A 55,868-nucleotide genomic window follows, 5' to 3' on the forward strand; every position below is an offset into this window, starting at 1 on the left:
ACGCGCGGCGGGGATCTCCCCCGAGACGCTGCGCAAGATCGAGACCGGCCGGATGGCGACGCCCGCGTTCGGCACCGTCGTCGCGTTGGCGGCCGTGCTCGGCGAGCCTCTGGACGCGCTGGCGTCGGAGTACCTGGACGCCGAGGGGCTGCGCCACACCGGGTAGCGCGTGGTATTTTAATACCATGATGGAGCTCAAGACCCCCGCCGAGATCGCAAAGATGCGCACCACCGGCATCTTCATCGCCGAGTTGCTCGATGAGCTGACCGGCATGGCCGAGGTCGGCATGAATCTCATGGAGCTCGAGTACCGCGCACGGAAGATGATCGAGGACCGGGGCGCCGTGTCCTGCTACTGGGATTACGCCCCCTCGTTCGGCAGCGGCCCGTTCCGCAATGTCACGTGCCAGTCCGTGAACGACGCCTGCCTGCACGGACTCCCGCACGAGTACGTCTTCGCCGACGGCGACCTCCTCACGGTCGACATCGCGGTGACCATCGACGGTTGGACCGCCGATGCCGCCCGCAGCGTCAGCGTGGGTACGGCCCGCCCGGAGGACACGCGGCTCATCGAGTGCACCCGCGAGGCACTCGACGCCGCGATCGAGGAGATGCGGCCGGGCAACAAGCTGGGCACCGTCTCGTCCGTGATCGGCGCCGTCGCGAAGAAGTACGGCTACCCGGTGAACACGCAGTTCGGCGGCCACGGGATCGGCCGGACCATGCACGAGGACCCGCATGTTCCGAACGTCGGGAAGGCCCGCAAGGGCATGCTGCTCCGCACCGGCACGACCCTGGCGCTCGAGCCGTGGTTCTGCGCGACCACCGACGAGATCACCTTCGATCCCGACGGCTGGACCCTGCGCTCCGCCGACGGTTCCCGCGCCGCGCACAGCGAGCACACCGTGGCCGTCACCGAGGACGGTCCCGTGGTTCTCACGGCTCGCGCCTGAGCACGTCGAGCCGGGACCGGTCCGGCGCGTACTCGCCTAATTGTTAGTTGCCGCCGATAACTCTTACTAGACTGGCCGACACGCACCGGAGGAGCTGAGAGGCCGGCACAGTCGTGAGAAGCGCACGGATCCTGATGAACGCGGTCGCCGCGAGCCACCTCGCCCTGACCGTGATCATGTGGCTCCTCCGCGGGGATATCCGCACGCAGATCGCGCAACAACATCCCCGATTCTCGCCCGCAGAACTCGACGACGCGGCGTCGATCGCAACCACGTCGGGCGTGGCCTTCCACCTGATCCTCGCGGTTGTCTACGCCTTCCTCGCGGCGAGACTCCCCCGAGGATTCCGGCTGGCCATCGCCGCACAGGTCGCGGGCATCGTCTTCAGCCTCGTGTCCTGGAGATCGTCACCCACGTTCCATCCGGTGATTCCGATTCTCGACGTGGTGCAGCTCGCAACCATCGTCATGCTCGTCCGTGCGCGGAGAAGCGCCCCGGAGGCCGACCGCCGCCGCGGCTCGACACCCCCTCGCGGCGCAGATCGACACAAGCGCGACCCGTGAAACCGGGACGCCTCAGCGCTGCGCGCCGATGAACACCCGGGCGGCCTCGCGCGCACCGTCGACCACGCCGTCCGGACCGAGGATCGCGGCGGTGGTGCGCGCCCCTCGGTGGGTGGTCCTCACGGCGCGGGCGTAACGGCCCCTCGAACCGGGTCCACCTCAGGCCTGGTCCACCTCAGGCCGGGCGGGCTCGAACGGCGTCTCCTGATAGACGCAGTGGTTCAACCAGTTCGCGTACAGCAGGTGGCCGTGGCCGCGCCAGCGGTTGCGGGGCGCGGCGCCCCTGTCGTCGCCGGGGAAGTAGTTCGCGGGGACGGGGATCGACGCATCCTGCGCGCTGTCGCGGAGGAACTCGGCGGCGAGGGTGCCCGCGTCGTACTCCGGATGTCCGGTGACGAAGACGCGGCGACCGTCAGTGGTGGCGGCCAGGTACAGACCGGCGTCGTCGCTCACTGCGAGCACCTCGACCTCATCCGTGGCCTCGACATCGCCGACGTTCACGTCGGTGTGTCGCGAGTGCGGCGCGAGGAAGTCGTCGTCGAAGCCCGTGAGGATCGGTGACCTCGCGCCCGTCAGACGGTGCGCGAAGACGCCGGAGATCTTCTGCGGCACCTCGTGCTTGCCGACGCCGTAGTGCCGGTACAGCGCCGCCTGCGCGCTCCAGCACACGTGCAGGGTCGACTGGACGTTCGTCGCGGTCCAGTCCAGGATCCGCGTCATCTCCGGCCAGTAGTCGACATCCTCGAAGTCGAGCCGCTCGATCGGCGCCCCGGTGATGATCATGCCGTCGAAGTACTGGCCGGCAACGTCGTCGAAGGTCGAGTAGAACGCCTCGAGATGCTCGGAGGAGGTGGTCCGCGAGACATGACTGGCCATGTGGAGCAGCGTGATCTCGATCTGCAGCGGAGAATTGCTGAGCAGCCGGAGCAACTGGGTCTCGGTGGTGATCTTGGTGGGCATCAGATTGAGGATGGCGATCCGCATCGGGCGGATGTCCTGGTGCGCCGCGCGCTCGTCGGACATGACGAAGATCTTCTCCGCCTCGAGTATTGCTCGGGCGGGAAGGTCGTGCGGGACTGTGACGGGCATCGTCGATCAGGTTAGTACGTCAGCGCTGCGCGCCGATGAGCACCCGGGCGGCCTCGCGCGCACCGTCGACCACGCCGTCCGGACCGAGGATCGCGGCGGTGGTGAGCGCTCCCTCGGTGAGCAGGCCGATCTGGATCGCGACGCGCTCGGGCAGCCCGGCATCGGCGACCAGCGCCGACAGTTCGTCCTGGTAGCAGGCCTTGTTGTGCACCGCGGCGTCGGCGACGGTCGGCGAGGTCGCGCCCAGTTCACCGTAGCTGTTGATGAACGAGCAGCCACGGAAGTCATTCTCCGCGAACATCTCGTCCAGCCAGTCGAAGACGGCCAGGACCCGATCCTCCGGCGCGGCCGCCCGGTCCACGTACTTGTGCAGCCCGTCGGTCCAGCGCCGGTCGCTGATGGTCAGCACCTCGGCGACGAGCGCGTCCTTCGACGGGAAGAGCTTGTAGATCGCCTTGAGCGACACCCCCGCGGCAGTGCGGATCTCGTCCATCCCCACGGCTTGGATCCCCTTGCCGTAGAACAATTTCTCCGCTGCTTCGAGGACTGCTGCCCGCTGCTGGTCCGCATCCATCTTGTGCCACCCCTTGACGCGAGAACGATCGTTCCCCTACTGTAGCACTCAGCGCGAGAACGAACGTTCTCCGCAAAGTCGACAAGGAGCAGATCATGAGTAGGACCATCCTCGAACCCGCCGCCCGGGCCTTCTCCGACGCCACCGCGAACCCGCCCTACCTGTTCGACCTCGGCCCCGTCGAGGGGCGCAAGACCGTCGACGAGGTGCAGTCCGACGAGGGCGTCGCACTCCCCGAGGTCGACGAGGAGTGGATCACCGTCGCCGGCGGCCCGACCGGCGAGGTCCGCACCCGCATCGTCCGCCCCAAGGGCGCCACCGGCGTGCTGCCCGTCATCTTCTTCATCCACGGCGCGGGCTGGGTGTTCGGCAACGCCCACACGCACGATCGCCTGGTCCGCGAGCTGGTCGTCGGCACCGGCGCGGCTGCGGTCTTCCCCGAGTACGACCTGTCCCCCGAGGCGCGCTACCCGATCGCCATCGAGCAGAACTACGCCGTGGCCCAGTGGGTCGTGAACTCCGGCGCCGAGGAGAACCTCGACGGCACCCGGATCGCCGTGTCCGGCGACTCGGTCGGCGGCGACATGGCCGCCGTCCTCGCCCTGCAGGCCAAGGCGCGCGGCGACGTGAAGCTGGCCGCCCAGGTCCTGCTGTACCCGGTCGTGGACGCGAACTTCGAGACCGCCTCCTACCATGAGTTCGCCGAGGGCTACTTCCTGCGGCGCGACGCCATGCAGTGGTTCTGGGACCAGTACACGACCGACGAGGCGCAGCGCGCAGAGATCTTCGCCTCTCCCCTGAACGCCACCGTCGACCAGCTGCGCGACCTGCCGCCCGCCACCGTCATCACCGCCGAGGCGGACGTCCTGCGCGACGGTGGCGAGGCCTACGCCGCCAAGCTGCGCGAGGCCGGCAACCAGGTGACCGCCGTGCGCATCGGCGGGGTCATCCACGACTTCATGATGCTCAACGCGCTGCGCGAGACCCACGGCGCCCAGGCGGCTTTCGAGATCGCCATCAGCGCGCTGCGCCGCGCTCTCATCGCTTGAGCCTCGCCCGAGTCAGCGCCGGAACACCGGCTCCAGCCGAGCCAGTGCCTCCTCGATCTCGGCGGTCGCGCCGGCGAAGCTGAGGCGGATGAACCGATCACCCCGGGCCGTGTCGAAGTCCAGGCCCGGGGTGATCGCCACCCCGGTCTCGTCGAGAACCCTTGCGCACCATGCCAACGAGTCGTCGGTGAGGTGACCGATGTCGGCGTAGGCGTAGAAGGCACCGTCCGGCGGCGCGACCTCCGTGACGCCGAGCCCGCGGAGCCCGGCGAGCACGATCTCCCGGTTGCGCGCGTACCCGGCGACGTGCCCGTCGAGTTCCTCGCGCGCCTCGTCGGAGAACGCCGCGACCGCGGCGTGCTGGCTGATCGCGGGCGGGCAGATCGTCATGTTCGCGGTGAGCCGTTCGACGGGCCGCCGCAGGTATTCGGGCAGCAGCATCCAGCCCAAGCGCCAGCCCGTCATCGCGAAGTACTTCGACACCGAGCCCATCACCACCTGCTCGCGCGAGAACTCCCACGCGCACGACGTGGGCCGCCCGTAACTCACGCCGTGGTAGATCTCGTCGGAGATGAGCAGTGTGCCGTGCGCCTCGCACCAGCGCGCGAGGTCCGCCAGATCCGACGGTGCCAGGATCGTCCCGGTCGGGTTCGCGGGGCTCGCGACGATGAGCCCCCTCGGCGGCTCGGGGAGCGATTCGAGCATCGCCACCGTCGGCTGGTAGCGGGTCGCTGCGCCGCAGTCGAGCTCGACGACCCGGCACCCCAGTGCCGCAAGGGTGTTGCGGTAGGCGGGGTAGCCCGGCCGGGCCATGACGACGGTGTCCCCCGCGTCGAAGGCCGCGAGGAAGACCAGCGTGAACGCGCCGGACGATCCGGTGGTGACGGCGACCGCCTCGCTCGGCACGTCCAGGCCGTAGGCGCGGCCGTAGTGCGCCGCGATCGTCTCCCGCAGCGGCGCGATCCCCAGCGACTCGGTGTAGCCCAGCGGCCCGGCGTCGAGCGCCGCGTGCGCCGCGGCGAGCACCGGCCTCGGTGCGCCCGCGCTCGGCTGCCCGGCGGCCAGCGAGATCACGTCACCGTGCGTCTCCCGGCGCCTCGCCGCCGCGGCGAGCACGTCCATGACGTGGAACATCTCGACATCGGAGCGCTGCGATTCCTGCATGCGTTCCATGGTGTCATCCGCGGATTCGCCTGCCGCGGGAACCGGCGGTGCCGCCGATGCGTCCAATGGATGAGGGGGTGAAGCAATGCCGGCACAGGCTTGGGTCACGTTGATCGTCGGACTGGTCGCCGCGATCGGCGTTGTCGCGACGTGGCGGCAGAAGGTCGAAGCCGATCGTCGTGCGGAGTGGTGGCGGCGAGTGAGTTGGGCGTTCGATCATGTCCTCAGCGGAGACGACCAGCGCGTGACGTTCGGCTGGACCATCCTCATCCGCCTCAGAGAATCGCGGTTGGCCACTCGCGATGACAGGGCGGTATTCGGATTCCTTGCTGACGACTGGATCATCAACGACAATGAGGACGAGCAGGCAGAAGGAGGGTACTTGTGACTGATTCAGCACCGAAGCGTGTCCGCAACGAATTCTGGCGGCAGCGGGCCCGCCGCGCGGCTGCCCACATCGTCCTGGCCTCGAGCAAGGAGACCGGGATTCCGGTGAGTGCCGCAGTACAGCAAATCCTCGATGAGGAAGCGCAGGAGAACGCGAAGAGCGCCTGATCAGCGCGTCGGCCGCGTCAGGAACGCAGTCACCTCGCGGCCGATCCGCGTGATCACCACCGTCATCGGCTGGGTTCCCTGGAGCTTCAGTCGCTTGCGCAGCACGTCCGGGTCCACGCCCGCCCCGCGGGTGAGGATCTCCACCGAGCCCACGTCGCGGCGGCGCAGCTCCGCCCGCAGCGCTTTCTCGGAGAACTTCGCGACATCGAGGATCTCGAAGCCGCGCTCCCCCTCCGGCACCGCATCGCCGGTCAGATAGGCGATGTGCGGGTCCAGCTGCCAGAGCCCGTGCCGCGCGGCGTAATGCCGCACCAGCCCGGCGCGGATGACGGCACCGTCGGGCTCGATCAGGTACTTCCCCGCGGGTTCCGCGTCCACGTCGTGCGCGTCGGACGAGAACACCTCGTAGCCGCCCCCGCCGGCGCGGAGCACCGTCGCCCTGGTCAGCCCGGGGACGGCGACGGGGCCGGACCAGAGGCAGGCCTCGCGGACGCCGCCGTCGAGCGAGACGATCTCGACCTCGCCCCGGAACGGGTCCGTCGCGGCCGACCGCAGTCCGGCGTAGTCGATGCCGGGCGCGGTCTTCACGGCCAGGGACCTCCCGGAATAGGCCTCCCGCAGGGCCGACAGCGCCGGAGACATCTGCTCCGGGTCGACGATGCGCCGCCCGCCGGCCCGCCGCGCGGGGTCGGCGATGACGACGTCTGCGGTCGAGGTGGGGGTCAGGGCGTCGGCGACGTACACCAGCGCACGCGGCACGTTGTGCGCGGCCATCCGCGCACGCAGTGGGTCCAGGTCACTGCCGACCACACGCGGGCACACCTGGACCAGGGCACGCAGTTCCGCACCGATCGAGCAGGTCACGTCGTGCACCGACAGCCAGGCCAGGCGGCGGGCGCGGTGCTCCGCGACCGCCGACGGGGTGGCCTGCTGCACCGCTTCGTCGGTGAGCAGCCAGGCCCCGATGTCACTGACGTCACCGAATTTGCCGGCCGCGCGGCGGCGGGCCCGCACCTGCTCGATGACCGCCGGGGCGTGCGGCCCCGCGACGCCGCGCACCGCCGCCACATCCGACAGCAGGGACGCGTCCGTCAGGGCCAGACGGTCCGCCGCGGCCACGGCCGCGGCACCGTCGGCCGTGCGGAGATAGGCGAGATCGGCCCCGTCCAACCCGGCGCGCCCGGACTACTCGGGCTTAGTGCCCGTGATGGCCAGGTTGTAGAAGAACTTGCGCGGCACCACGCGGCGCAGCACGTTCTCGTCGAGCGCGGACAGCTTCTTCCAGCCGCCGAACGCGAACCCGGCCCAGCCGAAGCCGAGCTTCTCCGGCGGCACGGCCGCCTCGAAGGTACGCACCGGCCAGCCCAGGAAGGCGGCGGTGAACTCGTCGGTGGTGGCCTTGACCTCGACGGCGCCGGCGCGGGCCGCCATGGCCTCCATCTCGTCCGGGTCGAAGGTGTGGATGTCGACCACGGCCTCGAGCGCCGCGGCGCGCGAGGACTCGTCGAGCTCGGCCTGCGGGCGGCGCCAGTCCGCGAGGAAGGGCAGCTTCGTCGCGTTGGTGGTGATGCCCCAGGTGATGCGACCGAGCCACCGGGCGTAGAAATCGCCGATCGTGGTGGGCTCGCCCGCGAAGACGAAGCGGCCGCCCGGCTTGAGCACGCGCAGCACCTCGCGCAGCGACTGCTCCACATCGGGGATGTGGTGCAGCACCGCGTGGCCCACGACCAGATCGAAGGTGTCGTCCTCGTACGGGATGGTCTCGGCGTCGGCGACCCGGCCGTCGACGGTGTGCCCGAGAGCCTCTCCGTTGCGGAGCGCGACCTTCACCATGCCGGGCGAGAGGTCCGTGACCGAGCCGGTCTCGGCGACGCCCGCCGACAGGAGGTTGAGCAGGAAGAAGCCGGTGCCGCAGCCCAGCTCCAGGGCCCGGCCGTAGGGCTTCTCGTTGTCCCCGCCGGTGGCGGCCTCGAAGCGGTCGCGGGCGTAGTCGATGCACCGCTCGTCGAAGCTGATGTGCCACTTCTCGTCGTACGTCTCGGCTTCCCAGTCGTGGTAGAGCACCTGGGCGAGCTTCGTATCGGAGAACGCGGCCGCAACCTCGTCCGCGGTGGCGTGCGGGTTGGGGGCCGGCTGCTGGTCGGTCATGAAGGCCTTTCGAGAAGATTGTTCCCGTCAGGTTACCGCCCGGTCAGTTCACCGCCAACCCGCGTGATGAGAACGCGTTCCACCACAGCCGCGGACGGGGAGTCACTTGCCGACGAACTTCGCCTTGCCCGGACCGTTCTCGATGAACGAGGTCATGCCGATGGTCCGGTCCTCGGTGGCGAAGAGGCCCGCGAACAGGTGCCGCTCGATCGCCAGGCCCGTGTTCAGGTCGGTGTCCAGGCCCTGGTCGATGGCCTGCTTGGCCGCGCGCAGCGCCTGCGAGGCCGCGCCCGTGAACTGCTTGGCCCAGGTCAGGGCGGCGTTGTAGACCTCGTCGGGCGCGACGACCTCGTCGACGAGACCGATCTGCAGGGCCTCGTCGGCGCCCACGAACCGGCCCGTGAAGACCATGTCCTTGGCCTTCGCCGGACCCACCAGGCGGGCGAGGCGCTGCGTGCCGCCGCCGCCGGGGATCACGCCGAGCAGGATCTCCGGCACGCCCACCTTGGCGTTGTCGCCCACGATCCGGCGGTCGGCGCCCAGCGCCACCTCGAGGCCGCCGCCCAGCGCGTACCCGGTGACGGCCGCGACGGTCGGCTTGGTGATCGACGCGATCGCCGACAGGCCGCTCTGGAGCAGCTTGATGGCCTCACTCATGTCCGTGTAGCCCATCGCCTGCATCTCCTTGATGTCCGCGCCGGCGGCGAACACCTTCGGGCCGCCGTACACGACGACGGCCTTGATGTCGTCGCGGCGGTTCACCTCGTCGGCGAGGGCCAGGAGCTCGGTCTGCACCTGCGAGTTGATCGCGTTCATCGGCGGCCGGTTCAGGCGGATGGTGCCGATACCGGGGTGCTCGTCGGAGGTCTCCAGGGTCACGAATTCAGTCATGACCCAAGAGGTTACCGGGTGCCCGGAGATTTAGTTGGACGTCCACGTATTCGCGCAACGGAGCCGTCAGTAGATCGTGGCTCCCGCCGCGTACTCCACGTGCCCCGGAAACTCCCGGTCCTCGCGCCGCATACCGTCGACGATGGCGACGGGCGTCAGGTCCGCGGCCTCCGCGGCCCACCCCAACGCGTCCTCGACGGTCTCAAAGGGCAGGAGCTGGTGCAGCTGGGAGTACGTGGGCGCCATCAGCTTGTTGCGGCCGCCGAGCCACGCATCGATCACCGCCTGCGGGCTGTGCCACCCCGCCGACACCGCCTCGGTGGTCACGCACCGCGCCTCCTGCCCGACGGGCAGGGCCGCGAGGTAGAACATCGTGTCGTAGCGGCGCGGCCGCCCGGGTGGAGTCACCCACCGCGACAGCGGTACCAACTCGTCCGGGTCGACGCGGACGCCGCACTCCTCCTGCGTCTCCCGCGCCGCGGTCACCGTCAAGTCCCCGTCGTCCGACGGCTCGATGCCGCCGCCCGGGAACACCGTCACGTCGGGCGCGAACTCCATCCCGCTCGCCCGGGTCTGCACGAAGACCTCCAGGCCCGACGGTGCCGTCCGCAGCAGCAGGACCGTGGCCGCGGGCCGGATCGGGACGTCCGCGAGATCGCGCCGGTGCCCGGCGCCCTGCCCACTCATGCCTGCAGCCTCCTCCGACCGGGACGCGACGCTCTGCGCGCGAAGTAGCGGCCGTCCACCTCGTCGAGCAGGATCCGCTGGCTGAAGGTTTCCGAGAGCACCTCGGCCGTGAGCACGTCAGCGATGAGACCCTGCGCGACGACGCCGCCCTCCTTGAGCAGCAACGCGTGCGTGAACCCCGGCGGGATCTCCTCGACGTGGTGCGTCACGAGCACCGTGGCGGGCGCGTCCGGATCCTGCGCGAGCGTGTCGAGTCGGGCGACCAGTTCCTCGCGGCCCCCGAGGTCCAGACCGGCGGCCGGCTCGTCGAGCAGCATGAGCTCCGGATCGGTCATGAGCGCCCGGGAGATGAGCACGCGCTTGCGCTCACCCTCGGAGAGCGTGCCGAAGCGACGGTTCGCGAGATGCTCGGCGCCCATGGACTCGAGCACGTCGACCGCGCGGCTGATGTCCACGGCGTCGTACCGCTCGCGCCACCGGCCCAGCACCGCGTAGCCGGCCGAGACCACCACGTCGGTCACCAGCTCGTCGTCGGGCACGCGAGCCGCGAGCGCCGCCGTGCTGACGCCGATCCGGGCCGTCAGGTCCTGCACCACGGTCTTTCCCAGCACCTCACCGAGGATGTGGGCCGTGCCCGCCGTCGGGAAGACCTGCGCGGATGCGAGGCGCATCAGGGAGGTCTTGCCCGCGCCGTTGGGGCCGATCACGACCCACCGCTCGTCGATCTCCACGCGCCAGTCGATCGGACCGACGAGGGTGCGCCCGTCGCGCCGCAGGCTCACGCCGCGGAAGTCGACGAGCAGGTCCTGGTCGGGTTCGTCGGCCTCGGCGGGCGCGACGGCGGGGGCGGTGGAAACAGCGGCGGGATCGGACACATCCCCATCCTGCCGCACGGGGTCGGTCGCGGTTGGCAGGATGGTCCCCGTGTCCACAGACCACCGCTCCCCGTCTCCCGGTGCCGCCACCCCGCTCGGCGCCCTCCCGCTGCCCGGCGGCGTGAACTTCGCCGTGCACGCGCCCCGCGCCACCGACGTGTGGGTGTGTCTCGTCGACGTCGACGAGGCGGGGGTCCGGCACGAGCAACGGCTGCGGCTGCCCACCCAGACCGCCGGCGTGCACCACGGCTTCGTCGCGGGGATCGGTGAGGGCACGCGGTACTGCCTGCGCGCCGCAGGCCCCTGGGAGCCGGAGACCGGGCTGCGGTTCAACGAGCGCAAGGCCCTCGTCGACCCGTACGCCCGCAGGATCGACGGCGCGCTGGGCGACGGCGCGGCCCTGCTGCCCTACGGGGAGGACGGCGGACCGTCGGACGTCGATTCGCTCGCCGACATCCCGCTCTCCGTGGTCACCGGGACGCCCCCGGCGCCCGAACCCGGCCCGGGCGTGCCGTGGGACCGGACCGTGATCTGCGAGGTGCACGTGGGCTCGTACACCGCGCGGCATCCCGGCGTGCCCGAGGAACTGCGCGGCACGTACCTGGGCCTCGCCCAGCCCGCGGTGCTCGAGCATCTGCGCAGGATCGGCGTCACGGCAGTGGAGCTACTACCGGTGCAGGCGTGCCTCACCGAGCCCGGCGTGCGCTCGCGGGGCATGCGCAACCACTGGGGCTACTCGACGGGGGCGTACTTCGCCCCGGATCCCCGGTACGCGGCGCGTCCGGGCGAGGAGGTCGAGGAGTTCACCGCGATGGTCTCCGCGCTGCACGCGGCCGGCCTCGAGGTCCTCATGGACGTGGTCTACAACCACACGGCGGAGGAGTCCGTCGCCGGACCGTCGCTGGCCTGGCGCGGCCTCGACGCCCCCGGCTACTACCTCCTGGAGAACGGCGACGACCTGGACTACACCGGGTGCGGCAACACCGTCGACTGCGCGTCCCCCGCGGCGCTGCGGATGGTGCTCGACAGTCTGCGCCTGTTCGCCGGCGAATACGGCGTCGACGGATTCCGGTTCGACCTGGCGAGCGTGCTCGGCCGCGGCCGCACCGGCACAGGACCCCAGGGCCCCGTCATCCCGTTCGACCACCGCGCGCCCCTCTTGTCGGCCATCGCCGCGGACCCGCTGCTGGCCTCTCGCAAGCTCATCGCCGAGCCCTGGGACGCAACCGGTGAGGGCTACCGGGTCGGCGGTTTCCCGGCGGTGTGGGCGGAGTGGAACGACCGCTACCGCGACACCGTGCGGTCCTTCTTCGCGGGCGGCAGCACCGTGGGCGACCTCGCCTCGCGCGTGTCCGGCAGCCAGGATCTGTTCGGCGCGCAGGGCCGCTCGCCCTTCTCGTCGATCAACTTCGTCACGGCTCACGACGGCTTCACCGCCCGCGACCTGGTGAGCTACGAGCGCAAGCACAACGAGGCCAACGGCGAGAAGAACCGCGACGGCACGGACAACAACCACTCCGTCAACCACGGATTCGAGGGCGGCACCACCGATCCCGCGATCCTCGCCGCCCGCGCGGCCCACGTCCGGGCCCTGCTGGCCACCCTGCTGCTGTCCACGGGCACGCCGATGCTCCTCGGCGGCGACGAGCTGGGGCACACGCAGTACGGCAACAACAACGCCTACTGCGTGCCTCTCGACACCCCCGCGGCCGATGCCTTCGCCGTGGACTGGGACGCCGCCGACGCCGACCTCACCGCGTTCGTCGCGCGCGTCGCGATGGTGCGGCGGGCGGCCCCGGTGCTACGGCAGCACGAGTTCTTCGACGGCCGCGCGACGCAGGACGGGGAGCCCGACCTCGCCTGGTTCGCCGCCGACGGTGCCGAGATGCCCGGAGACGCCTGGCAGTCGCCCGAGGTCCGGACGTTGCAGGCCTGGGTCGACGGCTCCGACGTGCGCTCCCCCGGCCACGACCGGGCCGTCCCCGAGAAGGACGCGCTCATCATCTGGCACTCCGGCGGCGACGCCGTCGTCGTCCTCGGCGGGCCGGAGACGTGCACGCACGGTTGGGAGCTCATCGTCGACACCTCGCAGCCGGGGGGCGCACCCGCCGATCGGCCGGACGGCGGTCCGGCGGTGTTCGGCTCCCGCGCGGAGGTCACGGTCTCGGGGCCGACGGTGCTGGCCTTCCAGCAGGTCTGACCGAGCTGCCCGGCGATCGGCCGGGCGCCGGGCTCAGCCGTCGATCGGCACGCGGCGGACCTCGCCGTCGACGGCGTCGGCGGCCTCGATCTCGTCGCGGGTGACGCCGAGCACGAACAGCACCGCGTCGAGGTACGGATGCGACAGGGCCGCGTCGGCGACCTCGCGTAGGGCCGGCTTGGCGTTGAACGCGACGCCCAGGCCAGCTGCGGAGAGCATGTCGATGTCGTTGGCGCCGTCGCCGACCGCCACCGTCTCCTCCACCGGCACCCCGAAGGCGTCGGCGAACTCGCGCAGCGCGCGGGCCTTGCCGGGTCGGTCGACGACCTCGCCGACCACGCGGCCGGTCAGCACACCGTCGACAACCTCGAGGGTGTTGGCGCGCACGAAGTCCAGCTCGAGGTCCTGCGCGAGCGGCTCGATGACGGCGGTGAAGCCGCCGGAGACCACGCCGCAGCGGTAGCCCAGCCGCTTGAGCGTGCGGATCGTGGTGCGGGCGCCGGGCGTGAGCTGCAGGCCCGCGGCGACGTCGTCGATGACGGACGCGGGCAGGCCCGCGAGATTGCGCACCCGGGCGTGCAGCGACTGCTCGAAGTCGAGTTCGCCGCGCATCGCGGCCTCGGTGACGGCCGCGACCTCGGCCTCCTTGCCGGCGCGCGCCGCCAGCATCTCGATGACCTCGCCCTGCACCAGCGTGGAGTCGACGTCGAAGCAGATCAGGCGCTTGGACCTGCGGGCGATGCCGGCACGCGAGGTGGCGATGTCGACGCCCTGCTCCTTCGCGACGACGGCCAGGGACGCTCGGAAGGCGGTCTCGTCGGCACCGTCGGGAACGGTCACCATGAGCTCGAGGGCGGTGACGGGGTAGTCGGCGACGCCGGCGATCGACTCGATGTTGACCTCGCCGGCGGCGAGCGCGGTGGCGACCTCCGAGAGCGCACGCGCGCTGACCGGCGCGCCCATCAGGACGACGGCGTGCGTCGGGACGGGCGGACGGGGCGGCTGCTCGCCGGTGATCTCGACGGCGACGTCCATCCCGACGGTGGCCATCGCCTGCTCGACGAGCTCCTGCACGTGCTCGGGGTCGCCGTGGACCGCGGCGAGCACGCCGAGCGTGAGCCGCCCCCGGATGACGGTCTGCTCGACATCGAGGACGCTGACCTCGCCGCGTGCCAGGACTCCGAACAGGACGGAGCTGACGCCGGGCTTGTCGCCGCCGGTCACGGTGATGAGGATCGTGGGGTCCGAGGTCGCATCGTGCACGCTGAAATCGTAGTGGCACCAGGTGCAACGACGAACGGCGCCTCCCGCGGAAGGAGACGCCGTTCGTGGATGAGCTTCGGGGCTTAGTGGCCCTTGCCGGGACCCGAGTGGGCCTCGGCGCGCATGCGCTCGACCATGTGCGGGTAGTGCAGCTCGAACGCCGGACGCTCCGAACGGATCCGGGGCAGCTCGGTGAAGTTGTGCCGCGGCGGCGGGCAGCTGGTGGCCCACTCGAGGCTGTTGCCGAAGCCCCACGGATCGTCGACCGTGACGACCTCGCCGTACCGGTAGCTCTTGAAGACGTTCCACACGAAGGGCAGCGTCGAGGCGCCCAGGATGAACGCGCCGAGCGTCGAGATCTGGTTCAGCGTGGTGAAACCGTCGGTGTCGAGGTAGTCGGCGTAACGACGCGGCATGCCCTCGGCGCCGACCCAGTGCTGCACCAGGAAGGTCATGTGGAAGCCGATGAAGGTGAGCCAGAAGTGCCAGCGGCCCAGGCCCTCGTCGAGCATGCGCCCCGTCATCTTCGGGAACCAGAAGTAGATGCCCGCGTAGGTGGCGAACACGATGGTGCCGAAGAGCACGTAGTGGAAGTGCGCGACCACGAAGTAGGTGTCGGACACCGCGAAGTCGAGCGGCGGCGACGCGAGGAGCACGCCGGTCAGACCGCCGAACAGGAAGGTCACGATGAAGCCGATCGAGAACAGCATCGGCGACTCGAAGGTTATGTGACCTCTCCACATCGTCAATATCCAGTTGAAGAACTTCACGCCCGTGGGCACCGCGATCAGGAAGGTCATGAAGCTGAAGAAGGGCAGCAGCACCGCGCCGGTGGCGTACATGTGGTGCGCCCACACCGCGACGGACAGTGCCGCGATGGCCAGCGTGGCCAGGACCAGGCCGCTGTAGCCGAAGATCGGCTTGCGACTGAAGACGGGGAAGATCTCCGAGACGATGCCGAAGAAGGGCAGCGCGATGATGTACACCTCGGGGTGCCCGAAGAACCAGAACAGGTGCTGCCAGAGGATGACGCCACCGTTGGCCGGGTCGTAGATGTGCGCACCGAACTGGCGGTCGACCTCGAGGCCCATGAGCGCCGCGGTCAGCAGCGGGAAGGCCACCAGGATCAGCAGCGAGGTCACCAGGATGTTCCAGGTGAAGATCGGCATGCGGAACATCGTCATGCCGGGGGCACGCATGCAGATCACGGTGGTGACCATGTTGACGGCGCCGAGGATGGTGCCGAGACCACCCACGCCGAGGCCCATGATCCACAGGTCGGCGCCGGCGCCGGGCGAGTGCAGCGCGTCGGTCAGCGGGGTGTACGCGGTCCAGCCGAAGTCCGCGGCGCCACCGGGGGTGATGAAGCCGGAGATCACCATGATCGCGCCGAACACGAACAGCCAGTACCCGAACGCGTTGAGGCGCGGGAACGCGACGTCCGGCGCGCCGATCTGCAGCGGCAGCACGAAGTTCGCGAAGCCGATGACGATCGGGGTCGCGTACAGCAGCAGCATGACGGTGCCGTGCATGGTGAACAGCTGGTTGAACTGCTCGGTGGACAGGAACTGCAGGCCCGGATTCGCGAGCTCGGCTCGCATCAGCAGCGCCATCAGGCCACCGATGAGGAAGAACGCGAAACACGTGACGATGTACATGATGCCCAGCGTCTTGTGATCGGTCGTCGTCACCAGCTTGTAGATGAACGACCCCTTGGGCCCGGTCCGCTGCGGGTACGGACGTGCGGCGGTCACCTCGACTGCCGGACGATGCGCTTGCGCGGTCACAAATCCTCCTGCCCTGTGGCCCACCGGATCCGCGGCTGTCGGAACCGGTACTGGCCTCTTCATTCAGGTCTATCGGGCGGTGTTCGCTCACGGCGGACGCCACCCTCGTGAAGTAAGAGTAGCCCCTCTTCCCCGCCCGTGTCCTGGGGGTCCTACTCCGCGTCGTACTCGCGTCGCCGAACCGGCCGAACGGGTCGCGACTGCTACCGTTGCGCTCGGCCGGAACGACAGTGAGGACGGTTGCCGTGAACAGGGTCGGTACAACCAGGCCGGGCGCCGCGATGGCTCTCGCCGTCGTCGCCGGCACCGTCCTGTCGGCATGCGGCGGGCAGGAGCCGATCGAGCAGCCGTTCGCCTCGATCGCCACCACCACGACGCGCCTGGCGTCCGCGAACATCATCGGCCTCGACCGCAAGCCCGAGCAGGCGTGCGCGGCACCCGTCACGGGTACCGCGGCCCCGGCGAGCATCGTCGTCGCCGATCCCGACCTCCTCGACGGACTGTGCGCACTCGGCCTGCAGGACCGGGTCAAGGCGGTCGGGGGCACCGCACCGTCGTACCTGGGACCGGTCCTCGGCCGCGTGCCCCGCCTGTCCGACGGTGCCCGGTCCGATCTGGCGGTCGGCACCGAGCGGTCCGCGGACGCGAACCGGCGCGCGGGCCGGACGGTGATCGTGCCGGCACCGTCGGCGGACTGGCGCCGCAGCTTCCTGGCCCTGGCCGACGCCGTGCGGATGCCGGCCGAGGCGCGGGCGATCATCGACCGGTACCAGCGCGACGCGGCCGACGCGGCCACGAAGATCGACGCGGTGCACAACACCGTCTCCCTGGTGCGCTTCACCGCGGACGGCAAGTCCCTGGCCGAGGGCACCGCGCCGCTGGCCGCGCAGGTCCTCGCCGATCTCAAGGTGGTCCGGCCCGAGCCGCAGCGCAAACCGGAGCCGGTCGAGATGTCCGCGGACGACTACTCCGCCGCCGAGGGCGACCTCGTCTACGTCGGCTACGAGGGCGACAAGGGCCGAGAGCACGGCACGTCGGTGATGACCTCGGACGCGTGGAAGAACCTGCGCGTCGTGACCGCGAAGCGGCAGTTGCTGGTCGAGGACTCGTCATGGTTCTCCGCGGGCGGCCCCGTCGCCGCCGGGATCGTCCTGCACGACGTGAGCAACACCATCAGGGCCTCGTCCTAGGCTCCCGCGGGCCCCTTCGGCCCACCCCCTCTCCACGCCCGGATCGAGTCGTTCGCCGGTCCCGCGCGACCCCCTTTCCTCCGTGACGCGCCTCACATTCACCGCGTAAAGCCGCAGGCCCGAAGCTCGGTGTACAAGTGTTCACGGATTCCTGGCCGAAGACCCTTCATTCATGCTTGTCGGAAGTGATAGCCTGAAGGCGATTCAATCTCATACGCGGCTTCTACCAGCAGAGATGCCTGTGGGATTTCCCACAGGATGCTGAGGAAGAACCAGGTACGAGCCGCAACGAGGGTGCCAGGAAAGGATCCATCATGGCCCTGTTGAACATGCCCCGGGTGACGCACATGGCGCGGATGCGTGGTCGCTCGTTCCCCGGTCAGGCCGAGTACGAGCAGACCCTCAACGACCTGTCGGTCGCCTCGGTGAATCGGAACTTCGATCCGTACGTCGACATCGACTGGGACTCCCCCGAGCTGGCGATCGTCCCCGACGACCCGCGCTGGGTGTGCAACCCGCGATTCGATCCGATCGGCCGCCACCCCTGGTACCAGGAGCAGCCGCTGGCCAAGCAGATCGAGATCGGCATGTGGCGCCAGGCGAACGTCGCGAAGGTCGGCCTGCAGTTCGAGTCGATCCTGATCCGCGGCATCATGCAGTACACGGCCGTGCAGCCGAACAACTCCCCCGAGTTCCGCTACGCCACGCACGAGGCGAAGGAGGAGTGCCAGCACACGCTGATGTTCCAGGAGTTCGTCAACCGCGTGGGCATGGACGTTCCGGGCGGCGCGTGGTGGTTCCGTCGGCTCTCGCCCATCATCCCGCTCGCAGCGACCACCTTCCCGAACATCTTCTACATGGGAGTGCTCGCCGGCGAGGAGCCGATCGACCACCTGCAGAAGCAGTTCCTGCGCTCCGCGGACACCCAGCACCCCGCGATGACCTCGGTCATGCAGATCCACGTGGCCGAGGAGGCCCGCCACATCTCGTTCGCGCACCAGCTGCTGGAGCACAAGATCCCCACTCGTGGCCCGATCCCGCGCTTCCTGCTGTCGCTGGCCATGCCGCTCGTGATGCGCATCCTGCTCGGCGCGATCATGGTCCCGCCGAAGCAGTTCTGGGACACCTTCGACATCCCGCGGTCGGTCAAGAAGGACATCTTCTGGCGGTCGCCCGAGTCCAAGGCCATGCGCCAGGAGATCTTCGGCGATGTCCGGCTGCTGGCCGAGCGCACCGACCTGATGAACCCGATCTCCCGCGTCCTGTGGCGCGTGCTCGGCATCCACGGCCGGACCTCGCGGTTCCGCAGCGAGCCGTCGTACACCGCGCAGTAGTCTCCAACCACCCCGATATCCGGCTCGGCGGTCACCCGCCGAGCCGGACCCGTATCCCGGCCCGGATGCGGGACCCCCTCGCCGAGGAGATTCCCACGTGCCTCACGTCATCACCCAGTCCTGCTGCAGCGACGCCTCGTGCACCTTCGCGTGCCCCGTCAACTGCATCCACCCGACCCCCGACGAGCCGGGCTTCGCAACGGCCGAGATGCTGTACGTCGACCCCACGACCTGCGTCGACTGTGGTGCGTGCGTGACGGCGTGCCCCGTCGACGCCATCGGCCCGGCACACCGGCTGCCGGAGGAGCACAAGGTCTACATCGAGTTGAACCGGTCGCTCGCGGCCGCCGATCCGGCGAACTCCCGCCTCGGCGGCCCGAACCCGCAGGACCGCAGCCGCCCGCCCATGGCGCACACCGTGCCGCCGAAGATCCTTCCGATCCCGTCGGGCACCGTCATCAGCGTGGGCGTGATCGGCAGCGGCCCCGCGGCGATGTACGCCGCCGACGAACTGCTCCGCTACCCCGGCGTCACCGTCGACGTCTACGAGAAGCTGTCCACGCCGTACGGCCTGGCCCGCTTCGGCGTCGCGCCGGACCACACCCGTACCCGCAAGGTGTCCGGGTTGTTCGACAAGGTCGCCGCCGACCCGAACTTCCAGATCCACCTCAATACCGAGATCGGCACCGACATCTCCCTCGAGGAGCTGCGTCGACGTCACGACGCGATCGTCGTGGCGGTGGGCGCCAGCACCGACAAGAAGCTGGGCATCGTGGGCGAGGATCTGCCGAACGTCCGCAGTGCCACCGACTTCGTGGCCTGGTACAACGGCCATCCCGAGCACAAGGGCGACCCGGTCGACCTCACGCACGACCGCATCGTCGTCATCGGCAACGGCAATGTCGCGCTGGACGCGGCCCGGATCCTGACCGCCGACCCGGAGGAGCTCGAGGGCACCACCATCTCCCCCGCCGCCCTTGCGGCACTGCGCGAGTCGAAGGTCGAGGAGGTCGTGATCGTGGCCCGCCGCGGCCCCGAGCACGCCGCCTTCACCCTGCCCGAGGCACTGGGCCTCGCCGACGAGAGGACCGTCATCGTCCACCCGGACCCCGACGTGGCCGAGACCCTCGTCGCGGGCAGCGACTCGGAGCTCGTGGCGCACAAGCTGGACCTGCTCGAGTCGATGGAGACCCAGTCCGCCGCGCCGCGCCGCATCCGTCTGCGCTTCCTCACCACGCCCGAGTCCATCGAGGCCACCGACGACGGCCTGGTGCTGCACGCGAAGCACACCGTTACCGGCGAGGCGATCGACCTGCCCGTCGGCATGGTGTTCACCTCCGTCGGCTACCGGGGCGTGCCCGTGCCGGGCCTGCCCTTCGACGACCGGCGCGCGGTGCTGCCGAACGAGGCCGGTCGCGTTCTCGGGGACGACGGTGCGCCGCTCCCCGGCGTGTACGTCACGGGCTGGATCAAGCGCGGCCCCAACGGATTCATCGGCACCAACAAGACCGACTCGCAGGAGACGGTGGAGAAGTTCGCCGAGGACGTGGCGGCGGGCGTCGTGCAGGGCCGGCCGTCGGGGAAGCGGAAGAAGACGCTGGGCCGCTTCCTGGGCGCGTAACGTCTGAGTCGTGGCGTCCTCGGGGAACGGCGAGCCGATCGAACTGACCGTCGGCGACCGGGTGGTGCGCGTGTCCAGCCCGGATCGCGTCTACTTCCCGGAGATCGGCGCGACGAAGCTGGACGTCGTCCGGTACTACGAGGCCGTTGGCCCGGGCATCGTCCGGGCACTGCGGGATCGCCCGACGATGCTGCACCGCTACCCGAAGGGCGTCGACGGTCCGAAGGTCCACCAGAAGCGGATCCCCGCCGGCGCTCCCGACTGGCTCGAGACGGTCGAGATCTACTTCCCCCGATTCGGCCGGACCGCCGACGAGGTGGTCGTCACCGAGCTGGGCTCGGTGATCTGGGCCGCCCAGATGTCGACGGTCGAGTTCCATCCCTGGAACTGCCGCGCAGGCGATCTCGAGCATCCCGACGAGTGGCGGATCGACCTCGACCCGATGCCCGACTGCTCGTGGTCCCGCGTGCAGCGGGTCGCAGGGGTCGTCCGGGAGGTGCTGGACGAGTTGGGGATTCGCGGCTTCCCCAAGACCTCCGGCGGGTCCGGCCTGCACGTGTACGTACGGATCGAGCCCCGCTGGACCTTCTCGGAGGTCCGACGGTGCGCCCTCGCCTTCGCCCGGGAGGTCGAGCGCCGGGCACCGTCGGAGGTCACGACGGTGTGGTGGCGCAAGGACCGCGACCCGGCGGCGGTCTTCCTGGATTACAACCAGAACGCCCGCGATCACACCATCGCGTGCGCGTACTCGTTGCGCGGCACCCCGATCGCCACCGCGTCCGCCCCGATCACGTGGGATGAGATCCCCGACGTGCACCCCGACGACTTCACCATCCGCACCCTGCCTGCGCGCTTCGCCGAGCTCGGCGATCTGCACGCATCCATCGACGACGAGGCGTTCTCCCTCGACACCCTCGTCGAATGGGCCGACCGCGACGACCTCCCCCTCCCCGATTGAACACCGTTATGGAGAGTCCGACCTGCGGGTTCACTCTCCATAACAGCGTGTGATCAGCCGCCATCGACGCAGCGTTGACAACGTGCTACAACGGAAACATGTCCGTGAACGTTTCCGTACGCCTCGACGATGCGCTCGCCGAGCGCTTGAAGGTGCGCGCCCAGGCCAGCGGCGAGACGCTGTCGGACCGGCTGCGTCGGTACGCCGAAGAGGGCGCTCGGCGCGAGGAACACCCGCTCATCACGTTCCGGGACGGGCCGGCAGGGCGGCGCGCGGGCCTCATCGGCGGACCCGACGTGTGGGAGGTGGCGATGTGGCTCGACGATCTCGAGGACGAGGACGACCCCGCGCAGGCCCTCGTCGATGAGGCGCCGATCACCCGCGCACAGGTGGACGCGACCATCGGGTACCGGAACGCCTTCCCGGTCGAAGTGTCCGCGAGGATCGCCCTGCACCGAATGGACACGGCGGCACAGCAGTGAGGCTGCTGCTCGACGAGATGTACTCGCCGTCGCTCGCCGAGCGGCTGCGCGATGCCGGTCACGACGTGACGAGCATCGTCGAGTCGGGGCGCGCAGGTAGCCCGGACGCAGACGTCTTCGCGTTGTCCATCGCCGACGACCGGGCCCTGCTCACCGAGAACGTCTCAGACTTCGTGCAACTCGCAGCGGCCCAAACCTCCTCGGGACTCAGTCATCCCGGAGTCCTGATCGCGCTGTCATCCCGATTCTCGCGTCGACCGTCAGGAGCGGTGGCACTGTCAGCAGCGATCGCAGCGCTGCGCGACACAGACATCGCCGACCGTGTGGTCTTCCTCGAGGCGATCGGCCGCGCCGCGGACTGACCCAGTGACGCACCCGGGTCCGCCGCGAGGCGCCCTCATCAGATCGAACGGCGCTTGTCGCTGATCGGCAACGATGGCGCCAGGACCTGGAGAAACGGAACGAGTTGCTCCAGCGGCGGCACGTAGTCGCCCGGGTAGTCCGGCCGCAGCGTGCGCTGCTTTCCCTTCTTGTCCACCTCGGACGTGACGATGACCAACTTGTGCGTATACGTAGTGCCCGTGCTGACGCCGTTCATCGTGGACTTGACGGAGTCTGTCACGGCGCCCAGCGCGGCGACGGACTCCCAGGGGACCGAGTCGCGGCCGGCACTGATTCCGGCGCGGTCGAAGACCAGCTTCTCCTTGCCCCGTTTGGTCGTCACGACGACGCGCCCTTCTGCATCCCACTGCGCGCGAAGCCGGCTCTGCACCTCGATGTCCGGCACGTAGTCCCTGGCCGACCGCCCGAAATCACCGTCGGACGACGGTGCGTAGTGCCGGACCGCGGCGAGGAACTCGTCGAGGTTGTCGGTGTGATGCTCGTACAGGGTGTACCCGACCTGGATCTGGCGGCCGTTGGCGTCCGCCGTGCGACGTGTCACGACCAACGACGTGGCTTCGGCGGAGTCGTACACCCACATGGTCGGGTCGATGAGCTTGTACTTGTATTTTCCGGTCGCGAAGCCGCACGAGCGGACGTCATCCCATTCCAGCGTGAAACGGCTCGTCCACAATCCGTCGGGGCCCGCCTTGAGTTCCACATCGCCGATCATGTGGCGTTCCGCCCATAGGTTGAGCCCGAACAGAACCGCGAGTATCGCACCTATGACTGCGAGGGTGATCGTGAGCCAGGTCGGCCCGGCCGCGTAACTCGCCGCTGCGCTGACCCAGAACGCCACGACCACCAGCCCGTACACGAGGCGCCACGTCGTCCGGGGCGGCGCAGCTCCTGCCACCTCGACCTCGACCGGTCCGCCGCCGACGTGCTCGTGAGCCATACACCGCAGTGTAGCCGCGTGAACCTCCTGTTCACCGCCGCCGCAGCCGAGCGCTCCTTCGCACTCTCTAGTGCATACACCGCGACATGTACAGTATCTAGTAGATCGCATCCGCTAATCTATAGCGGGTGAAGTCCTCTCGCACACCAGCGGCCCTCATCACGGCACTGATCGTGGGTTCGGTGCTCGCCGGGGCAGGAGCCATGACGCTGAGCCCCGCCGACGACGTGCCCCGCCCGTACGCACCTCGCGCGGACGCGATCGGGCCGTGCGCGGACTGCGACGATCAGCTGCTGGGATACGGACTCGACGCGCAGCGGCAGTCGGTCACCGCGCATGTGACCCGGTCCGGTTGGCGCATGTGCCCCGCAGGGTTCCGCGGTGCCGGCCGCTTCGGCTCGGATCGACGCTGCGCCTCGAACACCAGGTTCACGGTGTGGAGCGAGGACACGAAGGGACTCTTCCGCACACCCGGCCTCGCGCCGGTCGCCGTCTGCGAGATCGGCGAGCAGAAGAGCTTCGAGGTGGTCGCGGAACGCGGTGTTCACCGCGGGCCGGTGAATGCCGGCAACCCGATGATGGTGCGCAACACGGTTCCCAGCAGCTGCGCCCAGATCCGCAGTGCACAGCCGGAACTCGCAGCGCAGCGGTTCGAGGTCCACCAGCTCAGCCAGGTGCGACGCGTGGTCGCGGAGACCCGCGACACGGCATCCGGCAAGGTCGTTGCTGCAGCGCACGAGATCGGACAGCTCCGGTTCCAGGTCGCCGTCGCCATCGGAGTCGAGGGATGGCAGTGACCGGGACGCGGCGGAAGCCGCGCGTGTATTGGACTGTCGTCCTGCTGATCCCGGTACTGCTACTCGCGGCGCTGTACCTCGGCATCCGGTGGTTCGTGAACGGCATGTTCGACGTCGGGCCCCCGCACACGATCGGTGCGCAGGAGACCCGGCGGGAACTGGAGCGCCGGAGCATCCACATTCCCACGAGCTTCCACCTCGATGCCATGACCGTTTATCCGGTGTTCGCCGGTCGATCGTCCTACCGCGGGACCTTCTCCGCACCGGCCGACCGGTTCGACGACTACCGGCAGATCGTCGCGAAGGCGCCCGGCATGATCGACCCGAGTCCGGTGGGATGCACGCCCTCGGAGGCGACGACGTGCCCGTCGAATCTCATCGTCCTGTCCTACCCGCCGGGCGGCACCGGGATGGACACTACGACACTCCGCATCTCACGCACTCGGGACAGCGCCACGATCGCCGTCGACGCTCAAGGGCACTGACTCCGCCGCCACAGCGATGGCAGCGCCGCGCCCGCTACTCGCGCCACTGGCGCGGTTGCCTGCGGTTTCGGCGGCGGAATCCCGGCGTGTCGCCACCGAAACCGCTAGGAACCGCCAAGGAAGTCGAGGAGCCCGCGAGCGGGATCGAGAGTCGTGGTGAGATTCGCCCAGGTGACCACCGCGGCGGCGACCGCGGCGGCCACCGTCGCCATCGCCCACCGTCGACGCCCCTGCCGCCAGGCGCGCACGGCGAAGACCACCAGCACGATCGTCAGCACGCCGGCCATCACCACTACCGCGAGGTGGTACCGCGCGAAGTCGTCGACGAGTTCCTGCACAGCCGGCGATCGATCGCCGCGCAGTTGCCTCCGCATCGCCGACAACGCCTGCGCCACCGGGCCGTCCGACTCCGACACCCGATCACCGAGCAAGGAGAACGCCGACGACAGGGGCGCAACAGCGCCTTGGACGTTCGCGATGAACAGCACCGTCGGGATCAGCGCGAGCGCGCGATGCCCGAGGTACAGCGCCAGCACCACGAGTAGTCCCGCGAAGAGCGCCTTGATCAGGTGGTACCGCTGCCAGTCGTCGACCAACGACGCCAGTCCACCTGTGAGTTCTGCTCTCCCGCTGAGGATGTACGACGGGAACTCGTCAGCCGCGCGGCTGTCGAATCCGGTGCCCACGATCTGCCTCGGCGCCACGAGGAACCCGAACACGAGAAGGCCCGCCCCGAACAGCCACCAGGGGCTGTAGCGCGGGCGGGCCTCGTCGGGGATCAGAAGTCCCAGTCCTCGTCTTCGGTGTTGACGGCCTTGCCGATCACGTAGGACGAGCCGGAACCGGAGAAGAAGTCGTGGTTCTCGTCGGCGTTGGGCGACAGCGCGGAGAGGATCGCCGGGTTCACGTCGGTGGCGTCCTTGGGGAACAGCGCCTCGTAGCCCAGGTTCATCAGGGCCTTGTTCGCGTTGTAGCGCAGGAACTTCTTGACGTCCTCCGTGAGGCCGACCTCGTCGTACAGCGACTCGGTGTAGTCCTCCTCGTTGGAGTACAACTCCATGAGCAGGTCGAAGGTGTAGTCCTTGAGCTCCTCGCGACGCTCCGGGCTCTGCGTCTCCAGACCGCGCTGGTACTTGTAGCCGATGTAGTAGCCGTGCACGGCCTCGTCGCGGATGATCAGGCGGATCATGTCGGCCGTGTTGGTGAGCTTGGCCCGCGAGGACCAGTACATCGGCAGGTAGAAGCCGCTGTAGAAGAGGAAGGACTCGAGCAGCGTCGAGGCGACCTTGCGCTTGAGCGGGTCGTCGCCGCTGTAGTAGCCCATGACGATGTTCGCCTTGGCCTGCAGGTGCTCGTTCTCCTCCGACCAACGGAAGGCGTCGTCGATCTCACGCGTGCTGCACAGCGTGGAGAAGATGGAGCTGTAGCTCTTCGCGTGCACCGACTCCATGAACGCGATGTTGGTGTACACCGCCTCCTCGTGCGGAGTGATCGCGTCCGGGATCAGCGACACGGCGCCGACGGTGCCCTGGATCGTGTCGAGCAGCGTGAGGCCGGTGAACACCCGCATCGTGAGCTGCTTCTCGTGCTCGGTGAGCGTGCCCCACGACGGGATGTCATTACTGACCGGCACCTTCTCGGGCAGCCAGAAGTTGCCCGTCAGCCGGTCCCAGACCTCGGCGTCCTTCTCATCCTGCACCCGGTTCCAGTTGATCGCCGAGACCCGGCTGACCAGCTTGAGCGGGGCTCCGTCGGCAGGGCTGTGAGCGGCGGTTTCAGACATGACACCTCGGTTTTCGCGGAGCTGGATTTCTACGCTGATGACACTACCCCTTGGGGCCGACAAGTCCGGGCAACGCAACACCTAGTGGCATCGCGCCAGTTCGGCGTGTCGCCTCAGATGATCACGACGTCCAGCAGGCCGTCGAGCACCGCCCGATCGCCCTGCAGGTCGACGGTGCCCGGCTCGGTCCGGCGCCACAGCACCAGATCCAGGTCCGACGCGGTGCCGCGGAGCGTGACATCGCCGGGAGCGGGCTCGTCGAGCACGTCCACACCGTCGGCGCGCAGGCGCAGCGTCCACCTGTCGCGGGTGTCCGTCGCCTCGATCGCGAGCACCCGCCCGGCGAGCTCCGCCGGCAGCCCCTTCTTCCCGACGATGAGCGGGATCTGCATCTGCGTCAGCTCCGTGATGCCGTCGGCGGCCGTCCACGCCGGGAGCGGCTCGGCGCCGTCGGGCAGGGAGTTCTGCAGGTCCCATCGATGGATGGACACCTCCTGCGTCATCCGGCGCATCCAGAACGACGCGGTGGTGCGGCCGATGAAGGCCCGGGCGGGAGCGTCGGGCTCGTGCCGGCGCAGTTCGTCGAGCAGCGCGGCGTTGACGCCGGCGTACCACTGCAGGACGGCGTCGCCGTCGGGCACGTCCGAGACGTCCGGGACGAACCGCTCCTTCGATTCCGGGCCCGCCTGGAGGAACTGCGTGGCCCAGCGGTGCGCGCCGCCCGTGTGGACGATCCCGTCGCGCACCGTCCACCCGGGGCAGCTGGGAACGGGCAGCGCGAGGTGGCCGGGATCGATCGCCGTGATCCGGGCACCGTCGGCCGCAATGGAGTCGAGCCAGAGCTGAGAGGTCATCCCTCGACCTTACGAACTCAGGCCAGTCCCGCGAGGCGATACAGCACGAGCGATCCGGCCACTGCGACGTTGAGACTCGCACCCCGCCCGATCATGGGGATCTCGACGGCCTCGTCGAGCAGGTGGAGGGTGTCGCTGGGGATTCCGGAGAACTCGTGGCCCAGCACGACGACGGTGCGCCCCCGCGCGGCCCGCAGGTCGCCGAGACGGGTCGCGCCCTCGGCGAGCTCCACGCCGATGATGTGGGACCCGCGCTCGCGCTGCTTGAGAAGCCAGTTCTGCGGATTGCCGACGCGGTGGACACAACTGGGCCCGGGCAGCGTGTTGCCCTTGCGCAGAGCGTTTTTCACCCAGTCGTGCGAGGGCACAGCCATGCATGCGCCGACGGCGTCGCACGTCCGCAGTAAGGTCCCGAGGTTCGCGCGGTGCTGCGCCCAGAGCGGGGCGACGATGAGGTGATCCCAACAGGAGTGGCCTTGACGACGCCGTGCGCCGCGCAGTTCGGAGCGGGACTTCACCCGCAGCTCGGCCATCAGACGGTGTGAGGCGTGGCGCCCCTTCCATGATTCGTCATCCGACCAGGTTACGTGACCTGCACCGCGTCCAGCAATGCCGGGACGAGGGCGCGGTCACCGAAGGTCTCGAGGTCGGCCACCGGGACGCGACGCCAGAGCGCGAGGTACAGGTCCGACGTCGTACCCCGGAGCGCAGCGTCACCTTTCGCGTGTCCGCGCTCCAGGGCGAGCGACTCCCTTCCCAGGGTCACAGTCCACTCCGCATCCTCCCGGTCGGTGCCGTGCACGTGGACGGTCCGCCCGACGAGCGCGTCCGGCAGCCCCGGGCCGCGGGCGAGGAACCGCCCCGCGAAGACCTGCGCCCACTCCTCGATCCCGTCGCCCGCGAGTACGGAGTCGACGGCGAGTGCCGCGTTCCAGGAGTTCTCGAGATCCCAGCGGTGCACCGCGGTCTCGTGCGCCTGACGGCGCATCCAGAACCCCGCGGTGGCGCGACCGGTGAAGGCGCGCGCAGGTGCGTCCGGGGCGTGCCTGCGCAGCTCCGCCAGGAGGTGGTCGAGACGGTCGCGGTACCAGGCGGTCACAGCGCCCCCAGCAGGCGCGTCGTCCTCGAACGGGGCGAACCGGTTCGTCGAGTCGGGTCCCTCGGTGAGGAAGGTCGCAGCCCACCGGTGCACCCCTCCGAGGTGCACGATGAGGTCGTGCACGGTCCACCCGGGGCAGGTGGGGACGTCGAGGGCGAGCCGGTCCGGCGGAGTGGCGGCGATGACGCCACCGTCCCGCTCCACTGCCGCCAGCCAGTCGTTCGGGGCCGTCATGGCGGCGACGATACCGCCCGCAGGGCATGCTGGTGCGGTGACCGAACTGCCCATGTTCCCGCTCGGCGCCGTGCTGCTGCCCGGCGAGGAGCTGCCGCTGCGCGTCTTCGAACCCCGCTACCGCCGGATGATCGAGCACTGCCTGGCCACCGACGGTCGGTTCGGCGTCGTCCTCATCGAACGCGGGAGCGAGGTCGGCGGCGGCGATGTCCGCACGGACATCGGCACCGTCGCCGTCATCGACCGCTACGTCCGGAAGATGGGCGGCGAGTTCACCCTGGTCTGCCGCGGTACGGACCGTGTCCGGATCGCGCGGTGGCTGCCCGACGATCCCTACCCGATCGCCGAGGCGGAACTCTGGCCGGACGAGGTGCAACCCGCGGTCGACCTGATCCCACTTCTCGCCAAGCGCGACGAGATCGAGCGGCTCGCAGCGAGACTCACCCGCGCGGACGGTGCGCGCCCCCGGCGCTGGCCGAAACTGAAGCTCCCCGAGAACCCCGTCGAGCGGAGTTACTACCTCGCCCGCGCGCTGCCGTTGGCCGATGCCGACCGACACCGCGCGCTCGCCGCGCCCGGCCCTGCCGACCGTGTCTACGCGCTCACCGAGGCGCTGGACGACGTGATCGCGTCCCTGCGTTTCCGCCTGCAGTAGGACGCCGGCCGGTCGACACCAGTGCCTCGAGGTGCCCGATCACATCCTCGAGAGGCTCGACGGACCGCTCCACCCGACACAGGATGATCGCTCCCTCGATCGACGCGATCGCCATCGTCGCGAGGCTCGCCGCCGCCCGCGGCGCGTGTCCGTCGGCGACCATCGCGGCCGCGAGGACCTCGCGCCAGCGCTCCATGGTCCGCGCGGCCGCCTGCCGGAACCGGGCATCGTCCGGCGAGCCACCGACGGCGACGGACACGATCGGACATCCGGCTCCGTAGTCCGACTCGCGCAGAACCCCTGTCCAGAAGGCGGCGAACCTGCGGAGGGCCTGCTCCGCACCGTCTCCGGAGGCTCCTTCGATGAGCGCGGTCATCGACTCTCCTGCGAGGTCGAGCGCGTCCCCGACGAGTTGCGCACGGCCTCCGGGGAAGTGGTGGTACACCGAACCGCGCGGCGCGCCGCTCCGCTGCAGGACCGCATCGACCGTCACTCCCGCGACCCCGCGCTCCCGGAGTAGTTCCACGGCACTGAGCAGCATGCGCTGCCGTGTGTCCCGTCCTGGTGCCACGATGCGCTCCCCCGGTCTCTTGCTATGGATTATGCCCTAGTCCATACTAGGCCCATGACCGGCGAGACGCCCACCACCGACTGGCAGAAGTCCGCGTGCATCCTCTGCGAATGCAACTGCGGCCTGGAGATCCAGGTCCAGCAGGGACGCCTGGCGAAGATCCGCGGCGACAAGGAGCACGCCACGTCACACGGATACACGTGCGAGAAGCCACTCCGTCTCGACCTCTATCAGAACGGCCGCGATCGACTGACGTCGCCGCTGCGCCGGCGGCCGGACGGGACGTACGAGGAGATCGACTGGGACACCGCGATCCGGGAGATCGCCGCGCGCCTGACCGCCGTGAAGGAGGCGCACGGCGGTGAGCGGATCCTGTACTACTCCGGCGCCGGTCAGGGGAATCATCTGCCGGCCGCGTACGGCCAGTCGTTGCGGGCGGCGCTCGGCATGCGCTACTACTCCAACGCACTCGCACAGGAGAAGACCGGCGAGGCGTGGGTCGACGCACAGCTGTACGGCACGCACACGAAGGGCGACTTCGAGCACGCCGAGGTGGTGCTGTTCCTCGGCAAGAACCCGTGGCAGACGCATTCCTTCCCCCGCGCCCGGCCGGTCCTCAAGGAGATCGCCAAGGATCCGGCGCGAGCGATGATCGTGCTGGACCCGCGCCGGAGCGAGACCGCGGCGATGGCCGACTTCCACCTGCAGGTCCTTCCCGGTACCGACGCCTGGTGCCTCGCTGCCATGCTCGGCGTCCTGGTCGAGGAGGACCTCCTCGACCAGCAGTTCGTGGCGGCACACACCGACGGGGCCGACGAGGTCCTCGACGCCCTCCGAAGGGTTCCGATCAGCACCTATGCCGCGACCTGCGGCGTCGACGAGGACCTCATCCGCGCAGCGACGCGGCGCTTCGCGACCGCCTCCAGCGCGACGACGTACGAGGACCTGGGTGTGCAGCAGGCTCCGAACAGCACGCTCGTCTCGTATCTCAACAAGCTGCTGTGGATCCTGACCGGGAACTTCGGCCGGCCGGGCACCATGTACTTGCACTCGTGGTTCTCCTCCCCCGTCGCGGCTCCGGGCGGCGACCCTCGACGCCCGCGTCGCGCACCGTCGAGCCCGTTGCAGAAGAAGGCACGCAGGACCTTCGTGAGCACCGTCGCCCTTGGGGCCGAGGGCATCTCCCGCGCGGTGCCGATCGCAGCGGCGGCACCACTCCCGGGCGGCCTGGTCAACGGCGCAGCGCACGCACTACTCACTCGGATGGCGCCGATGCTCAGCGCGGGGCTCGCCGCGGAGCAGCAGCCGAAGACCGAGCGGCACACACCGGTCACCGGCGCGCGAGTGATCGCCGGCCTCGTTCCGTGCAATTCGATCGCCGACGAGATCCTCACCGACCATCCGGATCGGCTGCGCGCCCTCTGGATCGACAGCTCGAACCCCGCCCACTCCCTCCCGGAGTCCCGGCGGTTCATCGAGGCGATGCACGCGTGCGAGCTGACGGTCGTGGTCGACGTCGCGATGACGGAGACCGCCCGCGAGGCGGACTACGTCCTACCCGCATCCAGCCAGTTCGAGAAGTGGGAGTGCACCTTCTTCACGATGGAGTTCCCCCGCAACGCCTTCCAGCTGCGCGCCCCGCTCCTGGATCCCCGCCCCGGCACACTGCCCGAGCCGGAGATCTACGCACGCCTCCTCCGCGAGCTCGGCGCCGTGGACGAGGCGCTGCTGCAGCGGCTCCGGGGAGCACTCACCGCCGGCACCGACGCCTTCGCGCTCGCGCTCTTCTCCGCGGCGGCCGCGGATCCGTCGCTGCTGCGGCTCATCGGGTACGTCCTGTACGAGACGCTCGGTCCCGCACTGCCCGACGGTGCGCGCGGGGCCGCGATCCTCTGGGGCGCGGCGCACCTGTGCGCGCTCTCGCACCCCGCTGCGGTGGCGCGCGCCGGATTCACCGGCACCGGGATGCGCCCCGGCCAGCAACTCTTCGACGCGATCCTGCGCGAACGCTCGGGCGTGACGTTCACGGTCGACGAGTGGGACCACGCATGGGACTACGTGCTGCGCAACGACAACCGCTTCACGGTGGCGATCCCGGAACTACTGCCGCTGATCGACGGGCTGCGCGAGGCCCCCTCGTCGTGGACGACGCCCGAGTTCCCCTACGTCCTCATGGCGGGCGAGCGGCGCGCCTTCACGGCGAACACCATCATCCGCGATCCCGGCTGGCGTCGCCGCGACGCGGGCGGCGCGCTCCGGATCAGCGCCGAAGACGCGGACCGTCTGGGCCTGGAACCCGATTCGCGGGTGCGGATCACCACGGAGGCGGGCTCTCTGGAGTCGTCGATCGAGATCAGCGAGATGATGAGAGCGGGCCACGTCTCCCTGCCCAACGGGCTCGGGCTCGACTACCCGGCCGAGGACGGCCTCTCCCGGCCCGGTATCGCCCCGAACGAGCTGACGAGCGCGAAACATCGCGACTGGTTCGCCGGGACGCCGTGGCACAAGTACGTGCCCGCCCGCATCGAGCCGGTAACGGCGTGAGCGCGGCGGCGCCGACCGTCGCGGAGGTGATGCTGCGCCGCCCGACGCGCCACACGGCCGATATCACGGTGGGTGCCGCGCGCGCCGCGCTCGAAGAGAGCCCGAAGTTCCACCTCCTGTTGCTCGTCCACGACGGCGTCCTGGTCGGGACGCTCGACGACGGAGATCTCGCCGCCCACGCGGACGAGGCCTCCCCCGCCCGCGATCTCGCCTCGCGAGACGGGCGCACCGTCGGCCCGGCCGCCCCGGCGGACCCGGTGCGACAGGACATGCGCACCACAGGGATCCGCCGTCTCGCCGTGGTCGACGAGGGCATGCGCCTCCTCGGCCTCCTCTGCCTCACGGCGAGCGGGTCCGGGTTCTGCACCGACGACGGCGTCGACGAGATACGCCGCGCCCGCCGCTCCGACTAGGTGGACATGAATCGCTGCATGTCGGCGAGGACCCGGTCGGCGGCAACGGTGGAGGCGTTCAGGAACCAGGGATCGACGTCGACCCGGAAGGCGCGTCCCTCGGCGACGGCGGGCAGCTTCTTCCACAGCGGGGCCTCGGTGAAATCGCCGGAGTTGCCGGGGAACGAGTAGAACACCCAGTCCGCGTCCAGCAGTCCCACCTGCTCCAGCGAGAGGGTGCGACTCGCCGCCTCGTCGAACTGTTGCGCCGCCGGCCGGGTCAGGCCCGCATCGGTGCCCACGATGCTCGCGAGCGCACGCGTCCCGAAGTACAGGTACTGATCCCCCTTGCCCCGGACCAGCGAGAAGGTCCCCGGGGTGCCGCGGCGCGCGCCCCACGCGCGGGCACGGCCCTCGTAGTCGGCGAGCAGCCTCTCGCCGTCCGCCGCCTTCCCGAACGCCTCCGCGACGATCTTCAGGTCCGCTTTGAACTGCTCCGACCCGCCGTTCGTCTGAACGGTCCGGGCGATCCCGGTGAGCTTCTCCGTGAGCCCCTTGTCGGCCCGCTTGTTCGACAGGATGAGGTCGGGCTTCAGGCCCGCCACCTTCTCCAGGTCGGGACTCATGCGTTGTCCCACGACCTGGATCGAGTCGAGGTCGTACCTGTCGCCGAACGCCTGCTTGATGTAGTCGGGGATGCCACGGCTGTCCGTAGCCTCGGACACTGCGACGGCCAGCCCGACCGGCACGATCCCGAGCGCCAGGCAGTGGTCGAGGTGCCCGGTGGACAGCGCGACCACACGCGACGGACCGCCGCCCGCGTCCGCGCTCCGGCTCCCGGCACTGGGGGCCGACGGTGCCGTCGACGTTCCGCACGCGGCGAGGAGGGCCGTCGCGCCGACCCCCGCCACTCCTCCGAAGAGGCTCCGCCGGGTGATTCCGACTCGTTCACGGGGACGTCCGACATGCACCATGACTACATATTAGGGCACGCTAACCTACTTTCCTACCGAGCGGGCCTCCCTCTCGGCCTAGATTCCCCGCTCGTCCTCCACCATCGCCGTCAGGATCCGGCGCGCGCGCACGGCGGCCCGGTCCGCCTTGACGTTGACGTAGCGCCGCGGGATCGGGTCCTGGTCCAGGCACCGCTGCATGGTCTCGAGAACGGGGACGTCCCGGTCGGCCATCGCGTGGAAGACCGCGATCAACTGCTCGCCGACGTCGGGTGGGACCGAGGCGCCCCGCCACGAGATCTGTAGGAAGACATGGGTGACTCCGGAGGACTGGGGTGTGAAACCGTGAGTCCGCACGAGCTCGAGTTCGGGACCGTTCGCGCCGATGATGGTGTAGGTCTGCTTGTGCAGGCCCGGCGTCACGAACGTGCCCGTCTCCGTCCGGCCGAACGACGCGGTGGCATCGCCGAGCCCGGTGACCGTGGCCTCCCACGGAGCCAACGGCGCCTCGGGCAGTTCCCGCCGGTAGGAGACCGACACCTCGGAGACCTCGACGTCCTCGAGCGGCGGCAGCGCCTCGATGCCGGGCGGCACCATCTCCGGGTGCATCGCGAAGACGTTGGAGAGGTCGAGGTAGTGCTCGTGCAGCAGTTGCAGGTTGGCGGCCACCTCGCGCCGTTCCCCGACGCTCGTCCAGCCGTCGCCGTGCAACCACGGTGTCGACGGTGGCGGCCGCAACCGTTCGCCGCCGGGCGTCCCCGCCCAGATCCAGACGAACGGTCCGCGCTCGACGACCGGGAAGGCTCGCACCCGCGCGGACGGGGGCGGGTTGTCCTGAGACGGCACGCTCACCCAGCGTCCGGTCGCATCGTAGGTACAGCCGTGGTAGCCGCACACGACGAAGTCGTCCTCGCGGTGTCCCGCCGACAGCGGGTAGGGCCGATGCGCGCAGCGGTCCTCCAGCGCGGCGATCGCACCGTCGGAGAGGCGATAGAGCACGACCGGTGTGTCGAGGACGCGCCGCACGGTGAATCCGTATCCAACCTCGGCAGTCGTGGCGACGACGTACCAGCAGTCCCTCGGATAGTCGACTGCGGGATAGTTCCGAGCGGTGTCGTTCATACGTCCAGCACCAACTTCTTCGACAGGGAGCGGGAAACGCAGAGCATGATCGTCTCGCCCCGTTCCTTCTCCGCCGTGGACAGGATCGAGTCGCGGTGCTCGGGCGTGCCCTCGAGCACGTCGGCCTCACAGGTGCCGCAGATGCCTTCCATGCAGGATCCGAGGACGTCGACGCCGGCCTTCTCGACCGCGTCGAAGATCGTGGTGCCCTCCGGAACGGTCACGCTCACTCCCGAGCGCGAGCACACGACCTCGAACGAGTCGAGCGCATCCTCGGACGCCGCGACCTCCTTGGCCGCGAAGCGCTCGATGTGCAGGCTGCCGTCGGGCCACGGCGCGCACGCCTCCTCCACCGCGTCGAGGAAAGCGCCTGGGCCGCAACAGTAGATCACCGTGTCCGGTACGGGCGTTCCGAGCGTCGCCGCCAGGTCGATCCGGCCGTTCTCGCTACTCGGCCAGATCGTGACCCGCTCGGAGTCCTCGAATCGGTCCAGGAACGCCATCGACTCGCGTGAGCGGCCGCAGTAGAGCAGGCTCCACGTCGCCCCGCGTGCCTGGGCGGCCTCGATCATCGGGAGGATCGGAGTGATCCCGATGCCGCCCGCGACGAATCGGTAGTTCGCGGAGGCGACCAAGGGGAAATGATTGCGCGGACCACGCACGCGGACGGTCGCCCCCTCCGTCAGCTTCTCGTGGACGTACGCCGAGCCACCCCGGCTGTCCGGGTCACGAAGGACGCCGATCTTCCACGACGACTCGTCCGAGGCGCTGCCGCACAACGAGTACTGCCGCGTCAGCAACGGCTCCAGGAGGAGGTCGATGTGCGCCCCAGCGGTCCACGACGGAAGCGGTGCACCCGCCGGGTCGCTGAGGGTGAGCTCGACGACCCCGTCCGCCACCTCGCGCCGGCCCGTGACCTGAACGTCGACCTCCGTCTCGGTGGTGGTGGTCGCTTCGCGGGAGCGACGAATCGGTGGACGAGCGGGAGTCCGTGCCGCGGCGGGCTGCAAAGGCCGTTGGTCGCGGGGGCGAGGCTTCTGCCCGATCGGCGTCAGCGTGACCATCATCTTCGTGTAGCCCCGGACGAAGTTCGACTGGAGGTACTCCGGCTCCTCCACCACTTCGATGTCCTCGAACCGCGCGAGCAACTCCTCCCAGAGGATCCGCAGCTGCAGTTCGGCCACGCGACTGCCCATGCAGCGGTGCACGCCGATACCGAACGAGAGATGGTGGCGGGCGTTGTGCCGGTCGATGATGAAGTCGTTCGGATTCTCGAAGGTGCGCTCGTCCCGGTTCGCTGAGGCGTACCACATGACGACCTTGTCGCCCTTGCGGATGAACTGACCGTTCAGGACGGTGTCCTTCTTGGCGATGCGCCGCATGTAGGCCAGCGGCGTCTGCCACCGGATGTTCTCGTGGACGAACCTCGGGATCAGGCTGTGATCGGCTTTGAGACGATCGAACTGGTCCGGGAACAGGTTGAGTGCATACACGCCGCCCGACATCGAGTTGCGGGTGGTGTCGTTGCCGCCCACGACGAGCAGGATCAGATTGCCGAGGAATTCCATCGGCCTGTTGATCAGGTCCTTGGTGTCCTCGGACATCTGCATCAGGGTGATCAGGTCGTATCCCGGCTTCTCGCCCGCCTTGAGGCGCGCCGCCTTGTCGTGCCACAGGGCGCTGAAGCTCTTCGCCATCTCGGCGACGCCCCTGTACATCTCGTCCATGTCGACGTCGCCGCCGGTGGCCGCGGCGCTGGCACCTGCCAACTCGGTCCAGTGCACGAGCTTGCGCCGTTCCTCATAGGGGAAGTCGAGAAGGGTGGCGAGCATTCGGGACGTCAGCTCGATGCTGACCCTGTCCACCCAATCGAACGGTTCGTTGACCGGCAGGTCGTCGAGGACTTCCTGGACGCGCGATCGGATCAGTCCCTGCATCTCCTCGAGATTCTGCGGTGCCACGACTCCCTGCACCGCTCCGCGCTGCACGTCATGGCGGGGCGGGTCCATCGCGATGAACATCTCGATGTCCAGGCCCTCCGGCGGTACGCCGATGACGATCTGCGGCTCGGCGGAGTAGGTCTCGAAGTCACGGTCCACCGTGACGATGTCGTCGTACCGCGTGACGGACCAGTACGGCCCGAATTCGCTCGACGCCCGGAAGTGAACCGGCGCCTCGTTGCGCAGGCGCTCGAAGTACGGGAGCCACTTACCCTGGCGCCACATGAACGGGTTGCTCATGTCGATCTCGGTCAGCTCCACCGCGTCGACATCGGGGATCTCCTTCTCGACGAAGTGCGGCTGCCGGTCACCGAGAGCCAGCGTCTTCGCCTTCTGGAAGAGATGCAAGCCCTGGACTTGCAGTTCCATCGGAATGGTCGCCTGGGCCTTATTGATGACCCGATCGAGAAAGCTCATGGTCCAACCGCCTTGTCGACGAGGAAGCGTGGACCCAAACTATGCCGTCCGACGCGCGGCGCGGCCGAGTTTCTCGTATTCGATCGGCCACCGGGCTGCGGACCGGTCGCCCCCTCACAGCGCGAGATGCCCCGCTCTCTCCCTGAGGAGGAGAACGGGGCATCTAGTTAGCAATGCTCACAACATACAGCTGACGCAACCCTCCACCTCAGTGCCCTCGAGGGCCATCTGGCGCAGGCGAATGTAGTACAGCGTCTTGATTCCCTTGCGCCACGCGTAGATCTGCGCGCGGTTCACGTCGCGGGTGGTGGCGGTGTCCTTGAAGAACAGCGTGAGCGACAGGCCCTGGTCCACGTGCTGCGTGGCGGCGGCGTACGTGTCGATGATCTTCTCGTAGCCGATCTCGTACGCGTCCTGGTAGTACTCCAGGTTGTCGTTGTCCATGTACGGCGCCGGGTAGTACACGCGGCCGATCTTGCCCTCCTTGCGGATCTCGACCTTCGCCGCGACGGGATGGATCGAGCTCGTGGAGTGGTTGATGTAGCTGATCGAGCCGGTGGGCGGAACCGCCTGCAGGTTCTGGTTGTACAGGCCGTACTGCTGGACATCGGCCTTGAGCGCACGCCAGTCGTCCTGGGTCGGGATCCGGATCTGCGCATCGGCGAACAGCCCGATCACCTTGTCGGTGACCGGCTTCCACTCCTGCTCGGTGTACTTGTCGAAGAATTCGCCCGACGCGTACTTGCTGTTCTCGAACCCACCGAAGGACTGGCCGCGCTCACGTGCGATCAGGTTCGACGCGCGGATCGCGTGGTAGAGCACCGTGTAGAAGTAGATGTTCGTGAAGTCGACACCCTCGTCGGAGCCGTAGAAGACGCGCTCGCGCGCCAGGTAGCCGTGCAGGTTCATCTGCCCGAGACCGATGGCGTGGGAGAGGTTGTTGCCCTTCTCGATCGACGGCACCGAGCTGATGTCCGTCTGATCGGAGACCGCCGTGAGGCCACGGATCGAGGTCTCGATGGTGGCGCCGAAATCGGGGCTGTCCATGGTCTTCGCGATGTTCAGCGAGCCCAGGTTGCAGGAGATGTCCTTGCCCACCTCGGCGTAGGACAGGTCGTCGTTGTAGGTCGACGGGGTGGACACCTGCAGGATCTCGCTGCACAGGTTGGAGTGGGTGATCTTGCCCGCGATCGGGTTCGCCCGGTTCACGGTGTCCTCGTACATGATGTACGGGTAGCCCGACTCGAACTGCAGCTCGGCAAGGGTCTGGAAGAACTCGCGGGCGTTGATCTTGGTCTTGCGGATCCGCGAGTCGTCGACCATCTCGTGGTACTTGTCGGAGACGTTGACGTCCGCGAAGGGCACGCCGTAGACCCGCTCGACGTCGTACGGCGAGAACAGGTACATGTCGTCGTTGTTGCGGGCCAACTCGAAGGTGATGTCCGGGATCACCACGCCGAGCGAGAGGGTCTTGATGCGGATCTTCTCGTCCGCGTTCTCCCGCTTGGTGTCGAGGAAGCGGTAGATGTCCGGGTGGTGCGCGTGCAGGTACACGGCGCCAGCGCCCTGACGCGCGCCCAGCTGGTTCGCGTAGCTGAACGAGTCCTCGAGCAGCTTCATGATCGGGATGACGCCCGAGCTCTGGTTCTCGATCTTCTTGATCGGGGCGCCGTGCTCGCGGATGTTGCTGAGCAGCAGGGCCACTCCGCCGCCGCGCTTGGACAGCTGCAGCGCGGAGTTGATGGAGCGACCGATCGACTCCATGTTGTCCTCGATGCGGAGCAGGAAGCAGGACACGGGCTCGCCGCGCTGCTTCTTACCCGAGTTGAGGAAGGTGGGGGTGGCGGGCTGGAACCGGCCGGCGATGATCTCGTCCACGAGCGCGACGGCGAGCTTCTCGTCACCGTCGGCGAGCGTCAGCGCGACCATGCAGACCCGATCCTCGAAGCGCTCGAGGTAGCGCTTGCCGTCGAAGGTCTTGAGCGTGTAGCTCGTGTAGTACTTGAACGCCCCGAGGAAGGTGGGGAACCGGAACTTCTTGGCGTACGCGGCGTCGAACAGGCCCTTGACGAACTCGCGGCTGTACTTGTCCAGCACCTCGGGCTCGTAGTAGTTCTCCTCGACGAGGTAGTCGAGCTTCTCGTCCAGATTGTGGAAGAACACCGTGTTCTGGTTCACGTGCTGCAGGAAGTACTGCCGCGCGGCCTCGCGATCCTTCTCGAACTGGATGCGCCCGTCCTGGTCGTACAGGTTGAGCATCGCGTTGAGCGCGTGGAAGTCCAGCTCACTGTGGCCGGGGCCCGTGTGGACACCCGACTGGCTCGCCGACGGTACGAGGTCTTCCTGAGTTGCGGTCACGCGATTTCCTTGCTGTTGGTGCGGGAGAAGAAGTCGACGAGCCCGGTGCGGACGCGCTGCACGTCGTCCACGGTGCCCATCAGTTCGAAGCGGTACAGGTACGGGACCCGGCATTTGCGGGCGATCACATCGCCCGCGTAGCAGAACTCTTCGCCGAAATTCGTGTTGCCGGCCGCGATCACGGCCCGGAGGTGGGATCGATTGTGCTGGTCGTTGAGGAACCGGATCACCTGCTTGGGGACGTATCCCCCACCGGAGACCGCCGTGGCCTGCTTCCCCCCGCCGTACGTGGGGGTGATTAGAACGAAGGGCTCGTCGACGGTGATCGGATCCTCCGCCCGCGTCACCGGGATGCGCACGGCACGCAGGCCCAGCTTCGTCACGAATCGGTGCGTGTTCTCCGACACCGACGAGAAGTAGACGACGAGCGGCGAGGCCATGACTACGCCGTGGCGGCCACGCTCGCGAGCGCCTTGACCCGGTCCGGGCGGAAGCCCGACCAGTGCGCATCGCCAGCGACGACGACGGGGGCCTGCAGGTAACCGAGCGCCATCACGTAGTCCCGGGCGTCCGAATCCTCCGTGATGTCCACCACGCGGTACTCGAGGCCGGCCTTGTCGAGGGCCTTGTAGGTGGCGTTGCACTGCACGCAGGCGGGCTTGGTGTAGACGGTGATCTCGACCTGGCTCATAGCGGCTCCCGTTCGTTCGACTGAGTGCCCGACAGCCGCCACGGCTGCCTCGGAATCCCAGTATGGACCTGACGACTGACAAGTTCTTCGCCACGTTTGCCTGCGTGAACTCGGGCAGCCCAGCGGACACTTCAGCTCGTCCTCAAGCCTCCCGGATCCCCGTTTCGGATCTCCGATCGCGCAGTGGACAGAACACTACACCTAGTGGTGCCCCTCGGGAAGCGACACAACCACTTGCGAACAACATTCGTGAAATTACCAGCTCGCAAGACGGTCTTTCGGCCGTTTTTCATCGTGAATCCCCAGGACACGCCGAGATTGCGCGACACGCCGGTCCGACACGCCCGGCACCGTCGGAGGCCGCTCCGACACCCCTCCCGGGCGACTACCGGACGGGGGCGACGAGCCGCTTGAGCAGGTCGCCGGCACGCTGCGCGACGGCGTCGTGCTCGCGGGGCGATTTGCCGTCCAGACCCGAGATCGGGAACTCCTCGACGAGCCCCTCGGGAACCTCGCCACCGGCGATGGTGACGGCTCGCTGGGCGTCGGCCAAGGTGGTGTCGAGGCGGTGCCCGACACCGGCCAGAGCGACACGCTTGCCCGACAGGGCGCTCGCACCGTACGGCCGCGAGCCCCAGTCGATGACGTTCTTCAGCACGGCGCTGACGGTGCCGTTGTTGGGCGGCGCGAGCAGCAACAGCGCATCCGCGGCCGCGATCCGCTGCCGCAGCGCCTCCGCAGTGGCGGGCGCGGTCTCACCATCGATGTCCTCGTTGTAGAAGGGCACCTCCGCGATACCCTCCGCGATCTCGACACGTACCCCCTCGGGCGCGTTCGCGACGGCGACCTCGGCGAGCTCGCGATTGAGCGAACTGCTGCGCAGCGACCCGACGACGGCGAGCACGGTGATCTCGGACATGTTCCTCACTTCTTCTCGGGAGTTCGACGGTGCGACCCGCCCGGGTCGCATCCGTCCGAGATTAACGGACTTCGGTCCGGATTTCTTCCCCAGGATCATGGTGAGCCGAAAACCCGCACGGTAGGCTCACTCCGATGACCGGACCACTCCTGCCCCTCGCGCAGCCGCAGACAGAGCCGCGCCGCGATGCCGCGCGCAATCGCGAGCTGCTCATCGAGGCCGCGCAGCGCCTGTTCGCCGAGCGCGGGGTCGACGCGGTGAGCATGGACGCCGTGGCACAGGCCGCGGGCGTCGGCAAGGGCACCGTCTTCCGCCGGTTCGGTTCCCGAGCAGGACTGCTGCAGGCCCTCCTCGACCACGACGAGATCGAGTTGCAGCAGCGATTCATGTTCGGCCCGCCCCCGCTGGGGCCGGGCGGCGACGCGGTCCACCGGCTCGTCGAGTACGGCAAGGCCCGCATGCAGCTCATCGCCCGGCACGGCGATCTGCTGCGGGGCGCCGAGCAGGCCGCCCGCGACCCGTACGACGAGCCGCCGTGGCGCGTCTCCGCGATGACCGTGCGCGCGATGCTCACCGAGGCCGGGCGCACGACGCACGCCGATGTGTGGTCGGCGGCACTCATGGCCACCCTGAGCCCCGCGTGGGTGCTGCACCAACTCGCGTCGGGCGTCTCCCAGGACGCGCTCGACGCGGTCTGGGCGGAGCACGTCCGGCTACTGGCCGCCGGCTGAGATCTTCGCGAAGTAGGCGAAGCGGTCGTTCGCCACGCGCATGGCGATCTCGTAGGGCAGCGCGAACTTCCGCTTCCAGAAGTACCCGAAGCGGGTGTCGAAGGACGTGTAGACCAGGAACCGGTTCTTGAGGACCCCGTCGATGATCGCCTGCGCCGCCTTCTCCGCCGTGACCTTGGGGAACGCGTCGATCCCCTTGTCCACCTTCGGGTTGCTGCGATCGACACCGTTGATCTGGACGGACTTCACCAGCCCGGTCTCCACGGCGCCGGGAACCACCACCGAGACTCCGATGCCGTGCCGACGCAGGTCGTAGCGCAGCACCTCGGAGACGCCGACGAGGCCGAACTTCGCGGCCGAGTAGGCCGCGTGCCAGGGAAGGGCGATCAGGCCGGCCGTGGACGAGACGTTGACCAGTTGCCCGCCGCGTCCCGCGGCGATCATCGGTGGGACGAACTCCTCGATGACGTGGATCGGGCCCATGAGGTTGATGTCCACGGTCCTGCGCCACTGCTCGTGCGTGAGGTTCTCGACGGTGCCCCACACCGCGATTCCGGCCACGTTCATGACGATGTCCAACGCACCGGCGGACGCGTGCACCTCCTCGGCGAACGCGCGCACGGCGTCGTAGTCGGAGACGTCGAAGGCCCTGGACGCGATGACATTCGCGCCCAGGGCCGTGACGTGGCGGGTGGCGGCTTCGAGCTGTTCGGCGTTGATGTCGGTCAACACCAGCTCGGCACCGTGCGCCGCGAGAAGATTCGCGGTAGCGCGGCCGATCCCGCTGGCCGCGCCGGTGACGAGGACCTTCTTCCCCTTCAGGTCCTTGATCGGCGTGGCCATGTGGACGAGCCGGACGATATTGCGGAGTGCCATATCAGCCAGCTTGCCAGATCGGTCCGCGCTACCGCTTCCCGCCGGGGCGTGACGTCCCCGGCGGAAGTCGGTGGTGTCCTACTTCGGCAGGATCGCGCCGGCGCTGAGGATCGCCTTGAGGATCTCCTGGGCGGCGGCCGGGCCCTGTGCGGACTGCAGCGAATTGAAGGCCTGCGGGCTCGACAGCAGAGTCGTCACGAGCTGCTGCCCCTGCGAGCTGGTCAGGAATTCGGTGGCCTTGGGCCCCATCTCGAACAGCGTGTTCACGCCGAGGGCCTGGCTCTGGCCGGGGATCGTGATCTGCGGCAGCTGGGGCAGCGCGAGCTGTCCGAGACCGGGGATGTTCACCGACGTGCCCGCCGGGGCGGCGGCGCTCGGCGCCGTGACCGCGGGGGTACCGCCCGACGGGGTCGCCCCACCGGTCAGCATCGGGACGCCCGAGACGATCGGTGAGACACCGGTGCCCGTGGTGGGCGTGACCGGTGCGGCCGCGCCCGGGACCGCCGGGACGATCGGGGTCTGCGCGGGGGCGGTCGGCGCTGCGGCCGCGGGCACGGCGGGCGCGACCGGGGTCACCGCGGTGGCGGCAGGAGCAGCCGGGGTCGCCGGCGCAGCCGGAGTGACCGGGACCGCGGGATCGACCTGCGGCGCAACGGGCTGCTGCACGATCGGCTCGGCGACGGCGCCCGCGGGCACCACCTTGCCGGTCAGCTGCTGGATCACGCCGTTGGTCAGCACGGAGGCGTACTGGGTCTGGCCCGCGGCGGAGGTGAGCAGCGCAGCGTCGTCCGCGTTCGCGAGGTTGCCGAGATTGGCGTAGACGAGGGGGATGTTCACCAGCGACGCGAAGGCGTTGGTGGTCTTGGCGATGCCGTCCTTGCCACCGAGGTACTGCGCGGGGACGAAGCCGCCCGCAGCCGTCGCGTTGCGGACGACCGTCGTGGCGGGGTCGCTGACGGCCTGCTGGGCGGTCACCTTCGGATCGGACGCACCGGGGGCGGGCGTCTCGAGCAGGAATCCGCGCTGCGCCGCGTCCTGGACCGCGCTGTTGATGCTGACGGCGAGATCGGCGCCGGAGGCGTTGGCGGCCGTGGCACGCTGATCGACGCAACCGCCGAAGCCGGCGTCGTCCGCACGGGACATGATGACCTTGGCGCCCTGGGTCTTGAGCGCCGCCTCGACCATCTTGGCCACGGCGAAGTTGACGGTGTGGTCGGCGGTGCCGTTGGAGGCGATCGCCGTCGGGTTCACGCACGGGACCTTGCCGCCACGGCCGTCGACCACCTGGCGGGCCTGTTCGGCCGCTGAGGACAGCGACGATCCGGCGTCGAGGAACACTGTCTTGCCGCTCAGCGGCTGTGCGGGGGCAGCGGGTGCGGGGTCGGCGGACGCGAGGCCGGGCGCGCCGAACAGCGCGACGGCCGCGGTCGCCAGCGAACCGGCGAGGACACGGGTCTTCTTCATGGGCAGCTGGGCGCCGGGGAAGTGGCGCCGCTCTCCTTCCAAGTCTCTTGTGCAACTTTCGTCACATCAGTCACACGAGAAACAGTCAACCATCAATTGAGACTTTAGGAAAATCTGCGGGGGTATCGTTACCGAACCGTTACTCGAAGCGGCATGCTTCAGTCCTCGACGAACGCCGAATCCGCTTGCGCCGCATCCGAGTAGCGCAGCAGAGACAGCACGGCCTGCGCGTCGGGCGCAGCCATCGGATCGGCGACGCAACCCTCCACTCGCGCCCGGACGGTGGCACCGTCGAGCCCGATCCCGAGGAAGACGAGCACCGACTCGGGCCCGCCCCGGCCGCCCCGCTCCGGCGCCGTCCGCACGTGCCGGCCCACGGAGTGCACCTCCAGCCGCGTGCCGTCGGCGACGGTGACGAAGCCCTTCGTCCGGAACACGCCGCGCGGCGGATCGACCAGCAACTCGGCCACCGCACGGGCGTCGAGGCGCCCGGCCGCCACGTCGACCGCGGAGTACTCGTCGTGCAGGTGCCCGTGCTCCCCGGCGTGGTCGGGACCGTGGTCGTGCTCGTGCTCCCGCAGCGCTTCGTCGAGCGTGAGCTGGCGCGGGGTGCCGACGCGCTCGGCGGCGCGACGCGCGAGCACCTCCGGATCGATGAGCAGTTCGACGGGCACGACGGCGTCGACGGTGCGGACCACGGGCGCCGACGGTGCGTGTTCCCGGACCAGCGCACGCGCGGTGTCGGGGTCGTCGGCGAGATCGATCTTGTTGAGCACCACCAGGTCGGCGAGTGCCAGGTGGTGGCGTAGCGACGGGTGCCGCTCCATCGTGTCCGGGAGGTGCGCCGCGTCGGCCACGTAGACCAGGCCGCCGTAGTCGATCCGCGGGTCCGGCGCGAGCACCACGCGCCGCACCATGGCCGCGGGCTCGGCGAGGCCCGACGCCTCGACCACGATGAGGTCGAGGCCGCGTCCGGCGAGCGTGCCGAGCACGTCCTCGAGTTCGTCGTCGTCGACGGTGCAGCACACACAGCCGTTGCTCAGCGAGACGGTCCGCACCGATCCGCCGCCGGCCGCGCTCGAGACGAGCATCGCGTCGATGTTCACCGCGCCGAAATCGTTGACGACGACGCCGATCCGCGCCTCGCCCGCGCCGGAGAGCAGGTGGTTGAGCAGGGTCGACTTGCCGGCCCCGAGGTAGCCGGCGACCACGACGACCGGGACGGCACGGGGGCTCACGATGCGCAGTCCTCGCACAGGACGGCGAGCTCCCGGTCCTGCGGCGGCGCGAGGTTCGCGACCCTCGAGGTGGGGGCGCCGCACTCCGCGCACCGTCCGATCCGCTTCGCGCCGTCGGAGAAGTCCACGCTCATCCGCCGGTCGAAGACGTACATCGAGCCCTCCCACAGCCCGCCGTCGCCGAATCGTTCGCCGTAGCGGGCGATCCCGCCGTCGAGCTGGTAGACCTCACCGAATCCGCGCGTGCGCATCACCGCGCTGAGCACCTCGCATCGGACACCGCCGGTGCAGTAGGTGATCACCGGCCGGTCCTTGAGGTGGTCGTACTCCCCCGAGTCCAGGAGCGCGACGAAGTCCCGCGTCGTCCGCGCCGGCGTCACCACGGCGCCGGAGAACCGGCCGATCTCGGCCTCGATGGCGTTGCGGCCGTCGAAGAACACGGCATCGGGCTTCTCCGCGAGCAGCGCGTGCACCTCGTCGGGCGTCAGGTGCGCTCCCCCGCCGCGGACGCCGGCACCGTCGACCTCGATCTCGTCGGGGACGCCGAAGGTGACGATCTCGTCGCGCACCTTCACCGAGAGCTTCGGGAAGTCCGCGGCGGCGCCGTCGGACCACTTCACGTCGGCACCCTTGAAGGCCGGGTACTCGCGGGTGGCGCGCAGGTACCGCTTCACCGCGTGGATCTCACCGCCGACGGTGACGTTGATCCCGTGCCGGGAGACGATGATCCGGCCACGGAGACCGTTCGCCTCACACAGCGCCCGCTGCCACAGCCGGATCGCGTCCGGATCGGCCAGCGGGGCGAACACGTAGAACAGCACGATCTTGCCCATGACGCCCGCCATTCTATCTCCGAGCGCCTTGCGCTCAGCCTGCGTCCAAGGGTTCCGACGGTGCCGCCCCTCGCCTTCAATGGCCCCCATGCCTTTTCGCCTCCCCCGCCGGGTCCCGGAGCTGGCCACCGCGCTGGTCGCCGTCATCGGGATCGCGGCGTGCGCGCCGGCGACCGGACCCGCCTACGACCCGAGCGCGCCGATCCCCGACCGCGTGCCGGCGGGCACGGTCATCACCGTCGCCGATCAGCAGTCGATCCTCAAGACGATGCTCACCGCGTCCGGGGAGGCCCGGAACCTGCCGTTCACGGTGAAGTTCGCGGACTTCGCCGGCGGTCCCGCGATCCTCGAGTCCTTCCGCGCCGACGCCGCACAGGTCGCGATCGTCGCCGATGTGCCGCCCATCCATGCGCAGATCGCCCGGTTCCCGAGCCCGATCATCAAGGCCTGGCAGCTCGAGCGCGGCGGGGTCTCAGTGGTGGCGAGGCCCGGCGTTGCGCTGCACTCCCCTGCCGACCTGCGCGGGCGCAAGATCGGCTACGCCGAGGGCACCGCGCACCAGGCGATGGTGCTGCGGCTGCTCCGCTCCGCGGGCCTGTCCAAGCACGACGTCCAGCTGGTCCCACTGCAGCTCACCGAGGTGGGTGAGGCGCTCGGCGCCGGCCAGATCGATATCGCGCCACTCATGGAGCCCATCAGCACCAAGTACCGGCTCGCGCACCCGGACGCGCAGGTCCTCCCGGACGCCGTCTCGCAGGCGGCCCAATCGGGCCTGATGTTCCTCTACTCGCCGCGCTCCGCCCTGGCGGATCCTGCCCGCGCGGCCGCCCTGAAGCAACTCTCCGCGGCGATCGACCGCGCCCGCGCGTGGGCCGACGCGGACAAGGACCGCTGGATCGACACCTACTACACGCGCGCCCTGAAGATCCCCGCCGCTGTTGGCCGCATCGCCTACGACGGTCAGGGCACGTGGCGCGCCGTCCCGCTCGACCGCGCCCTCGTCGCCCGACAGCAGGAGACCATCGACACCCTCGCCGCCTTCGACGAGATTCCCGGCGGCCGTATCTCGGCCGACGGATCCGTCGACTTCCGGTTCGCCACCCATCCCGCAACGTAAGGGCATCCCGTGACCTCTCCCCCTATCGGCAGTCCGATCGGCCGCCTCGGCAGCGGCCTCGCGCACGACTCCACTCCCGAGCAGCGCCCCGGAGCCCTCGACCCCGACCACGAACTGCTCCAGCGCCCGGCCGCCCGCCGCGCCCTCGTCGACTCCCGCCCGATCGGTGCCTGGATCCTCGCCGGCCCGGCGCTCGTCGTCGCGCTGTGGGCCGCGGGCTCCGCGACCGGGCTCATCCCGGACACCGTCCTGTCCGCGCCGTGGACGGTCGCGCACACCGCCTGGAACCTCGCGGTCGACGGCTCGCTCTGGTCCAACATCCGGGCCTCCGCGCAGCGGGCGATCGTCGGCGGTGTGCTCGGCGTCGCCCTCGCTGTGACGCTGGCCCTGCTGTCCGGGCTCACGCGGCCCGGCGAGGCCCTCATCGACGGCACCGTGACCGTCTATCGCGCGATTCCCGCGCTCGCGCTGCTGCCGCTGTTCATCGTGTGGTTCGGCATCGGCGAGGAGATGAAGATCGTCCTCATCACCCTCGCCGTCGCGACGCCGGTGTACCTCAACACCCACGCGGGGCTGCGCGGCATCGACCGGAAGTACGTGGAGCTGGCGGAGACCGTCGGCCTGAGCCGCGCGAAGTTCGTGCGCCACATCGCGATCCCCGGTGCACTGCCCGGCTTCTTCACGGGCCTGCGCCTCGGAGCGACGGTTGCCTGGCTCGCCCTCGTGGTGGTCGAACAGGTCGGCGCCTCCGACGGCATCGGCTACCTCATGTACAAGGCGCGACTGTACGGCCTCACCGATGTCATCGTCGTCGGCCTCGCCGTGTACGCGCTCCTCGGCTTCAGCACCGACCTCATCGTCCGCTTCTCCGCACGAAAGGCCCTGTCATGGCAGAGCACTCTGGCCCGCTGAGCACGTCCACCGCGACCTCCGATTCCGATGGGCCGGTGATCGAAGCGCGGAATCTGGTGCGCGGCTTCGACGGCCGCGCCGTCCTCCGCGGAGTGGATCTGACGATCCGGCGCGGCGAGTTCGTCGCCCTCCTGGGCCGCTCCGGGTCCGGCAAGTCGACGCTCCTGCGCGCCATCGCCGGGCTCGACGACGGCGTCCCCGGATCCGGTGTGCTCGAGGTCGATCCGCGGCGCGCCGTCGTGTTCCAGGACTCGCGACTCCTGCCCTGGTCCCGCGTGTTGGACAACGTGATCCTCGGTCTGGCCGGCGCCGACGCAGGCGATGTCGGGCGCGAACTGCTCCGCGAGGTGGAGTTGGAGGGCCGTGAGCGGGCGTGGCCGCGCGAGCTGTCGGGCGGACAGCAGCAGCGCGTCGCGCTCGCTCGCAGCCTGGTCCGCGAGCCCGCCGTGCTCCTGGCGGACGAGCCCTTCGGCGCGCTCGACGCGCTGACCAAACTGAAGATGCACGACCTGCTCCGCCGACTCGTGGCCCGGCACCGGCCCGGGGTCCTGCTCATCACGCACGACGTCGACGAGGCCATCGCCCTCGCCGATCGGATCCTCGTGCTGGACCACGGAATCCTGTCGGTCGACGTCACCGTCGACGACGGTGCCGGACGCCGGCCCGGCGAGCCCGGCTTCGCGGAGTTGCGCGGCAAGCTCCTCGACGCCCTGGGCGTCGAGGAGGAGCGGACGGTGGCCGCCACCGCATGACGATCCCCGATCACGCCCGCGGCTACGACGGTTTCACCGGGCGGATCGGCCGCTCGGAGGCGGACTCGGAACCCGCCTGGCCGGCACAGGTGAGGGCCCGTCCTCATGCGCCGAACATCATCGTCGTCCTCGTCGACGACATGGGCTTCTCCGACATCGGCCCGTACGGCTCGGAGATCCCCACCCCGCACCTCGACGCCCTCGCTGAGCGCGGGGTCGTGTCGACGAATCACCACACGACGCCGGTGTGCTCGCCGGCCCGCGCCGCCCTGCTCACCGGCCTGAATCCGCACCGCGCGGGCTACGGCTCGGTGGCCAACTCCGATCCGGGCTTCCCGAACCTACGGCTGAGCCTGGCCGACGACGTGCTCACCCTGCCGGAGATCCTCCGCGGGGCCGGGTACGCCACCTACGCCGTCGGCAAGTGGCACCTCGCGAAGGACTCGCGGCTCGGGCCGGACGCCGACCGCTCGGCGTGGCCCTTGCAACGCGGCTTCGATCACTACTACGGCTCACTCGAGGGCCTGAACTCCTTCTTCCACCCGAACCAGCTGGTGCGCGACAACACCGTCGACCCCGTGACCGAGTATCCCGAGGGCTTCTACGTCACCGACGCCCTCACCGACACCGCGGTCTCCTGGATCCAGGATCTCCGGGCGCACGACGCCGACAAGCCCTTCTTCCTCTACTTCGCGCACATCGCGATGCACGGCCCGCTGCAGGTGAAGGCCGAGGACCTGCGCCGCGGGGACCTCGACTACGCCCGCGGCTGGGACGCGGTGCGGCAGGAGCGGTTCGCCCGACAGCAGGAGCTGGGCCTGTTCGGCCCCGATGTCCGACCCGCTCATCGCAACAGCGAGCCCGGCTACGACGTGCCGCCCTGGAACGAGCTGGATCCCGAGCGGCGGCGGCGCTTCGCGCGGTACATGCAGGTCTACGCGGCGATGGTCCGCACCGTCGACGACAGCCTGGGCCGGCTGCTGGAGACCGTCGAGCAACTCGGCGAGCTCGACAACACGATCGTCGTCTTCACCTCCGACAACGGCGGCACCGCCGAGGGCGGGCCCGAGGGAACCCGCAGCTACTTCGCCGAGTTCGTGAAGTTCGCCGACGGCGTCGGCCCCGACGGCTGGGAGGGCGACGTCGATCACCCGGAGGAGCTCATCGGCACCGCCCGGCTCGGCGTGCACTACCCCCGCGGGTGGGGGCAGGTCTCCAACACGCCCTTCCGGTTCTACAAGGGCCAGACCTTCGCAGGCGGCGTGCGCGTGCCCTTCGTGCTGTCCTGGCCGGCGGGTCTCCCGGGGGCGCGCGGGGTCCGCGAGCAGTTCTCCTTCGTCACCGACGTCGCTCCGACTCTGCTCGACCTCGCTGGGGCCTCCACGCCCGCGCTCCGGTACGGGGTTCCTGCCCAGGAGCGCGACGGGCTCTCCCAGCGGGCCGCCTGGAGCGATGCCGCAGCGCCGTCGGCCCGCACACGCCAGTACTCGGAGTTCCGCGGACACCGCGGCTACTACCGCGACGGCTGGAAGTTGCTGAGCCTGCACGGCCGGGGCGATGACCCGCTCGCGCCGCGCTGGCAGCTCTTCGACAACCGGTCCGACCCGGCGGAGACCACCGACCTCGCCGAGCGACATCCCGACCTCGTCGCCGAGTTGGCCGCCGAGTGGGAGCACGAGGCCTGGCGGAACACGGTCTTCCCGATCGTGATCGACGGCTCCACCCGCAATCCTGCGGAGAGGCGCCTCGCCGATCCCGTGCGTCTCCTGCCCGGCACGCCCGTGCTCGAGCGGTACCGCTCGGCGAAACTCGTGCAGTACCGGGACTTCCGCGTCGACATCGACGTCGAGTTCGCCGACGGCGCCGACGGCGTCCTCGTCGCGCACGGCGACGCGCTGGGCGGCTACCTCGTCTACATCGAGGACGGAGCGGTCGTCGTCGGCTACAACGCCTACGGCCGGTACGCGGAGGCCCGCTCGGGCCCCGTCGAGCCGGGCCGGCGCACCGTCTCCCTGACTGCGACGGTGCGCTCGAACCTGCGCTGGGACCTCACCATCGAGGTCGACGGTGCCCCTGCCGCCCACCTCGACGACCGCGTCCAGCTCATCGGGATGGCGCCGTGGACCGGGATCTCCGTGGGCCTGGACGCCCGCGGGCCGGTCTCCTGGGAGGTGCGCGAGCGCCGCGGCGTGTTCCCGTACTCCGGTGCGCTGCACACGGTCACGTACACGCCCGGGGCGGTGGGCGTACCGCCGGAGGACATCGACCGCCTGCAGCAGGAGGCCGAGGAAGAAGCCGACTGAGGGTTCCACGCCCGCTGAACGCAACCCTGGCACCGTCGGACCCGATCGGGTGAGCTGGATGCACCACGCACGCTACGGATTCCGGAGGCCTCCATGACCGCAACGCTCGAACCCACCACGACCGCCGCGCCTGCGATCACCGTGACCCGCCTCAGCGAGCACATCGGGGCGATCGTGCACGGCGTGCGGCTCGGCGGCGACATCGACGACGCGACCGCCGAGACGATCCTCGATCTGCTCGCCGAGCACGAGGTGATCTTCTTCCGCGACCAGCAGCACCTCGACGATGCCGGCCAGCACGCGTTCGCGGCCCGCCTGGGCGTACCGACGACGCCGCATCCGACAGTGCGCTCGGATTCGGATCTGCTCCCGATCGAGGGCGCGGCGAACAGCTGGCACACCGACGTCTCCTTCGTCGACCGGGTACCGAAGGCGTCGATCCTGCGCCCGATCACGCTGCCGCCGCACGGCGGGAACACGACCTGGGCGTCCACCACGCGTGCCTACGACCGGCTGCCGGAGCCGCTCAAGGCGCTCGCCGAGAACCTGCGCGCGCGGCACACCAACGACTACGACTACGCCGGCCACAACGCCACCTACCAGCGCGCCGAGTACCACCGCGAGTTCATCCGCAACATCTTCGAGGCCGAGCACCCCGTCGTGCGCGTGCACCCGGAGACGGGCCGCCGGTCGCTCCTGCTGGGCCACTTCGTGAAGTCCTTCGCGGGCCTGAGCACGCAGGACTCGGCGCCGATCCTCGCGCTGCTCCAGCGGCGGATCGAGAACCCGGACAACACCGTCCGCTGGGCGTGGCAGCCGGGCGACGTCGCGATCTGGGACAACCGCTCCACCCAGCACTTCGGCATCAACGATTACGGCGACCACAAGCGCCTGCTGCGCCGAGTGACGCTCGCGGGCGACCTGCCCGTCGGCGTCGACGGCCGGGAGGGCGTGGCGCTCAAGGGCGATGCCTCGGACTACGCGCCCGTGACCCCCGCGCGCTCGCGGGGCTGATCCAGCCAGTTCAGGATCCGCTCGTAGACGGCGTCCGAGCGGAGCAGGGTGAAGTGATGGGCTCCGCCGAGGTGCATCCCCGCCTCGGCGGTGAACCCGATGCGGCGGGCCTTTCCTCGGCCCGCCGCACTCGGCGCGAGCACGAGCCCGTCGCCCAGGAGGCGCCCCACCGGGTGCCGCGCGTCGCGGGTGAAGGTGGCCGCGACGAAGTAGTGCCCCGCGCCCTCCAGGAGCGGGATCTCCGCCGCGGCGGCGGCGCCGAGCGCGTCCGCCTCGCGGCCGCGCCAGTCCTCGTCGACGATCGAACCCCCGCGAAGGTCGCGGATCCCCGCGCTGCGCCGCCGCAGCAACCGGCCGAAGGGCGCGGTCTCCGGGACCGCGGCGAGCGCGGAGCTGCCGTAGTGCGCCGCCTGCTCCAGCGGGGCGCCCAGGTGCGGAGTCCCCAGGCTGACGGTGGTCGATACCGCTGCGGGCCAGGCCATCACGGCCTCGGCGGCCTGATGCGCCGCGCTGCGGGCCACCAGGCCGCCCATGGAGTGCCCGACCAGCACGAGGTCGGTGACCGGCACCGGCCACGTCGCGACGAGGCGTTCGAGCAGCTCCGCCAGGTCCCGCCCGTTGTCGCTGATGTGCCGACCGCTGTTGTAGCGCACGTAGACCGGCGTGTATCCGAGGTCCACCGCCAGCCGCACGCCGTAGTCGTCGGCCTCAAGACCGCCGACGCCCCAGGCGTGCTCGGTCTCGGTGAGCCCGTGCAGCAGCACCACCACGCGACCCGTCGCGCCGTCGAAGACCTCCGTCGGATCCAGTCGGCCGGGCGGGACGGGCCTCTCACCCAGGTGGACGACGGCGCCGTCGACGCGGACCGTGACGGGGTCCGCTGCGAGCGGTGAGCCCTGGTCCTCGAGGTCGTCGCCGATGAGCCCGAGGACCGCGCCGATCAGCGCGGCGCCCTTGGCCGTCTCCGACGGTGGCCGGTCCCCCGGCCAGTCCGCGCCGATCGCCGCGACCCGGCCGACGGTGCGCGCGACGGTGCTGATGGTCGCGTAGACGCCGTCGGTGATGCCGTCGTGCAGCGCGCGGACCGGCGCGACCGCGGGGCCGACGCCGAGCCGCACGTAGCGGAAGACCCGGTCCGAGATGGCCCGGTGCACGCCGTGGATCCCGTCCGCCGTGCCCGCGACCTCGCTGCAGCCCAGCTCAGCGAGAGCGCGCACCTCGGCGCGGCGACGATCCTCCACAACACTCATGAAGATCGAGTGTACGAGTGTGCACTCGATTCTGTCCAGTGGTGTGAGCCGCTCAGGCGCGGTACTCCCAGCCCGCCGCGACCCAGTCGGCCGAGGGCATGCAGTTGCGGCCGTCGAGGAGGACGGGGTTGCGCACGACCGCGCCGACCACTGGTGGGTCGAGCTCACGGAACTGCGTCCACTCGGTGAGCACCAGCACGACGTCGGCGCCCTCGCAGGCCTCCAGGGCGGTGGTGGCGTAATCGAGCGTCGGGAAGACCCGGCGCGAATTGTCCATGGCCTCCGGGTCGTACACCGAGACGGCGGCGCCCTGCAGCTGGATCTGGCCGGCGATGTTGAGCGCCGGGGAGTCGCGCACGTCGTCGGAGTCGGGCTTGAAGGCGGCGCCGAGCACGGCCACCTTCGCCCCGAGCAGCGAGCCGCCGCAGGCCTCGCGCGCCAGGTCGACCATGCGGGTGCGCCGGCTCATGTTGATGGCGTCCACCTCCCGCAGCAACCCGTGCATGTGGCCCGCGCCCAGCTCGCCCGAGCGGGCCATGAAGGCACGGATGTCCTTGGGCAGGCAGCCGCCGCCGAAGCCGATGCCGGCACCGAGGAACTTGCGGCCGATGCGGGAGTCGACGCCGATCGCGTCGGCGAGGGCCACCACGTCGGCGCCCGCGGCCTCGCAGACCTCGGCGACGGCGTTGATGAACGAGATCTTGGTGGCGAGGAAGGCGTTCGCGGAGATCTTCACCAGCTCCGCCGTGGCCGTGTCGGTCACGAAGAACGGGGTGTCGCGCGCGAGGATTCCGGCGTAGACCTCGCGGGCGACCTCCTCGGCGCGGCCTCCGGGCTCGACGCCCAGCACGAGGCGGTCGGGCTCAAGGGTGTCCTTGACGGCGTGGCCCTCGCGCAGGAACTCGGGGTTCCAGGCGAACTCGACGCTGACGCCGTCCGGCACCAGCTCGGCCGCACGGGCGCGGAGCAGGTCCGTGGTGCCGACGGGGACCGTCGACTTGCCCAGGATCACCGCGTCGCGGCGCAGGTGCGGCACGAGCGAGTCGACGACGGAGTTCACGTAGGTCATGTCGGCAGCGAACTCGCCCTTGCGCTGCGGGGTTCCGACGGCGATGAAGTGCACGTCGCCGAACGCGCCGGCCTCCTCGTAGGAGTCCGTGAAGCGCAGCCGCCCGGCCTCGATGTTCCGCTTGAGCACGGCGGGCAGGCCCGGCTCGTGGAAAGGCACCTTGCCCTCGGAGAGGGCGGCGATCTTGCTGAGGTTGACGTCGACGCCGAGCACCTCGTGGCCCAGCTCCGCCATGCACGCCGCGTGCGTGGCTCCCAGGTACCCCGTACCCAGCACTGTGATCTTCATGCGCCGAAGGTATGCGCGAGCATGCTCGGCACGGAAGGGCGCCGAGCCGGAGTTCGGCAAGGGTTACACGGGGATTCACGCGCAGGGCAGCGACCGCACCGTTGCGTTCGCCGACCGTTCGCCCGGGCTTCGCCGCCCGGTCACCCCCGGCCGGGTCAGAGCAGTTCGGGACCGTCCGACGGTGCGCCGTTCGCCCCGGCGGGACCGGCACCGTCGTAGGGGGACGAGCCGCGGCGCGGCTCCCGGCCCTCGCGACCCTTGAGGATGCGCTTGGGAAGGCGATTGACCAGGTCGCTCATGGGGTTGACGGCGGCGGTCATCAGGGCGACCGCCTCGTTGAGCTCGGCCACCACGTCGGGGAGCTGGGAGACCGCGTCGAGGGTGCCGCCGGGGGCGATGGCGCGCTCGAGGGCGCCCTCCTGGCCGAGCAGCTGGTCGACGATGCCGCCGTCGGCGATCGCGCGGTCGATGATGCCGCCGGGCTCCGTGAGCTTGTCGATGAGGCCGTCCTGGCCGGTCAGCTTGTCGAGGACACCGTCCTTGGCGGCGAGCTTGTCGAGCACTCCGCCCTTCTCGGTGAGCTTGTCCAGCACACCGTCCTTGGTCATGAGCTTCTCGAGCACGCCGTCGGGCGCGGTGAGCTTGTCGATGACGCCGCCCTCGGAGGTGAGCCGCTCGAGGACGCCCTCCGACTCCGTGATCTGGTCGACAACGCCACCCGGGCGCGTGAGCCGATCCAGCGGGCCGCCCTCGGAGGTGAGGCGAGTGATCGGGCTGTCGTCCTTGGTCACCTGGTCGAGGAGGCCGCCCGACTCGGTGAGCTTCTCCAGCATGCCGCCGGGCTCGGTCAGTCGATCGACGACGCCGCCCTGCTTGAGCACGCGGTCCAGCGGGCCGCCGCGGGACAGGATGATCCCGACGGGGCGGTCGGGCTCGAGCAGCGAGGCGAGGCGCTGCAGGAGCTGCATCGGCGTGGCCGAGGACATCCCCGCCTCCACGTGCAGAGCGTTGCTCACCTCCGAGTCGACGTTCTGCACGGCGAACCGGGTGACGGCGACGCCGCCCTCGATCGCCGACATCGCGGCGTCCGCGGTCGAGAACACGACGCGCAGCGGTGTGGTGACGATGCCCTTGAGGTCCATAGCCGCCCATCGTAGGGGGCGGAGTGAGAGGAACGGCGAGGAATCCCCTCATTGGAGGACACCTGTGGGATCTCCCGACGGAAGCGTCGGAGAAAGTTGACATGTCGGGAACTCCCGACATATTCTGGCCCGCGTGACCACCGAGACCGAGAACACCGACCGGGTGTTCCTGGCGCTCGCCAATCCCGTTCGCCGCGAACTGCTTCAGATCCTGCGCACAGGACCGCTCGCCGCGGGCGAACTGAGCGAGCGGTTCACGCTGAGCCGGCCGGCGATCGCGGAG

General features: G+C 69.7%; 56 protein-coding genes (2 of these 56 cut by a window edge). 25 read left to right on the plus strand and 31 right to left on the minus strand.

Annotated features, from left to right (window positions below):
* The 3 genes from AXK61_RS07890 to AXK61_RS07900 all read left to right on the plus strand — a co-directional run.
* On the plus strand, window positions 1-166 hold the 3' portion of the coding sequence (locus tag AXK61_RS07890; RefSeq protein ID WP_068744675.1) for a helix-turn-helix domain-containing protein. It extends 101 nt beyond the left edge of the window; 166 of the gene's 267 nt are visible here — the last part of the coding sequence; its start codon lies off the left edge, out of view; it ends in the stop codon at window positions 164-166.
* A gap of 19 nt (window positions 167-185) precedes the next feature.
* The gene (gene map, locus AXK61_RS07895) at window positions 186-953 is read left to right on the plus strand and encodes a type I methionyl aminopeptidase (RefSeq protein ID WP_068744677.1); all 768 of its coding nucleotides are present in this window, start codon (window positions 186-188) and stop codon (window positions 951-953) included.
* A 134-nt stretch (window positions 954-1,087) separates the two neighbouring features.
* A complete protein-coding gene (locus AXK61_RS07900) occupies window positions 1,088-1,516 on the plus strand; it encodes a hypothetical protein (protein WP_068572058.1) in 429 nt (142 codons plus the stop codon).
* A 159-nt stretch (window positions 1,517-1,675) separates the two neighbouring features.
* Here the strand turns inward: AXK61_RS07900 and AXK61_RS07905 are convergent, their stop codons facing one another.
* Both AXK61_RS07905 and AXK61_RS07910 read right to left on the minus strand, forming a co-directional pair.
* Entirely contained in the window at window positions 1,676-2,605 is a 930-nt protein-coding gene (locus tag AXK61_RS07905) for a homoserine O-succinyltransferase (RefSeq protein WP_068572056.1), read from the minus strand.
* Between the two features lie 19 nt (window positions 2,606-2,624).
* Window positions 2,625-3,179 carry a TetR/AcrR family transcriptional regulator gene (locus AXK61_RS07910; RefSeq protein WP_068744678.1) on the minus strand — a complete coding sequence of 185 codons (555 nt, stop codon included), beginning with the start codon at window positions 3,177-3,179 and terminating at the stop codon, window positions 2,625-2,627.
* A 95-nt stretch (window positions 3,180-3,274) separates the two neighbouring features.
* Between AXK61_RS07910 and AXK61_RS07915 the strand changes: the two genes are divergently transcribed.
* Window positions 3,275-4,228: an alpha/beta hydrolase gene (locus AXK61_RS07915; RefSeq protein ID WP_068744680.1), complete on the plus strand. Its 954-nt coding sequence runs from the start codon at window positions 3,275-3,277 to the stop codon at window positions 4,226-4,228.
* 12 nt (window positions 4,229-4,240) lie between these two features.
* On the opposite strand, the gene AXK61_RS07920 is transcribed toward AXK61_RS07915, so the two are convergent.
* Window positions 4,241-5,401: a pyridoxal phosphate-dependent aminotransferase gene (locus AXK61_RS07920; protein ID WP_068572050.1), complete on the minus strand. Its 1,161-nt coding sequence runs from the start codon at window positions 5,399-5,401 to the stop codon at window positions 4,241-4,243.
* 76 nt (window positions 5,402-5,477) lie between these two features.
* Between AXK61_RS07920 and AXK61_RS07925 the strand changes: the two genes are divergently transcribed.
* Together AXK61_RS07925 and AXK61_RS24880 are read left to right on the plus strand one after the other, a co-directional pair.
* Entirely contained in the window at window positions 5,478-5,780 is a 303-nt protein-coding gene (locus AXK61_RS07925; RefSeq protein WP_068572048.1) for a hypothetical protein, read from the plus strand.
* Complete coding sequence (locus tag AXK61_RS24880) at window positions 5,777-5,947, plus strand: hypothetical protein (protein ID WP_156485606.1); 171 nt, start codon at window positions 5,777-5,779, stop codon at window positions 5,945-5,947. Before AXK61_RS07925 ends, AXK61_RS24880 begins: the two co-directional genes overlap by 4 nt.
* Here AXK61_RS24880 and AXK61_RS07930 read toward each other — a convergent pair whose 3' ends face one another.
* The 5 genes from AXK61_RS07930 to AXK61_RS07950 form a co-directional block, all read right to left on the minus strand.
* Window positions 5,948-7,117 carry a class I SAM-dependent methyltransferase gene (locus AXK61_RS07930; protein WP_068572046.1) on the minus strand — a complete coding sequence of 390 codons (1,170 nt, stop codon included), beginning with the start codon at window positions 7,115-7,117 and terminating at the stop codon, window positions 5,948-5,950.
* A gap of 15 nt (window positions 7,118-7,132) precedes the next feature.
* Entirely contained in the window at window positions 7,133-8,095 is a 963-nt protein-coding gene (locus AXK61_RS07935) for a class I SAM-dependent methyltransferase (protein WP_068572044.1), read from the minus strand.
* Between the two features lie 102 nt (window positions 8,096-8,197).
* Window positions 8,198-8,986, minus strand: a complete 789-nt coding sequence (locus AXK61_RS07940; RefSeq protein WP_068572042.1) for an enoyl-CoA hydratase/isomerase family protein — start codon at window positions 8,984-8,986, stop codon at window positions 8,198-8,200.
* Between the two features lie 66 nt (window positions 8,987-9,052).
* Window positions 9,053-9,673: an NUDIX hydrolase gene (locus tag AXK61_RS07945; protein ID WP_068572039.1), complete on the minus strand. Its 621-nt coding sequence runs from the start codon at window positions 9,671-9,673 to the stop codon at window positions 9,053-9,055.
* A complete protein-coding gene (locus AXK61_RS07950; RefSeq protein ID WP_068744682.1) occupies window positions 9,670-10,548 on the minus strand; it encodes an ABC transporter ATP-binding protein in 879 nt (292 codons plus the stop codon). The genes AXK61_RS07945 and AXK61_RS07950 overlap by 4 nt, the downstream gene beginning before the upstream one ends.
* A 40-nt stretch (window positions 10,549-10,588) precedes the next feature.
* Between AXK61_RS07950 and glgX the strand changes: the two genes are divergently transcribed.
* Entirely contained in the window at window positions 10,589-12,748 is a 2,160-nt protein-coding gene (glgX, locus tag AXK61_RS07955) for a glycogen debranching protein GlgX (RefSeq protein WP_068744684.1), read from the plus strand.
* Window positions 12,749-12,781: 33 nt separating this feature from the next.
* On the opposite strand, the gene serB is transcribed toward glgX, so the two are convergent.
* Complete coding sequence (serB, locus tag AXK61_RS07960) at window positions 12,782-14,011, minus strand: phosphoserine phosphatase SerB (RefSeq protein ID WP_068744686.1); 1,230 nt, start codon at window positions 14,009-14,011, stop codon at window positions 12,782-12,784.
* Between the two features lie 83 nt (window positions 14,012-14,094).
* Window positions 14,095-15,798 carry an aa3-type cytochrome oxidase subunit I gene (ctaD, locus tag AXK61_RS07965; RefSeq protein ID WP_068744688.1) on the minus strand — a complete coding sequence of 568 codons (1,704 nt, stop codon included), beginning with the start codon at window positions 15,796-15,798 and terminating at the stop codon, window positions 14,095-14,097.
* A gap of 245 nt (window positions 15,799-16,043) precedes the next feature.
* Between ctaD and AXK61_RS07970 the strand changes: the two genes are divergently transcribed.
* From AXK61_RS07970 to AXK61_RS07995, 6 genes are all read left to right on the plus strand, one after another.
* Complete coding sequence (locus tag AXK61_RS07970; protein ID WP_156485607.1) at window positions 16,044-16,988, plus strand: TroA family protein; 945 nt, start codon at window positions 16,044-16,046, stop codon at window positions 16,986-16,988.
* A gap of 329 nt (window positions 16,989-17,317) precedes the next feature.
* Window positions 17,318-18,322, plus strand: a complete 1,005-nt coding sequence (locus AXK61_RS07975; RefSeq protein ID WP_197466774.1) for an AurF N-oxygenase family protein — start codon at window positions 17,318-17,320, stop codon at window positions 18,320-18,322.
* Window positions 18,323-18,419: 97 nt separating this feature from the next.
* A complete protein-coding gene (locus AXK61_RS07980) occupies window positions 18,420-19,943 on the plus strand; it encodes an FAD-dependent oxidoreductase (RefSeq protein WP_068744692.1) in 1,524 nt (507 codons plus the stop codon).
* A 10-nt stretch (window positions 19,944-19,953) separates the two neighbouring features.
* Complete coding sequence (gene ligD, locus AXK61_RS07985) at window positions 19,954-20,901, plus strand: non-homologous end-joining DNA ligase (RefSeq protein WP_068744694.1); 948 nt, start codon at window positions 19,954-19,956, stop codon at window positions 20,899-20,901.
* A gap of 98 nt (window positions 20,902-20,999) precedes the next feature.
* A complete protein-coding gene (locus AXK61_RS07990) occupies window positions 21,000-21,383 on the plus strand; it encodes a ribbon-helix-helix protein, CopG family (RefSeq protein WP_068744696.1) in 384 nt (127 codons plus the stop codon).
* A complete protein-coding gene (locus AXK61_RS07995) occupies window positions 21,380-21,745 on the plus strand; it encodes a DUF5615 family PIN-like protein (protein ID WP_068744698.1) in 366 nt (121 codons plus the stop codon). Before AXK61_RS07990 ends, AXK61_RS07995 begins: the two co-directional genes overlap by 4 nt.
* A 38-nt stretch (window positions 21,746-21,783) precedes the next feature.
* On the opposite strand, the gene AXK61_RS08000 is transcribed toward AXK61_RS07995, so the two are convergent.
* Complete coding sequence (locus tag AXK61_RS08000; protein ID WP_082789270.1) at window positions 21,784-22,722, minus strand: hypothetical protein; 939 nt, start codon at window positions 22,720-22,722, stop codon at window positions 21,784-21,786.
* A gap of 128 nt (window positions 22,723-22,850) precedes the next feature.
* On the opposite strand from AXK61_RS08000, the gene AXK61_RS08005 reads away from it, so the two are divergent.
* Both AXK61_RS08005 and AXK61_RS08010 read left to right on the plus strand, forming a co-directional pair.
* Window positions 22,851-23,519, plus strand: a complete 669-nt coding sequence (locus tag AXK61_RS08005) for a hypothetical protein (RefSeq protein WP_156485609.1) — start codon at window positions 22,851-22,853, stop codon at window positions 23,517-23,519.
* A 23-nt stretch (window positions 23,520-23,542) separates the two neighbouring features.
* Window positions 23,543-24,004: a hypothetical protein gene (locus AXK61_RS08010; protein ID WP_156485610.1), complete on the plus strand. Its 462-nt coding sequence runs from the start codon at window positions 23,543-23,545 to the stop codon at window positions 24,002-24,004.
* Window positions 24,005-24,108: 104 nt separating this feature from the next.
* Here AXK61_RS08010 and AXK61_RS08015 read toward each other — a convergent pair whose 3' ends face one another.
* From AXK61_RS08015 to AXK61_RS08035, 5 genes are all read right to left on the minus strand, one after another.
* Window positions 24,109-24,708 (minus strand): hypothetical protein, encoded by a 600-nt coding sequence (locus AXK61_RS08015; RefSeq protein ID WP_156485611.1) that lies wholly within the window; start codon window positions 24,706-24,708, stop codon window positions 24,109-24,111.
* Between the two features lie 74 nt (window positions 24,709-24,782).
* Entirely contained in the window at window positions 24,783-25,787 is a 1,005-nt protein-coding gene (gene nrdF, locus AXK61_RS08020) for a class 1b ribonucleoside-diphosphate reductase subunit beta (protein ID WP_068572018.1), read from the minus strand.
* Window positions 25,788-25,900: 113 nt separating this feature from the next.
* The gene (locus AXK61_RS08025; RefSeq protein ID WP_068572016.1) at window positions 25,901-26,641 is read right to left on the minus strand and encodes a maleylpyruvate isomerase family mycothiol-dependent enzyme; all 741 of its coding nucleotides are present in this window, start codon (window positions 26,639-26,641) and stop codon (window positions 25,901-25,903) included.
* A gap of 17 nt (window positions 26,642-26,658) precedes the next feature.
* On the minus strand, window positions 26,659-27,174 hold the full coding sequence (locus AXK61_RS08030; RefSeq protein WP_068572015.1) for a TrmH family RNA methyltransferase: 516 nt from the start codon (window positions 27,172-27,174) through the stop codon (window positions 26,659-26,661).
* A 50-nt stretch (window positions 27,175-27,224) separates the two neighbouring features.
* Entirely contained in the window at window positions 27,225-27,974 is a 750-nt protein-coding gene (locus AXK61_RS08035; protein WP_068572013.1) for a maleylpyruvate isomerase family mycothiol-dependent enzyme, read from the minus strand.
* Between the two features lie 52 nt (window positions 27,975-28,026).
* On the opposite strand from AXK61_RS08035, the gene AXK61_RS08040 reads away from it, so the two are divergent.
* Window positions 28,027-28,629, plus strand: a complete 603-nt coding sequence (locus AXK61_RS08040; RefSeq protein WP_068572833.1) for an LON peptidase substrate-binding domain-containing protein — start codon at window positions 28,027-28,029, stop codon at window positions 28,627-28,629.
* Here AXK61_RS08040 and AXK61_RS08045 read toward each other — a convergent pair.
* On the minus strand, window positions 28,577-29,170 hold the full coding sequence (locus tag AXK61_RS08045) for a TetR/AcrR family transcriptional regulator (RefSeq protein ID WP_068744710.1): 594 nt from the start codon (window positions 29,168-29,170) through the stop codon (window positions 28,577-28,579). The two genes, AXK61_RS08040 and AXK61_RS08045, sit on opposite strands and share 53 nt — an antisense overlap.
* A gap of 84 nt (window positions 29,171-29,254) precedes the next feature.
* Between AXK61_RS08045 and AXK61_RS08050 the strand changes: the two genes are divergently transcribed.
* Both AXK61_RS08050 and AXK61_RS08055 read left to right on the plus strand, forming a co-directional pair.
* A complete protein-coding gene (locus tag AXK61_RS08050; protein ID WP_068572011.1) occupies window positions 29,255-31,744 on the plus strand; it encodes a molybdopterin-dependent oxidoreductase in 2,490 nt (829 codons plus the stop codon).
* Window positions 31,741-32,157, plus strand: a complete 417-nt coding sequence (locus tag AXK61_RS08055) for a CBS domain-containing protein (protein ID WP_068744711.1) — start codon at window positions 31,741-31,743, stop codon at window positions 32,155-32,157. Before AXK61_RS08050 ends, AXK61_RS08055 begins: the two co-directional genes overlap by 4 nt.
* Here the strand turns inward: AXK61_RS08055 and AXK61_RS08060 are convergent.
* From AXK61_RS08060 to AXK61_RS08090, 7 genes are all read right to left on the minus strand, one after another.
* The gene (locus AXK61_RS08060) at window positions 32,154-33,110 is read right to left on the minus strand and encodes an ABC transporter substrate-binding protein (RefSeq protein WP_068572007.1); all 957 of its coding nucleotides are present in this window, start codon (window positions 33,108-33,110) and stop codon (window positions 32,154-32,156) included. The two genes, AXK61_RS08055 and AXK61_RS08060, sit on opposite strands and share 4 nt — an antisense overlap.
* 57 nt (window positions 33,111-33,167) lie before the next feature.
* Window positions 33,168-34,211, minus strand: a complete 1,044-nt coding sequence (locus tag AXK61_RS08065; protein WP_068744712.1) for an aromatic ring-hydroxylating dioxygenase subunit alpha — start codon at window positions 34,209-34,211, stop codon at window positions 33,168-33,170.
* Complete coding sequence (locus AXK61_RS08070) at window positions 34,208-36,628, minus strand: cytochrome P450/oxidoreductase (RefSeq protein WP_068744713.1); 2,421 nt, start codon at window positions 36,626-36,628, stop codon at window positions 34,208-34,210. Before AXK61_RS08070 ends, AXK61_RS08065 begins: the two co-directional genes overlap by 4 nt.
* A gap of 177 nt (window positions 36,629-36,805) precedes the next feature.
* Window positions 36,806-38,986, minus strand: coding sequence for a class 1b ribonucleoside-diphosphate reductase subunit alpha (gene nrdE / locus AXK61_RS08075; protein WP_068572001.1), 2,181 nt, complete (start codon window positions 38,984-38,986; stop codon window positions 36,806-36,808).
* A complete protein-coding gene (gene nrdI, locus AXK61_RS08080; RefSeq protein WP_068571999.1) occupies window positions 38,983-39,426 on the minus strand; it encodes a class Ib ribonucleoside-diphosphate reductase assembly flavoprotein NrdI in 444 nt (147 codons plus the stop codon). The genes nrdE and nrdI overlap by 4 nt, the downstream gene beginning before the upstream one ends.
* 2 nt (window positions 39,427-39,428) lie before the next feature.
* The gene (gene nrdH, locus AXK61_RS08085; RefSeq protein ID WP_068571997.1) at window positions 39,429-39,677 is read right to left on the minus strand and encodes a glutaredoxin-like protein NrdH; all 249 of its coding nucleotides are present in this window, start codon (window positions 39,675-39,677) and stop codon (window positions 39,429-39,431) included.
* A 385-nt stretch (window positions 39,678-40,062) separates the two neighbouring features.
* Window positions 40,063-40,596, minus strand: a complete 534-nt coding sequence (locus AXK61_RS08090) for an NADPH-dependent FMN reductase (protein WP_068744714.1) — start codon at window positions 40,594-40,596, stop codon at window positions 40,063-40,065.
* Window positions 40,597-40,730: 134 nt separating this feature from the next.
* On the opposite strand from AXK61_RS08090, the gene AXK61_RS08095 reads away from it, so the two are divergent.
* Window positions 40,731-41,327, plus strand: a complete 597-nt coding sequence (locus tag AXK61_RS08095; protein WP_068571993.1) for a TetR/AcrR family transcriptional regulator — start codon at window positions 40,731-40,733, stop codon at window positions 41,325-41,327.
* On the opposite strand, the gene AXK61_RS08100 is transcribed toward AXK61_RS08095, so the two are convergent.
* From AXK61_RS08100 to trhO, 4 genes are all read right to left on the minus strand, one after another.
* Window positions 41,310-42,203 carry an SDR family oxidoreductase gene (locus AXK61_RS08100; RefSeq protein ID WP_068571992.1) on the minus strand — a complete coding sequence of 298 codons (894 nt, stop codon included), beginning with the start codon at window positions 42,201-42,203 and terminating at the stop codon, window positions 41,310-41,312. The genes AXK61_RS08095 and AXK61_RS08100 overlap by 18 nt on opposite strands.
* 78 nt (window positions 42,204-42,281) lie before the next feature.
* On the minus strand, window positions 42,282-43,667 hold the full coding sequence (locus tag AXK61_RS08105) for an N-acetylmuramoyl-L-alanine amidase family protein (RefSeq protein ID WP_068571990.1): 1,386 nt from the start codon (window positions 43,665-43,667) through the stop codon (window positions 42,282-42,284).
* 158 nt (window positions 43,668-43,825) lie between these two features.
* Window positions 43,826-44,905, minus strand: a complete 1,080-nt coding sequence (locus tag AXK61_RS08110; protein WP_068571988.1) for a CobW family GTP-binding protein — start codon at window positions 44,903-44,905, stop codon at window positions 43,826-43,828.
* Window positions 44,902-45,738, minus strand: a complete 837-nt coding sequence (gene trhO, locus AXK61_RS08115; RefSeq protein WP_068572831.1) for an oxygen-dependent tRNA uridine(34) hydroxylase TrhO — start codon at window positions 45,736-45,738, stop codon at window positions 44,902-44,904. Before trhO ends, AXK61_RS08110 begins: the two co-directional genes overlap by 4 nt.
* An 88-nt stretch (window positions 45,739-45,826) precedes the next feature.
* On the opposite strand from trhO, the gene AXK61_RS08120 reads away from it, so the two are divergent.
* From AXK61_RS08120 to AXK61_RS08140, 5 genes are all read left to right on the plus strand, one after another.
* On the plus strand, window positions 45,827-46,855 hold the full coding sequence (locus AXK61_RS08120; RefSeq protein WP_068744717.1) for an ABC transporter substrate-binding protein: 1,029 nt from the start codon (window positions 45,827-45,829) through the stop codon (window positions 46,853-46,855).
* A 9-nt stretch (window positions 46,856-46,864) separates the two neighbouring features.
* The gene (locus AXK61_RS08125) at window positions 46,865-47,767 is read left to right on the plus strand and encodes an ABC transporter permease (RefSeq protein WP_231855475.1); all 903 of its coding nucleotides are present in this window, start codon (window positions 46,865-46,867) and stop codon (window positions 47,765-47,767) included.
* Window positions 47,743-48,519, plus strand: a complete 777-nt coding sequence (locus tag AXK61_RS08130) for an ABC transporter ATP-binding protein (protein WP_068571985.1) — start codon at window positions 47,743-47,745, stop codon at window positions 48,517-48,519. The genes AXK61_RS08125 and AXK61_RS08130 overlap by 25 nt, the downstream gene beginning before the upstream one ends.
* Entirely contained in the window at window positions 48,516-50,822 is a 2,307-nt protein-coding gene (locus AXK61_RS08135) for an arylsulfatase (RefSeq protein ID WP_068571983.1), read from the plus strand. The genes AXK61_RS08130 and AXK61_RS08135 overlap by 4 nt, the downstream gene beginning before the upstream one ends.
* A gap of 93 nt (window positions 50,823-50,915) precedes the next feature.
* Window positions 50,916-51,836 (plus strand): TauD/TfdA dioxygenase family protein, encoded by a 921-nt coding sequence (locus AXK61_RS08140; protein WP_068571981.1) that lies wholly within the window; start codon window positions 50,916-50,918, stop codon window positions 51,834-51,836.
* Here the strand turns inward: AXK61_RS08140 and AXK61_RS08145 are convergent.
* The 3 genes from AXK61_RS08145 to AXK61_RS08155 all read right to left on the minus strand — a co-directional run bounded on the left by AXK61_RS08145 (window position 51,800) and on the right by AXK61_RS08155 (window position 55,585).
* The gene (locus AXK61_RS08145) at window positions 51,800-53,086 is read right to left on the minus strand and encodes an esterase/lipase family protein (protein WP_068571979.1); all 1,287 of its coding nucleotides are present in this window, start codon (window positions 53,084-53,086) and stop codon (window positions 51,800-51,802) included. The genes AXK61_RS08140 and AXK61_RS08145 overlap by 37 nt on opposite strands.
* A gap of 52 nt (window positions 53,087-53,138) precedes the next feature.
* The gene (locus tag AXK61_RS08150; protein ID WP_068571977.1) at window positions 53,139-54,443 is read right to left on the minus strand and encodes a UDP-glucose dehydrogenase family protein; all 1,305 of its coding nucleotides are present in this window, start codon (window positions 54,441-54,443) and stop codon (window positions 53,139-53,141) included.
* 155 nt (window positions 54,444-54,598) lie between these two features.
* Complete coding sequence (locus tag AXK61_RS08155) at window positions 54,599-55,585, minus strand: hypothetical protein (RefSeq protein WP_068571973.1); 987 nt, start codon at window positions 55,583-55,585, stop codon at window positions 54,599-54,601.
* 133 nt (window positions 55,586-55,718) lie between these two features.
* Here AXK61_RS08155 and AXK61_RS08160 point away from each other — a divergent pair, with 133 nt between their 5' ends.
* Window positions 55,719-55,868 carry the start of an ArsR/SmtB family transcription factor gene (locus AXK61_RS08160; protein WP_139057979.1) on the plus strand. 174 nt of this gene lie beyond the right edge of the window, so the window shows 150 of its 324 coding nt (coding positions 1-150); it begins with the start codon at window positions 55,719-55,721; its stop codon lies beyond the right edge, outside the window.

It is taken from the genome of Tsukamurella pseudospumae (assembly GCF_001575205.1).
In the GTDB taxonomy this organism is placed as follows: Bacteria; Actinomycetota; Actinomycetes; order Mycobacteriales; family Mycobacteriaceae; genus Tsukamurella; species Tsukamurella pseudospumae.

Excerpts from the sequence above, each read along its gene's own strand:
- AXK61_RS08000 (WP_082789270.1), bottom strand. The coding sequence starts at position 22,722 with ATGGCTCACGAGCACGTCGGCGGCGGACCGGTCGAGGTCGAGGTGGCA.
- AXK61_RS07990 (WP_068744696.1), top strand. The coding sequence starts at position 21,000 with ATGTCCGTGAACGTTTCCGTACGCCTCGACGATGCGCTCGCCGAGCGC.
- AXK61_RS08155 (WP_068571973.1), bottom strand. The coding sequence starts at position 55,585 with ATGGACCTCAAGGGCATCGTCACCACACCGCTGCGCGTCGTGTTCTCG.
- AXK61_RS08035 (WP_068572013.1), bottom strand. The coding sequence starts at position 27,974 with ATGACGGCCCCGAACGACTGGCTGGCGGCAGTGGAGCGGGACGGTGGC.
- AXK61_RS07915 (WP_068744680.1), top strand. The coding sequence starts at position 3,275 with ATGAGTAGGACCATCCTCGAACCCGCCGCCCGGGCCTTCTCCGACGCC.
- AXK61_RS07940 (WP_068572042.1), bottom strand. The coding sequence starts at position 8,986 with ATGACTGAATTCGTGACCCTGGAGACCTCCGACGAGCACCCCGGTATC.
- AXK61_RS08070 (WP_068744713.1), bottom strand. The coding sequence starts at position 36,628 with ATGAGCTTTCTCGATCGGGTCATCAATAAGGCCCAGGCGACCATTCCG.
- AXK61_RS08025 (WP_068572016.1), bottom strand. The coding sequence starts at position 26,641 with ATGACCTCTCAGCTCTGGCTCGACTCCATTGCGGCCGACGGTGCCCGG.
- nrdI (WP_068571999.1), bottom strand. The coding sequence starts at position 39,426 with ATGGCCTCGCCGCTCGTCGTCTACTTCTCGTCGGTGTCGGAGAACACG.
- AXK61_RS07975 (WP_197466774.1), top strand. The coding sequence starts at position 17,318 with ATGCCCCGGGTGACGCACATGGCGCGGATGCGTGGTCGCTCGTTCCCC.
- nrdF (WP_068572018.1), bottom strand. The coding sequence starts at position 25,787 with ATGTCTGAAACCGCCGCTCACAGCCCTGCCGACGGAGCCCCGCTCAAG.
- AXK61_RS07910 (WP_068744678.1), bottom strand. The coding sequence starts at position 3,179 with ATGGATGCGGACCAGCAGCGGGCAGCAGTCCTCGAAGCAGCGGAGAAA.
- AXK61_RS08105 (WP_068571990.1), bottom strand. The coding sequence starts at position 43,667 with ATGAAGAAGACCCGTGTCCTCGCCGGTTCGCTGGCGACCGCGGCCGTC.
- AXK61_RS08050 (WP_068572011.1), top strand. The coding sequence starts at position 29,255 with ATGACCGGCGAGACGCCCACCACCGACTGGCAGAAGTCCGCGTGCATC.
- AXK61_RS08045 (WP_068744710.1), bottom strand. The coding sequence starts at position 29,170 with ATGCTGCTCAGTGCCGTGGAACTACTCCGGGAGCGCGGGGTCGCGGGA.
- AXK61_RS07905 (WP_068572056.1), bottom strand. The coding sequence starts at position 2,605 with ATGCCCGTCACAGTCCCGCACGACCTTCCCGCCCGAGCAATACTCGAG.
- AXK61_RS08040 (WP_068572833.1), top strand. The coding sequence starts at position 28,027 with ATGTTCCCGCTCGGCGCCGTGCTGCTGCCCGGCGAGGAGCTGCCGCTG.
- nrdH (WP_068571997.1), bottom strand. The coding sequence starts at position 39,677 with ATGAGCCAGGTCGAGATCACCGTCTACACCAAGCCCGCCTGCGTGCAG.
- AXK61_RS07925 (WP_068572048.1), top strand. The coding sequence starts at position 5,478 with ATGCCGGCACAGGCTTGGGTCACGTTGATCGTCGGACTGGTCGCCGCG.
- AXK61_RS07920 (WP_068572050.1), bottom strand. The coding sequence starts at position 5,401 with ATGGAACGCATGCAGGAATCGCAGCGCTCCGATGTCGAGATGTTCCAC.
- AXK61_RS08095 (WP_068571993.1), top strand. The coding sequence starts at position 40,731 with ATGACCGGACCACTCCTGCCCCTCGCGCAGCCGCAGACAGAGCCGCGC.
- AXK61_RS07945 (WP_068572039.1), bottom strand. The coding sequence starts at position 9,673 with ATGAGTGGGCAGGGCGCCGGGCACCGGCGCGATCTCGCGGACGTCCCG.
- AXK61_RS08135 (WP_068571983.1), top strand. The coding sequence starts at position 48,516 with ATGACGATCCCCGATCACGCCCGCGGCTACGACGGTTTCACCGGGCGG.
- glgX (WP_068744684.1), top strand. The coding sequence starts at position 10,589 with ATGGTCCCCGTGTCCACAGACCACCGCTCCCCGTCTCCCGGTGCCGCC.
- AXK61_RS08060 (WP_068572007.1), bottom strand. The coding sequence starts at position 33,110 with ATGGTGCATGTCGGACGTCCCCGTGAACGAGTCGGAATCACCCGGCGG.
- AXK61_RS08065 (WP_068744712.1), bottom strand. The coding sequence starts at position 34,211 with ATGAACGACACCGCTCGGAACTATCCCGCAGTCGACTATCCGAGGGAC.
- AXK61_RS08145 (WP_068571979.1), bottom strand. The coding sequence starts at position 53,086 with ATGAGTGTTGTGGAGGATCGTCGCCGCGCCGAGGTGCGCGCTCTCGCT.
- AXK61_RS08120 (WP_068744717.1), top strand. The coding sequence starts at position 45,827 with ATGCCTTTTCGCCTCCCCCGCCGGGTCCCGGAGCTGGCCACCGCGCTG.
- AXK61_RS08090 (WP_068744714.1), bottom strand. The coding sequence starts at position 40,596 with ATGTCCGAGATCACCGTGCTCGCCGTCGTCGGGTCGCTGCGCAGCAGT.
- trhO (WP_068572831.1), bottom strand. The coding sequence starts at position 45,738 with ATGGGCAAGATCGTGCTGTTCTACGTGTTCGCCCCGCTGGCCGATCCG.
- AXK61_RS08150 (WP_068571977.1), bottom strand. The coding sequence starts at position 54,443 with ATGAAGATCACAGTGCTGGGTACGGGGTACCTGGGAGCCACGCACGCG.
- AXK61_RS08030 (WP_068572015.1), bottom strand. The coding sequence starts at position 27,174 with ATGGCCGAGCTGCGGGTGAAGTCCCGCTCCGAACTGCGCGGCGCACGG.
- AXK61_RS08100 (WP_068571992.1), bottom strand. The coding sequence starts at position 42,203 with ATGGCACTCCGCAATATCGTCCGGCTCGTCCACATGGCCACGCCGATC.
- AXK61_RS07900 (WP_068572058.1), top strand. The coding sequence starts at position 1,088 with ATGAACGCGGTCGCCGCGAGCCACCTCGCCCTGACCGTGATCATGTGG.
- AXK61_RS08140 (WP_068571981.1), top strand. The coding sequence starts at position 50,916 with ATGACCGCAACGCTCGAACCCACCACGACCGCCGCGCCTGCGATCACC.
- AXK61_RS07935 (WP_068572044.1), bottom strand. The coding sequence starts at position 8,095 with ATGACCGACCAGCAGCCGGCCCCCAACCCGCACGCCACCGCGGACGAG.
- map (WP_068744677.1), top strand. The coding sequence starts at position 186 with ATGATGGAGCTCAAGACCCCCGCCGAGATCGCAAAGATGCGCACCACC.
- AXK61_RS08130 (WP_068571985.1), top strand. The coding sequence starts at position 47,743 with ATGGCAGAGCACTCTGGCCCGCTGAGCACGTCCACCGCGACCTCCGAT.